This is a genomic window from Pseudomonas sp. TE3644, from assembly GCF_056278815.1.
The window spans coordinates 7,070,001-7,124,668 of the sequence record NZ_JBWBQF010000001.1 but is presented as its reverse complement, the minus strand read 5'-3'; the positions used below and the strand labels follow the sequence as shown (position 1 = coordinate 7,124,668).

General features: G+C 58.3%; 62 protein-coding genes, 6 tRNA genes and 2 rRNA genes (1 of these 70 only partly in view). 11 read left to right on the top strand and 59 right to left on the bottom strand.

What is annotated here, in order from left to right; translation table 11 throughout:
- Window positions 1-322, bottom strand: the 5' portion of a protein-coding gene (nrdR, locus tag ACZ9GA_RS31920) for a transcriptional regulator NrdR (protein WP_166363187.1). It extends 143 nt beyond the left edge of the window; 322 of the gene's 465 nt are visible here — the first part of the coding sequence; its start codon is at window positions 320-322; its stop codon lies beyond the left edge, outside the window.
- 107 nt (window positions 323-429) lie between these two features.
- Between nrdR and ACZ9GA_RS31915 the strand changes: the two genes are divergently transcribed.
- The 3 genes from ACZ9GA_RS31915 (at window position 430) to trxA (ending at window position 2,464) form a co-directional block, all read left to right on the top strand.
- Entirely contained in the window at window positions 430-882 is a 453-nt protein-coding gene (locus ACZ9GA_RS31915; protein WP_457358112.1) for a YbaY family lipoprotein, read from the top strand.
- Window positions 879-1,526, top strand: coding sequence for a class I SAM-dependent methyltransferase (locus ACZ9GA_RS31910; protein ID WP_457358114.1), 648 nt, complete (start codon window positions 879-881; stop codon window positions 1,524-1,526). The genes ACZ9GA_RS31915 and ACZ9GA_RS31910 overlap by 4 nt, the downstream gene beginning before the upstream one ends.
- A 65-nt stretch (window positions 1,527-1,591) precedes the next feature.
- The gene (gene trxA / locus ACZ9GA_RS31905) at window positions 1,592-2,464 is read left to right on the top strand and encodes a thioredoxin (RefSeq protein WP_457358116.1); all 873 of its coding nucleotides are present in this window, start codon (window positions 1,592-1,594) and stop codon (window positions 2,462-2,464) included.
- Between the two features lies 1 nt (window position 2,465).
- On the opposite strand, the gene ACZ9GA_RS31900 is transcribed toward trxA, so the two are convergent.
- The gene (locus ACZ9GA_RS31900; RefSeq protein WP_457358118.1) at window positions 2,466-2,813 is read right to left on the bottom strand and encodes a hypothetical protein; all 348 of its coding nucleotides are present in this window, start codon (window positions 2,811-2,813) and stop codon (window positions 2,466-2,468) included.
- A 255-nt stretch (window positions 2,814-3,068) separates the two neighbouring features.
- Here ACZ9GA_RS31900 and ACZ9GA_RS31895 point away from each other — a divergent pair, with 255 nt between their 5' ends.
- The 5 genes from ACZ9GA_RS31895 to ACZ9GA_RS31875 all read left to right on the top strand — a co-directional run bounded on the left by ACZ9GA_RS31895 (window position 3,069) and on the right by ACZ9GA_RS31875 (window position 6,971).
- Entirely contained in the window at window positions 3,069-3,656 is a 588-nt protein-coding gene (locus ACZ9GA_RS31895) for a DUF2796 domain-containing protein (RefSeq protein WP_457358120.1), read from the top strand.
- Window positions 3,656-4,378: an ABC transporter ATP-binding protein gene (locus tag ACZ9GA_RS31890; RefSeq protein WP_457358122.1), complete on the top strand. Its 723-nt coding sequence runs from the start codon at window positions 3,656-3,658 to the stop codon at window positions 4,376-4,378. The genes ACZ9GA_RS31895 and ACZ9GA_RS31890 overlap by 1 nt, the downstream gene beginning before the upstream one ends.
- Window positions 4,378-5,643: an ABC transporter permease gene (locus ACZ9GA_RS31885; RefSeq protein WP_457358124.1), complete on the top strand. Its 1,266-nt coding sequence runs from the start codon at window positions 4,378-4,380 to the stop codon at window positions 5,641-5,643. The genes ACZ9GA_RS31890 and ACZ9GA_RS31885 overlap by 1 nt, the downstream gene beginning before the upstream one ends.
- An 11-nt stretch (window positions 5,644-5,654) precedes the next feature.
- On the top strand, window positions 5,655-6,167 hold the full coding sequence (locus tag ACZ9GA_RS31880; protein WP_457358126.1) for a DUF3299 domain-containing protein: 513 nt from the start codon (window positions 5,655-5,657) through the stop codon (window positions 6,165-6,167).
- 105 nt (window positions 6,168-6,272) lie between these two features.
- A complete protein-coding gene (locus ACZ9GA_RS31875) occupies window positions 6,273-6,971 on the top strand; it encodes an OmpW/AlkL family protein (protein ID WP_457358128.1) in 699 nt (232 codons plus the stop codon).
- 102 nt (window positions 6,972-7,073) lie between these two features.
- On the opposite strand, the gene ACZ9GA_RS31870 is transcribed toward ACZ9GA_RS31875, so the two are convergent.
- Both ACZ9GA_RS31870 and ACZ9GA_RS31865 read right to left on the bottom strand, forming a co-directional pair.
- Complete coding sequence (locus ACZ9GA_RS31870; protein ID WP_457358130.1) at window positions 7,074-8,003, bottom strand: NAD-dependent epimerase/dehydratase family protein; 930 nt, start codon at window positions 8,001-8,003, stop codon at window positions 7,074-7,076.
- Entirely contained in the window at window positions 7,996-8,880 is an 885-nt protein-coding gene (locus tag ACZ9GA_RS31865) for a sugar nucleotide-binding protein (protein ID WP_457358132.1), read from the bottom strand. The genes ACZ9GA_RS31870 and ACZ9GA_RS31865 overlap by 8 nt, the downstream gene beginning before the upstream one ends.
- Before the next feature lie 253 nt (window positions 8,881-9,133).
- Between ACZ9GA_RS31865 and ACZ9GA_RS31860 the strand changes: the two genes are divergently transcribed.
- Both ACZ9GA_RS31860 and ACZ9GA_RS31855 read left to right on the top strand, forming a co-directional pair.
- Complete coding sequence (locus ACZ9GA_RS31860; RefSeq protein WP_457358134.1) at window positions 9,134-9,688, top strand: YbhB/YbcL family Raf kinase inhibitor-like protein; 555 nt, start codon at window positions 9,134-9,136, stop codon at window positions 9,686-9,688.
- A 50-nt stretch (window positions 9,689-9,738) separates the two neighbouring features.
- Complete coding sequence (locus ACZ9GA_RS31855) at window positions 9,739-10,287, top strand: NADAR family protein (protein WP_457358136.1); 549 nt, start codon at window positions 9,739-9,741, stop codon at window positions 10,285-10,287.
- A 150-nt stretch (window positions 10,288-10,437) separates the two neighbouring features.
- Here ACZ9GA_RS31855 and ACZ9GA_RS31850 read toward each other — a convergent pair whose 3' ends face one another.
- Complete coding sequence (locus ACZ9GA_RS31850; protein ID WP_027982020.1) at window positions 10,438-10,953, bottom strand: single-stranded DNA-binding protein; 516 nt, start codon at window positions 10,951-10,953, stop codon at window positions 10,438-10,440.
- Window positions 10,954-10,962: 9 nt separating this feature from the next.
- A complete protein-coding gene (locus ACZ9GA_RS31845) occupies window positions 10,963-12,357 on the bottom strand; it encodes an MFS transporter (protein WP_457358138.1) in 1,395 nt (464 codons plus the stop codon).
- A gap of 178 nt (window positions 12,358-12,535) precedes the next feature.
- Here ACZ9GA_RS31845 and uvrA point away from each other — a divergent pair, with 178 nt between their 5' ends.
- On the top strand, window positions 12,536-15,370 hold the full coding sequence (uvrA, locus tag ACZ9GA_RS31840) for an excinuclease ABC subunit UvrA (protein ID WP_457358140.1): 2,835 nt from the start codon (window positions 12,536-12,538) through the stop codon (window positions 15,368-15,370).
- Between the two features lie 164 nt (window positions 15,371-15,534).
- Here uvrA and bfr read toward each other — a convergent pair whose 3' ends face one another.
- The 53 genes from bfr to ACZ9GA_RS31575 all read right to left on the bottom strand — a co-directional run bounded on the left by bfr (window position 15,535) and on the right by ACZ9GA_RS31575 (window position 54,644).
- Window positions 15,535-15,999, bottom strand: a complete 465-nt coding sequence (bfr, locus tag ACZ9GA_RS31835; protein WP_027982017.1) for a bacterioferritin — start codon at window positions 15,997-15,999, stop codon at window positions 15,535-15,537.
- Between the two features lie 156 nt (window positions 16,000-16,155).
- Complete coding sequence (locus tag ACZ9GA_RS31830; protein ID WP_457358142.1) at window positions 16,156-17,604, bottom strand: catalase; 1,449 nt, start codon at window positions 17,602-17,604, stop codon at window positions 16,156-16,158.
- A 211-nt stretch (window positions 17,605-17,815) separates the two neighbouring features.
- Window positions 17,816-18,202: a 50S ribosomal protein L17 gene (gene rplQ, locus ACZ9GA_RS31825; protein ID WP_027982015.1), complete on the bottom strand. Its 387-nt coding sequence runs from the start codon at window positions 18,200-18,202 to the stop codon at window positions 17,816-17,818.
- A gap of 41 nt (window positions 18,203-18,243) precedes the next feature.
- Window positions 18,244-19,245, bottom strand: a complete 1,002-nt coding sequence (locus tag ACZ9GA_RS31820; protein WP_027982014.1) for a DNA-directed RNA polymerase subunit alpha — start codon at window positions 19,243-19,245, stop codon at window positions 18,244-18,246.
- 22 nt (window positions 19,246-19,267) lie between these two features.
- Window positions 19,268-19,888 (bottom strand): 30S ribosomal protein S4, encoded by a 621-nt coding sequence (gene rpsD, locus ACZ9GA_RS31815; protein ID WP_008374133.1) that lies wholly within the window; start codon window positions 19,886-19,888, stop codon window positions 19,268-19,270.
- Between the two features lie 18 nt (window positions 19,889-19,906).
- On the bottom strand, window positions 19,907-20,296 hold the full coding sequence (rpsK, locus tag ACZ9GA_RS31810; RefSeq protein ID WP_002555466.1) for a 30S ribosomal protein S11: 390 nt from the start codon (window positions 20,294-20,296) through the stop codon (window positions 19,907-19,909).
- A 30-nt stretch (window positions 20,297-20,326) separates the two neighbouring features.
- The gene (gene rpsM / locus ACZ9GA_RS31805; protein ID WP_008374135.1) at window positions 20,327-20,683 is read right to left on the bottom strand and encodes a 30S ribosomal protein S13; all 357 of its coding nucleotides are present in this window, start codon (window positions 20,681-20,683) and stop codon (window positions 20,327-20,329) included.
- A gap of 131 nt (window positions 20,684-20,814) precedes the next feature.
- Window positions 20,815-20,931, bottom strand: a complete 117-nt coding sequence (rpmJ, locus tag ACZ9GA_RS31800; protein ID WP_002555468.1) for a 50S ribosomal protein L36 — start codon at window positions 20,929-20,931, stop codon at window positions 20,815-20,817.
- A gap of 26 nt (window positions 20,932-20,957) precedes the next feature.
- The gene (gene secY, locus ACZ9GA_RS31795; RefSeq protein ID WP_457358145.1) at window positions 20,958-22,289 is read right to left on the bottom strand and encodes a preprotein translocase subunit SecY; all 1,332 of its coding nucleotides are present in this window, start codon (window positions 22,287-22,289) and stop codon (window positions 20,958-20,960) included.
- A complete protein-coding gene (gene rplO / locus ACZ9GA_RS31790) occupies window positions 22,290-22,724 on the bottom strand; it encodes a 50S ribosomal protein L15 (RefSeq protein ID WP_010220318.1) in 435 nt (144 codons plus the stop codon).
- A 3-nt stretch (window positions 22,725-22,727) separates the two neighbouring features.
- The gene (rpmD, locus tag ACZ9GA_RS31785) at window positions 22,728-22,904 is read right to left on the bottom strand and encodes a 50S ribosomal protein L30 (RefSeq protein ID WP_003186033.1); all 177 of its coding nucleotides are present in this window, start codon (window positions 22,902-22,904) and stop codon (window positions 22,728-22,730) included.
- Between the two features lie 2 nt (window positions 22,905-22,906).
- Window positions 22,907-23,407 (bottom strand): 30S ribosomal protein S5, encoded by a 501-nt coding sequence (rpsE, locus tag ACZ9GA_RS31780; RefSeq protein ID WP_008374145.1) that lies wholly within the window; start codon window positions 23,405-23,407, stop codon window positions 22,907-22,909.
- Between the two features lie 3 nt (window positions 23,408-23,410).
- Window positions 23,411-23,761 (bottom strand): 50S ribosomal protein L18, encoded by a 351-nt coding sequence (gene rplR / locus ACZ9GA_RS31775; RefSeq protein ID WP_008374147.1) that lies wholly within the window; start codon window positions 23,759-23,761, stop codon window positions 23,411-23,413.
- Window positions 23,762-23,771: 10 nt separating this feature from the next.
- Entirely contained in the window at window positions 23,772-24,305 is a 534-nt protein-coding gene (gene rplF / locus ACZ9GA_RS31770; RefSeq protein ID WP_027982011.1) for a 50S ribosomal protein L6, read from the bottom strand.
- A gap of 12 nt (window positions 24,306-24,317) precedes the next feature.
- Window positions 24,318-24,710: a 30S ribosomal protein S8 gene (gene rpsH, locus ACZ9GA_RS31765; RefSeq protein ID WP_027982010.1), complete on the bottom strand. Its 393-nt coding sequence runs from the start codon at window positions 24,708-24,710 to the stop codon at window positions 24,318-24,320.
- 210 nt (window positions 24,711-24,920) lie between these two features.
- Window positions 24,921-25,226 carry a 30S ribosomal protein S14 gene (rpsN, locus tag ACZ9GA_RS31760; protein WP_457358148.1) on the bottom strand — a complete coding sequence of 102 codons (306 nt, stop codon included), beginning with the start codon at window positions 25,224-25,226 and terminating at the stop codon, window positions 24,921-24,923.
- A gap of 13 nt (window positions 25,227-25,239) precedes the next feature.
- A complete protein-coding gene (rplE, locus tag ACZ9GA_RS31755) occupies window positions 25,240-25,779 on the bottom strand; it encodes a 50S ribosomal protein L5 (protein WP_027982008.1) in 540 nt (179 codons plus the stop codon).
- Between the two features lie 20 nt (window positions 25,780-25,799).
- Window positions 25,800-26,114, bottom strand: coding sequence for a 50S ribosomal protein L24 (gene rplX / locus ACZ9GA_RS31750; RefSeq protein ID WP_008374158.1), 315 nt, complete (start codon window positions 26,112-26,114; stop codon window positions 25,800-25,802).
- Between the two features lie 11 nt (window positions 26,115-26,125).
- A complete protein-coding gene (gene rplN / locus ACZ9GA_RS31745; protein WP_002555479.1) occupies window positions 26,126-26,494 on the bottom strand; it encodes a 50S ribosomal protein L14 in 369 nt (122 codons plus the stop codon).
- A 23-nt stretch (window positions 26,495-26,517) separates the two neighbouring features.
- Window positions 26,518-26,784: a 30S ribosomal protein S17 gene (gene rpsQ, locus ACZ9GA_RS31740; protein ID WP_027982007.1), complete on the bottom strand. Its 267-nt coding sequence runs from the start codon at window positions 26,782-26,784 to the stop codon at window positions 26,518-26,520.
- A gap of 2 nt (window positions 26,785-26,786) precedes the next feature.
- The gene (rpmC, locus tag ACZ9GA_RS31735) at window positions 26,787-26,978 is read right to left on the bottom strand and encodes a 50S ribosomal protein L29 (protein WP_002555481.1); all 192 of its coding nucleotides are present in this window, start codon (window positions 26,976-26,978) and stop codon (window positions 26,787-26,789) included.
- Window positions 26,978-27,391 carry a 50S ribosomal protein L16 gene (rplP, locus tag ACZ9GA_RS31730; RefSeq protein ID WP_003255479.1) on the bottom strand — a complete coding sequence of 138 codons (414 nt, stop codon included), beginning with the start codon at window positions 27,389-27,391 and terminating at the stop codon, window positions 26,978-26,980. The genes rpmC and rplP overlap by 1 nt, the downstream gene beginning before the upstream one ends.
- Before the next feature lie 12 nt (window positions 27,392-27,403).
- Complete coding sequence (rpsC, locus tag ACZ9GA_RS31725) at window positions 27,404-28,090, bottom strand: 30S ribosomal protein S3 (RefSeq protein WP_027982006.1); 687 nt, start codon at window positions 28,088-28,090, stop codon at window positions 27,404-27,406.
- Window positions 28,091-28,103: 13 nt separating this feature from the next.
- Window positions 28,104-28,436, bottom strand: a complete 333-nt coding sequence (gene rplV / locus ACZ9GA_RS31720) for a 50S ribosomal protein L22 (protein WP_003210077.1) — start codon at window positions 28,434-28,436, stop codon at window positions 28,104-28,106.
- 11 nt (window positions 28,437-28,447) lie between these two features.
- Entirely contained in the window at window positions 28,448-28,723 is a 276-nt protein-coding gene (gene rpsS, locus ACZ9GA_RS31715; protein ID WP_002555486.1) for a 30S ribosomal protein S19, read from the bottom strand.
- A gap of 16 nt (window positions 28,724-28,739) precedes the next feature.
- On the bottom strand, window positions 28,740-29,564 hold the full coding sequence (rplB, locus tag ACZ9GA_RS31710) for a 50S ribosomal protein L2 (RefSeq protein ID WP_008374163.1): 825 nt from the start codon (window positions 29,562-29,564) through the stop codon (window positions 28,740-28,742).
- A 14-nt stretch (window positions 29,565-29,578) separates the two neighbouring features.
- Entirely contained in the window at window positions 29,579-29,878 is a 300-nt protein-coding gene (gene rplW / locus ACZ9GA_RS31705) for a 50S ribosomal protein L23 (RefSeq protein WP_002555488.1), read from the bottom strand.
- Window positions 29,875-30,477 carry a 50S ribosomal protein L4 gene (gene rplD, locus ACZ9GA_RS31700; protein WP_008374167.1) on the bottom strand — a complete coding sequence of 201 codons (603 nt, stop codon included), beginning with the start codon at window positions 30,475-30,477 and terminating at the stop codon, window positions 29,875-29,877. Before rplD ends, rplW begins: the two co-directional genes overlap by 4 nt.
- A 12-nt stretch (window positions 30,478-30,489) precedes the next feature.
- Window positions 30,490-31,125 carry a 50S ribosomal protein L3 gene (rplC, locus tag ACZ9GA_RS31695; protein ID WP_457358152.1) on the bottom strand — a complete coding sequence of 212 codons (636 nt, stop codon included), beginning with the start codon at window positions 31,123-31,125 and terminating at the stop codon, window positions 30,490-30,492.
- An 80-nt stretch (window positions 31,126-31,205) separates the two neighbouring features.
- Window positions 31,206-31,517 (bottom strand): 30S ribosomal protein S10, encoded by a 312-nt coding sequence (gene rpsJ / locus ACZ9GA_RS31690; RefSeq protein ID WP_003186070.1) that lies wholly within the window; start codon window positions 31,515-31,517, stop codon window positions 31,206-31,208.
- A gap of 144 nt (window positions 31,518-31,661) precedes the next feature.
- Window positions 31,662-32,855, bottom strand: coding sequence for an elongation factor Tu (gene tuf, locus ACZ9GA_RS31685; RefSeq protein ID WP_455924927.1), 1,194 nt, complete (start codon window positions 32,853-32,855; stop codon window positions 31,662-31,664).
- A 31-nt stretch (window positions 32,856-32,886) separates the two neighbouring features.
- Window positions 32,887-34,989 carry an elongation factor G gene (fusA, locus tag ACZ9GA_RS31680; protein WP_277963925.1) on the bottom strand — a complete coding sequence of 701 codons (2,103 nt, stop codon included), beginning with the start codon at window positions 34,987-34,989 and terminating at the stop codon, window positions 32,887-32,889.
- Window positions 34,990-35,019: 30 nt separating this feature from the next.
- A complete protein-coding gene (gene rpsG / locus ACZ9GA_RS31675) occupies window positions 35,020-35,490 on the bottom strand; it encodes a 30S ribosomal protein S7 (protein WP_010490886.1) in 471 nt (156 codons plus the stop codon).
- Between the two features lie 119 nt (window positions 35,491-35,609).
- On the bottom strand, window positions 35,610-35,981 hold the full coding sequence (gene rpsL / locus ACZ9GA_RS31670; protein ID WP_003186084.1) for a 30S ribosomal protein S12: 372 nt from the start codon (window positions 35,979-35,981) through the stop codon (window positions 35,610-35,612).
- 206 nt (window positions 35,982-36,187) lie between these two features.
- On the bottom strand, window positions 36,188-40,387 hold the full coding sequence (gene rpoC / locus ACZ9GA_RS31665; protein WP_027982003.1) for a DNA-directed RNA polymerase subunit beta': 4,200 nt from the start codon (window positions 40,385-40,387) through the stop codon (window positions 36,188-36,190).
- A gap of 64 nt (window positions 40,388-40,451) precedes the next feature.
- Entirely contained in the window at window positions 40,452-44,525 is a 4,074-nt protein-coding gene (gene rpoB / locus ACZ9GA_RS31660) for a DNA-directed RNA polymerase subunit beta (RefSeq protein WP_457358155.1), read from the bottom strand.
- A 220-nt stretch (window positions 44,526-44,745) separates the two neighbouring features.
- Window positions 44,746-45,111 carry a 50S ribosomal protein L7/L12 gene (gene rplL / locus ACZ9GA_RS31655; RefSeq protein ID WP_268147891.1) on the bottom strand — a complete coding sequence of 122 codons (366 nt, stop codon included), beginning with the start codon at window positions 45,109-45,111 and terminating at the stop codon, window positions 44,746-44,748.
- Between the two features lie 74 nt (window positions 45,112-45,185).
- On the bottom strand, window positions 45,186-45,686 hold the full coding sequence (gene rplJ / locus ACZ9GA_RS31650; protein WP_455924931.1) for a 50S ribosomal protein L10: 501 nt from the start codon (window positions 45,684-45,686) through the stop codon (window positions 45,186-45,188).
- A 204-nt stretch (window positions 45,687-45,890) separates the two neighbouring features.
- Window positions 45,891-46,586: a 50S ribosomal protein L1 gene (gene rplA / locus ACZ9GA_RS31645; RefSeq protein WP_027981999.1), complete on the bottom strand. Its 696-nt coding sequence runs from the start codon at window positions 46,584-46,586 to the stop codon at window positions 45,891-45,893.
- The gene (gene rplK, locus ACZ9GA_RS31640; RefSeq protein ID WP_008374187.1) at window positions 46,586-47,017 is read right to left on the bottom strand and encodes a 50S ribosomal protein L11; all 432 of its coding nucleotides are present in this window, start codon (window positions 47,015-47,017) and stop codon (window positions 46,586-46,588) included. The genes rplA and rplK overlap by 1 nt, the downstream gene beginning before the upstream one ends.
- A 117-nt stretch (window positions 47,018-47,134) precedes the next feature.
- The gene (nusG, locus tag ACZ9GA_RS31635; RefSeq protein ID WP_027981998.1) at window positions 47,135-47,668 is read right to left on the bottom strand and encodes a transcription termination/antitermination protein NusG; all 534 of its coding nucleotides are present in this window, start codon (window positions 47,666-47,668) and stop codon (window positions 47,135-47,137) included.
- Window positions 47,669-47,677: 9 nt separating this feature from the next.
- On the bottom strand, window positions 47,678-48,046 hold the full coding sequence (gene secE, locus ACZ9GA_RS31630; protein ID WP_027981997.1) for a preprotein translocase subunit SecE: 369 nt from the start codon (window positions 48,044-48,046) through the stop codon (window positions 47,678-47,680).
- Between the two features lie 46 nt (window positions 48,047-48,092).
- Window positions 48,093-48,168, bottom strand: a tRNA-Trp gene (locus ACZ9GA_RS31625).
- Between the two features lie 94 nt (window positions 48,169-48,262).
- A tRNA-Thr gene (locus ACZ9GA_RS31620) sits at window positions 48,263-48,338 on the bottom strand.
- A gap of 26 nt (window positions 48,339-48,364) precedes the next feature.
- Window positions 48,365-48,438 (bottom strand) — tRNA-Gly (locus ACZ9GA_RS31615).
- A gap of 23 nt (window positions 48,439-48,461) precedes the next feature.
- Window positions 48,462-48,546 (bottom strand) — tRNA-Tyr (locus ACZ9GA_RS31610).
- Between the two features lie 148 nt (window positions 48,547-48,694).
- Window positions 48,695-49,141, bottom strand: coding sequence for a hypothetical protein (locus ACZ9GA_RS31605; protein WP_457358158.1), 447 nt, complete (start codon window positions 49,139-49,141; stop codon window positions 48,695-48,697).
- A gap of 7 nt (window positions 49,142-49,148) precedes the next feature.
- Window positions 49,149-49,898, bottom strand: a complete 750-nt coding sequence (locus tag ACZ9GA_RS31600) for a pantothenate kinase (protein WP_457358160.1) — start codon at window positions 49,896-49,898, stop codon at window positions 49,149-49,151.
- The gene (gene birA / locus ACZ9GA_RS31595; protein ID WP_457358162.1) at window positions 49,888-50,847 is read right to left on the bottom strand and encodes a bifunctional biotin--[acetyl-CoA-carboxylase] ligase/biotin operon repressor BirA; all 960 of its coding nucleotides are present in this window, start codon (window positions 50,845-50,847) and stop codon (window positions 49,888-49,890) included. The genes ACZ9GA_RS31600 and birA overlap by 11 nt, the downstream gene beginning before the upstream one ends.
- Before the next feature lie 261 nt (window positions 50,848-51,108).
- Window positions 51,109-51,224: ribosomal RNA gene (gene rrf / locus ACZ9GA_RS31590) — 5S ribosomal RNA — on the bottom strand.
- 140 nt (window positions 51,225-51,364) lie between these two features.
- Window positions 51,365-54,257, bottom strand: a 23S ribosomal RNA gene (locus tag ACZ9GA_RS31585).
- 224 nt (window positions 54,258-54,481) lie between these two features.
- Window positions 54,482-54,557: transfer RNA gene (locus ACZ9GA_RS31580), tRNA-Ala, on the bottom strand.
- A gap of 10 nt (window positions 54,558-54,567) precedes the next feature.
- Window positions 54,568-54,644: transfer RNA gene (locus ACZ9GA_RS31575), tRNA-Ile, on the bottom strand.
- Between the last annotated feature and the right edge of the window lie 24 nt (window positions 54,645-54,668).

Below are 54,668 nucleotides of genomic sequence, written 5' to 3'. Positions count from 1 at the left end.
CAACCAGCGACTTGACCTCGCGCTCACCGGTGGCGCGCAGCTTGTGCTTGATGTGGGCCAGGGCCGCTTCCAGGCGCTCGACGCTGACCGGGCGTTTTTCCAGCGCCCGCTGCATGCCGGCGCGCAGTTTTTCTTCGTCGAAGGGCTGGCGACTGCCGTCCTGTTTGATCAGGCGCGGCAAAACCAGTTCGGCGGTTTCGAAGGTGGTGAAACGCTCACCGCAGGCCAGGCATTCGCGACGGCGGCGCACTTGCTCGCCCTCGGCGACCAGTCGCGAGTCGATGACCTTGGTGTCGTTGGCACCGCAGAAGGGACAGTGCATGGTGGCAGGCAACAAAAAATGGGAGGGCCATGGTAGCGCATCCCACTGGCAAGACAAGCCAAAGCCTTTGCGGTATACAGTGGATAATTATTGCGATGGATCTGCCAATGCCCCTACGCCCCCTGATTTTGCTGAGCCTGGTCGCCCTGCTGGCGGCTTGCAGCAGCGACAAGCCCAAGCCTGTGGCGCCCGTGGCGCCAGCCCCCAAACCCGCCGCCATCGGTGCAGAACCGCTGGGCCCGCTGCCTGCGTTCCAACGTGAGCTGACCGGCACCGTGCTGGGCGCACCCGCCAATGCCGAGGTTGAACTGGCGTTGCTGGCGGTGGATGAGCGCAGCCGTCCGCAAAAATTGCTGGCCAGCACCAAGCTGATCGGTACCGGCAAAGCCCTGCCGTTCCAATTGCGCTTCAACCCCGAGGCCTTCCCACAGGGCCTGCGCGTTGAACTGCGTGGCCGCGCCAGCCAGTCCGGGCAGCTGATCCTGCATTTGCCGGCCGTACCGGTCAGCCAGCCCACTACCCAGGCGCTTGGCCAATTGCAGCTGCTGCAGGCGCCATGAAGGCCCTGCAACAAGCCCTGGGCGAACTGCTGGGTGACGCACAGTTGGTGCCCACGACGTTGCCGGGCACCGACCTGCGCCTGTGGCTGATCGACGGCGACAACATGGACCGCGCCTTCAGCCCCGAGGAAACCCGGCGCATCCTGCACGAGCCGCCCTACTGGAGTTTCTGCTGGGCCAGTGGCCTGGCCATGGCCCGCTACCTGGCCGAACAGCCGCAGTGGGTGGAAGGCAAGCGCGTGCTGGACTTTGGCGCCGGCTCCGGCGTTGCGGCCATTGCCGCTGCCAAAGCGGGTGCCGCCGAGGTCGTGGCCTGCGACCTGGACCCGCTGGCGCTGGATGCCTGCCGCGCCAACGCCGAGCTCAACGGCGTCAGCCTGAGTTATTCGGCCGACTTCTTCGCCGAGGACGATCGCTTCGACCTGATCCTGGTCGCCGACGTGCTGTATGACCGTGCCAACCTGCCATTGCTGGACCAGTTTCTCAGCCGCGGCCGCGAGGCACTGGTCGCCGATTCCCGGGTCCGCGACTTCAGCCACCCGGTGTATCGCCAGCTGGCACGCTTGCAGGCCTGCACCTTGCCCGACCTGGCCGAGCCCCACGAATTCCGCAACGTCAGCCTCTACCACGCCCAGCGCGGCTGAGGCGCTTTCGGCCAGCGGCGCCAGCCTTTATAGTGCAACCATTACCGCTTTTTTCGAGATGCACGATGAGCCAGCCCACGCCGTATATTTTCGATGTCACCACTGCCAGCTTCCAGCAAGACGTAATCGACAAGTCCTTCGACCAGCCCGTACTGGTGGACTTCTGGGCCGACTGGTGCGCGCCCTGCAAGGTGCTGATGCCGCTGCTGGAAAAGATCGCCGAGAGCTACCAGGGCGAGCTGTTGCTGGCCAAGGTCAACTGCGATGTGGAACAGGACATCGTCGCCCACTTCGGCATTCGCAGCCTGCCGACCGTGGTGCTGTTCAAGGACGGCAAGCCGGTGGACGGTTTCGCTGAAGCGCGTCCGGAGTCCGAGATCCGCGCCATGCTGGAGCCGCACGTGCACATGCCCGAAGCGCCAGTTGCCGATCCGTTCGAAGCCGCCCAGGCGCTGTTCAACGAAGGCCAGTTCGCCAAGGCCGAGGAGATCCTGCGGGTGCTGCTGGGCGAGGACAACACCAACGCCCGTGCGCTGATTCTGTACGCGCGCTGCCTGGCCGAGCGCAACGAGCTGACCGAAGCCCAGGCCGTGCTGGAAGCGGTGAAGGGCGATGAGCACAAGGCTGCACTGGCCGGCGCCAAGGCCCAGCTGACCTTCCTGCGCCAGGCGGCTGACCTGCCGGATGCCGCCGACCTGAAATCGCGCATCGCGCAGAACCCCAACGACGACGAAGCCGTGTTCCAACTGGCCATCCAGCAGTTGTCGCGCCAGCAATACGAGGCGGCCCTGGATGCCCTGTTGAAGCTGTTCACCCGCAACCGCAGCTTCAACGAAGGCGTGGCGCACAAGACGCTGCTGCAGGTATTCGAGCTGCTGGGCAATGACCATCCGCTGGTCACCACCTACCGTCGCAAGTTGTTTGCCGCCCTCTACTGAGTCAATCGACCCAGCAATACAGCGGCGCGTCGGCGCCGCTTTCCACGCGCACTTCCTGGCAGTGGCGCAGGCGCACCAGCAGGCGCTTGCCCGCCGCCGTGCTGCCCGCCAGCCCTTCAAGCTGCCCCAGCAGTTCCGGGCCGCTGATCTGCCCCGCTTGTTGAACCAGCTGTAGCGTCGACTGCCACAGGGCGTCGTTCTGCGCGGCGGGTTTTGCCGTGGGCGCCGGTGTGGCCGGGGTTTCGGCCTGCACGTTCAATTGCGCGCCCAGGTGCTGCCAGTCGGCGGCGTCCATCTCGATGGTCAAGTCCACCGGCCAGGCGCCGATGGTTCCGCGAATTCGTAGCATGGTGAGTCCTCGTCTGCGAAGGGCCATGTTCCCACACCTCCCCGAACACTGAACACCGTAGCCGCTGCCGCAGGCTGCGCTGGCCGGCATGAACCTTAAAGATCTCCAGTGTGGTTCAGGGCCAGCGCAGCCTGGCGGCAGCGGCTACGGGTTTGCGTTCGAGTGGTGCGCAAAATTTCATCTGGGCCTTTATGGTGCTGGCACTTTAAAGTTGTTATAACGTTACAATTATTCATCTTTCATCAGGATTTTTTCATGCGCCGACTTCTGCTTGCCCTGCCCTTCGCGCTGCTGCCTCTGGCCGTTGCCCACGCCGACGACACCACGGTCAAACACGGCAGCCTGGACACGCATGAACACGGCACCGCCCGCGTCAACGCCGCGCTGGACGATCAGACCCTGGCGCTGGAACTGCAGACCCCGGCCATGAACATCGTCGGCTTCGAACACCTGGCCACCACCGACGCCGACAAGGCCGCCGTGGCCAAGGCGCGCGCCTTGCTGGAAAAGCCCCTGGCACTGTTCAACCTGCCGGCCGCCGCCGGTTGCAGCGTGGCCAGCCAGCACTTGCAGAGCCCCTTGTTCGGCGATGCGATGCCTGCCGACGATGACGACGATGATCACGACCACGACGAACACGCGGCCGGCGAAGAGCATCACCACAGCGAAATCCACGCTACCTACGAATTCACCTGCACCTCGCCGGACAAGCTCAAGGCCCTGGACCTGTCGCAGGTATTCAAGACCTTCCCGGCCACCCACAAGGTCGTGGTACAACTGATCGCGCCAGCCGGCCAGAAAGGCCTGGATGCTACCCCGGACAACAGCACGCTGAGCTTCTGATGACCAGCACCGCCCTTATCGAACTGCGCGACCTGCACTTTGCCTGGCCGCGCCAGCCCGCCCTGCTGGATATCCCGGCGTTCCGCCTGGAAGCCGGCGAAACCCTGTTCCTCAAGGGCCCCAGCGGCAGTGGCAAGACCACCCTGCTGGGCCTGCTGGGGGGCGTGCAGAAACCCGTCAGCGGCAGCGTCCAGGTATTGGGACATGAGCTTGGCCAGATGAGCCAGGGCCGCCGCGATCGTTTTCGCGTCGATCACACCGGCTATATCTTCCAGCAGTTCAACCTGCTGCCGTTCCTGTCGGTGCGCGAAAACGTCGAGCTGCCCTGCCACTTCTCGCGCCAGCGCGCCGAGCGGGCCAAACAGCGCCACGGCAGTGTCGACCAGGCCGCAGCCACCTTGCTGGCGCACCTGGGGCTGACCGATCCGGCCTTGTTGCAACGCCGTGCCGACACCCTGTCGATTGGCCAACAACAACGGGTGGCCGCTGCCCGCGCGCTGATCGGCCAGCCGGAACTGGTGATCGCCGACGAGCCCACCTCGGCCCTCGACTATGACGCCCGCGAAGCCTTCATTCGCCTGCTGTTCGCCGAATGCCGCGAGGCCGGCTCCAGCCTGCTGTTCGTCAGCCACGATCAAAGCCTGGCGCCGTTGTTCGACCGCAGCCTGTCACTGGCCGAACTCAACCGGGCCGCGCGCCCTGCCGTACCAGGGGAAGTCTGATGTACCTGTTCCGTCTAGCCGTGGCCAGCCTGGCCAACCGGCGCTTTACCGCCTTCCTCACCGCCTTCGCCATCGCCCTGTCGGTGTGCCTGCTGCTGGCCGTGGAGCGCGTGCGCACCGAGGCGCGCACCAGCTTCGCCAGCACCATCAGCGGCACCGACCTGATTGTCGGCGCCCGCTCCGGCTCGGTGAACCTGCTGCTGTACTCGGTGTTCCGCATCGGCAACGCCACCAACAACATCCGCTGGGACAGCTTCGAGCACTACGCCCACGACCCGCGGGTGAAGTGGGCCATCCCCATGTCGCTGGGTGATTCGCACCGCGGCTACCGGGTACTGGGCACCGACCAGTCCTACTTCGAGCATTACCAGTACGGCCATCACCAGCCGCTGGAAATGTCGGCCGGGCGCTTCTTCGCCACCGATCCGTTCGAAGTGGTACTGGGCGCCGAAGTGGCCGAGGCCCTGCATTACAAACTGGGTGACAGCCTGGTGCTGGCCCATGGCACCGCCGCCATCAGCCTGGTCAAGCACGACGACAAGCCGTTCACCGTGGTTGGCATCCTCAAGCGCACCGGTACGCCGGTGGACCGCACGCTGCACATCAGCCTGGGCGGCATGGAGGCCATTCACATTGACTGGCACAACGGCGTGCCCGCCCGTGGCGCCGGGCGCATCAGCGCTGACCAGGCACGTAACATGGACCTCACGCCCACGGCGATCACGGCCATGATGCTGGGGCTCAACAACAAGATCTCGACCTTTGCCCTGCAGCGTGAAATCAACGACTTCGTCGGCGAGCCGCTGCTGGCCATCCTGCCCGGCGTGGCCCTGCAGGAACTGTGGGGGCTGATGGGCACGGCCGAGAAAGCCTTGTTCGTGGTGTCGCTGTTCGTGGTGCTGACCGGCCTGATCGGCATGCTCACGGCTATCCTGACCAGCCTCAACGAGCGGCGCCGGGAGATGGCCATCCTGCGCTCGGTGGGCGCCCGGCCTTGGCATATCGCCAGCCTGCTGATCCTGGAGGCGTTCTCCCTGGCCCTGTGCGGCATCGTCGCTGGCGTGGCGCTGCTGTATGCCGGCATCGCCGCAGCGCAGGGCTATGTGCAGGCCAACTACGGCCTGTATTTGCCATTGTCGGCACCCACCGCCTATGAATGGTCGCTGCTGGGGATTATCCTCGCCGCAGCCCTGGTCATGGGCGCCGTACCGGCCTGGCGCGCGTATCGGCAGTCACTGGCCGATGGCTTGTCCATTCACCTGTGAGCCGTCCCGATATGAAAGCCGCCCTGTTGTTCCTGCTGATGATCGCCGCCCCCAGCCTATGGGCGGCGCAACCTCGCGAGCTGACCTGGGCGGAAATGATTCCGCCCGACGCGCCCAAGGTCGCCCCGCAGATGACACCGATGCACGACCTGTCGAAGATGGGCACCGACATGGAGTCGGCGCCAGCGGTGAAGCAGCAGCAACCCGACGCGCCGGTGGTCAAGGCGCTGGACGGCCAGAACGTGAAGATGCCCGGTTTCATTGTGCCGCTGGAAGTCAGCGACGATGGGCGCACCACCGACTTCCTGCTGGTGCCGTACTACGGCGCCTGCATCCACGTGCCGCCGCCACCGTCGAACCAGATCGTGCACGTGACCAGCCAGGTCGGGGTCAAGCTCGACGACCTGTACCAGGCGTTCTGGGTGGAAGGCACCATGCGGGTGAAAAGGTCTGACAGCGAGCTGGCTGATGCGGGCTATCAGATGGAAGCCGACAAGATCTACATCTACGAGCTGCCGGAGTGATCGGCAGCCGTTAAATGACAGTTTTATTGAGCTGAGTCAAAACACCTGCTCCAGAGCCTTCCTACCATGGGCCAAGCCTTTGTCCCCTTGCCCATGGAAGACCCGATGAACTCGAAACTCCTGGGAGCCTCGCTGCTCAGCCTGGCCCTCGTCACTCCCTTCGCCCACGCTCACCAAGCCGGTGATTTCATCGTCCGCGCGGGCGCCATCGAAACCGCGCCCAACGAAGACAGCGGCAACCTGAAGCTGGACGGCGCCAAGGTTTCCGGCACCAAGGCCACCCTGAGCAACGACACCCAGCTGGGCCTGACCTTCGCCTACATGCTGACTGACCATGTGGGCCTGGAACTGCTGGCGGCCACGCCGTTCCAGCACAAGGTGGGCGTCAAGGGCGTCAGCTCTGCCACCGGCGTGTCCGGCCTGGACGGCAAACTGGCTGATATCAAGCAACTGCCACCGACCCTGTCGCTGCAGTACTACCCCATGGAAGCCAGCTCCAAGTTCCAGCCCTATGCCGGCGTAGGCCTTAACTACACCTGGTTCTACGGTGAAGACCTGACCAGCGAGCGCAAGTCGGAAGGCTTCAGCAACCTGAACCTGAAAAACTCGTGGGGCTGGGCAGCGCAGATTGGCGCGGACTACATGCTGACGGACCACATCATGGTCAACGCCGCCGTGTGGTACGTGGACATCGACACCCAGGCCAGCGTCGACGGCCCGACCGCCCTGGGCGTGGGCCGCACCAAGGTCAATGTGGACGTTGATCCGTGGGTTTACATGGTGGGTGTGGGTTACAAGTTCTAAGCCTGTAGCCGCTGCCGCCAGGCTGCGCTGTCCCTCGTTCACACTGGGTATCTGCAGTGAACTCAGGGGCCAGCGCAGCCTGGCGGCAGCGGCTACGGTGTTTTACAGGCCCAGCAAGTTGCGCAGGCCGGTGGCCATGGGGGTGATTTCAGGCAGGGTAAAGCGCTGCAGCAGGCGTGCATTGTTGGCCCGCGAATGCTTGATGTCCCCCGGGCGCGCTTCGCCATAACTGACCTCGGGCAAGCTGCCCAACACCGACTTCAACTCGGCCAGCAACTGGTTGAGGCTCATGGCCTGGTTAAGGCCGACGTTCACCGCGCCCTCCTCCACGCCTGGCGCTTCCAGTGCCTGCATCAGCACCGCCACCAGATCACCTACATAGATGAAGTCGCGGGTCTGCTCGCCGTCGCCATACAGGCTGATCGGCAGACCGGCCTGGGCGCGCTCGCAGAAGATGCTGATCACACCCGAATACGGCGACGATGGATCCTGGCGTGGACCGAATACGTTGAAGAAGCGGAAGATCGCCGGCTCCAGGCCATGCTGACGGCGGTAGAAGTCCAGGTAGTACTCGCTGGCCAGCTTGTCCGACGCGTAAGGGGTCAGCGGTGCCTTGGGCGTGTCTTCGGCAATCGCTTCGCCTTCACCATTGTTGCCGTACACCGCAGCACTGGAGGCAAACACCACGCGCTTGATGCCGGCGATGCGCATGGCCTCGCAGACATTCAGGGTGCCTACGAAGTTGGCCTGGTGGGTCTTGACCGGGTCGTCCACTGACGCCTGCACCGAGGCCACGGCGGCCAAATGCACCACGGCCTTGCAGCCTTGGGCAGCGCGAGCCACCAAGGCAGCATCGGCGACGTCGCCCTCGATCAATTCAACCCGCGGATTGTCCAGCGGCAGGTTGGAACGCTTGCCCATGGAAAGGTCATCGAGGACCCGGACGGCATGGCCCTTTTCCAGCAGGGCATCCACCAGGTTGGAGCCGATGAAACCGGCGCCCCCGGTGATCAGTACAGGTGCATCAGCCATGTCGGTAATATCTGTCCAGTAGGCTTGGGAGCCCGGAGCGCCAGGCGCGGGGCTTGATCCCGAAGGTATGAAGGATTTTCTTGCAGGCCAGCACCGCGTGCTGCGGCTCGTCGGCGGCGTCGGGCCGCGCGGCGTGGGCCTGGGCGGTCGGTGCTTCGATGGCCAGCTTGTGCAGCGTGGCCGCCTCGCTGATGATCGCCTGGCCCAGCGCCAGCGGCGTAGTGGCCTCGTTGCCGGCGTAGTGGTAGGTGCCCCACAGGGGCGCCTCACAGTCCAGTTGCTTGAGCACCGAGATGATCACCCGGGCCGCATCGTCCACGGGCGTGGGATTGCCGCGACGGTCATCGGCCAGCAGGATTTCCTGCGGCTGCTCGGCCCGCGTGAGGAAACGCCCCAGCACGCCGTCGGCGCTGTCATCCAGCAACCAGCCGAAACGCAGCAGCACATGCTGCGGGCAGGTGGCGCGCACGCTCTGCTCGATGCGCCACAGCGCCTGGCCACGCAGGCCCAGGGGCACGGGTTCGTCTTTCTCGCTGTAGGCAGTGGCACGCGAGCCATCGAACACCCGATAGCTGGACGGCTGCACCAGCACAATCTGATGGTGCTGGCACAGTTCGGCCAGGCGTTCCACGGAGCGCTCCTGCTGGGCCAGCCGGGTCTCACTGACGCTTTCGGCCTGGAACCAGTCGAAATAGTAGGCAAGGTTGATCAGTGCATCGGGGCGGGTGTCATCGAGCAACTGGGTGAGGCTCGCCGCATCCCAACCGCTTTCCGGCGGGCGGGGAGCGAGGAAGCCGATGTCTTCCTCCGCCCCGAGACGAATCAGCGCTTGCCCAAGGGCATTACCGCCGCCCAACAGCATAAGGCGCATTCGCATAGAGTCAGCAGGTCCGGTCCGGTTAAGTCTGTGAGCCAGGGATCGACCGCGGCCAGGGCCACGTGGCGATCGGTCAAGAGGCTTATGTTATTGCATTTTGCGGGTTTGTGCTGCGGGGATCAATCGGCAGCGTCCATGGGGCATTGGACATTAGCCTTAGTTTCATCATGGGATCCAGACCTGCCTTTATGATGGTCGGCTGCGGCCGCTCGCCTGTCTGAAGCATGCCCGCTGCGAATGAATGGATTTGCTCATGAAACTGCGTCACCTGCTCACCACCTGCACCACCACCCTGCTGCTGGCCGCCACCCAAATGGCCAGCGCCACCACAATGAAAGTCAGCACCGACGCCTTCGCCGAAGGCGGCAAGGTCAACGTCAGCGCCGCAGACACCCCGGCCGAATGCGGGACGGGCAAGCGTCATAACCCACAGGTGTCGTGGAGCGACCTGCCGGCCGGAACGCAGTCGATGGCGGTGTTGATTCTGGATGTGGACGGCCATAACGGCCTGGGCGTCAGTCACTGGGTGACCTACAACATCCCGGCGCAGCGTGGTGGCATCAAGGAAGGTGAAGCGCTGGTCAGCGTGCCGGGCATCACCGTGGGCAAGAACATCGCCGGCACTGCGGACTTCCGCGGTTTTTGCCCGGCGCCGGGTGATCAGCCGCATCACTATGTGCTGACCGTGATTGCTACGGATCTCAAGCCCGGGTCGTTGCCCGAGGGGCTGACGCGCGAGGAGCTGATGGCACGCCTGAGTGGCCATGCACTGGCCGGCCGCAATGTGGTGGGCCTGTACGGCCACTAAGGTATTGCGCAAGGCATAATGGTCGTTTACGGACAGCCAAGGAGCCCGCCATGCATGGCGTTACCGATATCCAATCGCTGCAGGCCCTGATCGATACGGGCGTGACTGTGCAATACCTGATGTTCTGGGGCCACACGCCGCGCCTTGCCGATGAGGTCGACCGCAGTTGCTTCAGCCAGTGGTACCCCTCACCGTTCGAAGTGGGTGGCGAGCGTTACGCCACGGCCGAGCATTACATGATGGTGGCCAAGGCCAGGCTGTTTGGTGACCTGGCCATTGTGCCGCGCATTCTCGCAGCCGCCACGCCCGCCGTGGCCAAACAGCTAGGGCGCGAGGTGCAGGGTTATGACGAGGCTGTGTGGCTTGCGCAGCGGTTCGATATCGTGGTGCGGGGTAACCTGGCCAAATTCCAGCAGAACCCTGAGTGCGGGGAGTTCCTTGCCGGCACCCTCGATCAGGTGCTGGTGGAAGCCAGCCCTGTGGACCGGATCTGGGGGATCGGCCTGGCGGCGGATGACCCTGCGGCGCGGGTGCCCGCGCAATGGCAGGGCCTGAACCTGCTGGGCTTCGCCCTGATGCAGGTGCGCGAACACGTGTAGCCGCTGCCGCCAGGCTGCGCTGGCCGGTGCGCCCCCTGGAGATCTTCAGCGAGGCAGAGGGCGAGCGCAGCCTTCGGCAGCGGCTACGTCGCGGAAATAAAAAGCCCCCGCATGGCGGGGGCTTTTGGCTGAAGCGCGATCAGGCTGCGATCAGAACGGGATATCGTCATCGAAGCTGTCGAAATCCGGAGCCGGTTGCGGCGCGGCCTGTTGTGGGGCCGGACGCGACTGCTGGGGTGCGGACTGCTGAGGACGTGGAGCCTGCTGACGCGGTGCCGACTGCTGGTAGCCGCCGTTGTCGCCCTGGTTCTGGTCGCCCTGTGGACGGCCGCCCAGCAGCTGCATGGTGCCCTGCATGTCGACGATGATTTCAGTGGTGTAACGCTTGATGCCGTCTTTTTCCCACTCGCGAGTCTGCAGCTTGCCTTCGATGTAGACCTGCGAGCCTTTACGCAGGTACTGACCGGCGATTTCGGCAACCTTGCCGAACATCGAGACGCGGTGCCATTCGGTGCGCTCGACCCGCTGATTGGTTTGCTTGTCGGTCCACTGCTCGCTGGTCGCCAGGCTCAGGTTGGTGACTGCGTTGCCGTTTGGCAGGTAGCGGACTTCAGGATCCTGACCGCAAGTACCGACCAAAATGACTTTGTTAACCCCACGGGCCATAACGTTCTCCTAGGCTTGGCACGTCTCTGGGGCCGGGTTTACCAGGCGCTCCAGGGATGCACGATCCAAAATTTCTGTGTCCAATTTGATATAGATGGCGGCTTCGTCGGCCACCACCACTGCATCTGTTACACCCGGCACGGCCTTGAGGCGCTCGACCAGACCGGCTTCGCGTATCGCCTCGGGCGACAATGGCAAGCGCAGGCTGGTCACATACGGTGGTTCGCGCATAGTAACAGCTATGGCCAACCAAATCGCCAACAGCCCGGCGCAGCCGATGAATACCACATTCAATCCGCCATGCTGGAACAACCAGCCGCCGAGGATACCGCCCAGCGCCGCCCCCAGGAACTGGCTGGTGGAGTACACGCCCATGGCCGTGCCCTTCCCGCCTGCCGGCGACACCTTGCTGATCAGCGACGGCAAGGACGCTTCCAGCAGGTTGAACGCGGTGAAGAACACCACGATGCCGACCACCAGCTCCGTCAGGGTGTTACCCGATACCCAGAAGTACAGCTCGGTGAGCATCAGGGTGGCAACCGCCCCTATGAGGACGCGTTTCATCTTGCGCTTTTTTTCACCATAAATGATGAACGGAATCATCCCGAAAAAAGATACCAGCAAGGCGGTCAGGTACACCCACCAGTGCTGCTCTTTCGGCAGGCCGGCACGCTCCACCAGCGCCAGGGGCAACGCCACGAAGCTGGCCATCAGGATCGCGTGCAGCACGAAGATGCCCACGTCCAGGCGCAGCAGGTCGGGATGCTTGAGCGTCGGCACCAGTGCCTGGCGCGCCACGCCCGATTCGCGGTGGGTGAAGTGGCTCGACGCCTTGGGCACCACGAAGGCCACCAGGGCAATGCCCACCAACGCCATCACCGCAGTGACGATGAACAGCCCGGACAGGCCGAACACGCGCGTCACCAGTGGGCCCACCACCATGGCCACGGCGAATGAAACGCCGATGCTCATGCCGATGGTAGCCATCGCCTTGGTGCGATGCTGCTCGCGCGTAAGGTCCGACAGCAATGCCATCACCGCTGCGGAAATCGCCCCCGCGCCCTGCAGGACACGTCCGGCAATCACGCCCCAGATCGAGTCGGCATGGGCCGCCAGCAGGCTGCCGAGGGCAAAGATCACCAGGCCCACATAAATCACCGGGCGGCGGCCAATGCGGTCGGAAATGATGCCGAACGGAATTTGCAGGAAAGCCTGGGTCAGGCCATAGGCGCCAATGGCCAGGCCGATCAGGGCCGGGCTGGCACCGGCCAGGTCCATGCCATAGGTGGCCAGTACCGGCAACACCATGAACATGCCCAGCATACGGAACGCGAACACCAGGGCCAGACCGCCAGCCGCGCGGGTCTCGCTGCCACTCATGCGTTCGCTGTGGAGATCGTGCATGGAAAAACCTCGTGTGAACCGGCGGCGATTCTACCAGTCCCACGGATAGAGGGGGTATATGGCGACGCTTTGCCGCGCAGTTGTCATGTATGACGTCAGGGATGTCATCCGATAGTGTGCATCCATCCAGTATTTAGCCTTATACTCCTGTGTTTACGCCCGCCGTGCGAGGCCACTCTTGGACAAGATCCTGATTCGTGGGGCTCGAACCCACAACCTGAAGAACATCGACCTGACCCTGCCACGGGACAAGCTGATCGTGATCACCGGGCTGTCCGGCTCGGGCAAGTCATCCCTGGCGTTCGACACCCTGTACGCCGAAGGTCAACGCCGCTATGTGGAGTCGCTGTCGGCCTACGCCCGGCAGTTTCTGTCGATGATGGAAAAGCCCGACGTCGACACCATCGAAGGCCTGTCGCCGGCCATTTCCATCGAGCAGAAATCGACCTCCCACAACCCGCGCTCCACCGTCGGTACCATCACCGAGATCTACGACTACCTGCGCCTGCTGTATGCCCGCGTGGGTACGCCGCGGTGCCCGGACCACGACATCCCGCTGGAAGCCCAGACCGTCAGCCAGATGGTCGACCTGGTACTGGCCCAGCCCGAAGGCAGTAAATTAATGCTGCTGGCGCCGGTGATCCGCGAGCGCAAGGGCGAACACCTGGCGATCTTCGAAGAGCTGCGCGCCCAGGGTTTCGTGCGGGCACGCATCAACGGTCGCCTGCACGAGCTGGACGAACTGCCCAAGCTGGACAAGCAGAAGAAGCACACCATCGAAGTGGTGGTGGACCGCTTCAAGGTCCGCGAAGACCTGCAGCAACGCCTGGCCGAATCGTTCGAGACCGCGCTGAAGCTGGCCGACGGTATTGCCCTGGTCGCCTCCATGGACGACGAACCGTTCGAGGAGATGATCTTCTCCGCGCGCTTCGCCTGCCCGATCTGCGGCCACGCCATCAGCGAGCTGGAACCCAAGCTGTTCTCCTTCAACAACCCCGCCGGCGCCTGCCCGACCTGCGACGGCCTGGGCGTGAAGCAGTTCTTCGACGCCAAGCGCCTGGTCAACGGCGAGCTGACCTTGGCCGAGGGCGCGATACGTGGTTGGGACCGGCGCAACGTCTACTACTTCCAGATGCTGGGGTCGCTGGCCTCGCACTACAAGTTCAGCCTGGAAAAACCGTTCAACCAGTTGCCGGCCGACAAGCAGAAGATCCTGCTGCACGGCAGTGGCACCCAGGACGTCGATTTCAAGTACCTCAACGACCGTGGCGACATCGTCAAGCGCTCGCACCCGTTCGAAGGCATTGTGCCGAACCTGGAGCGCCGCTACCGCGAGACCGAATCAGCTACCGTGCGCGAGGAGCTGGCCAAGTTCCTCAGCACCCAGCCGTGCCCTGACTGCCGTGGCACGCGCCTGCGCCGTGAAGCGCGGCATGTGTGGGTGGGCGAGAAGACGCTGCCGGCCGTTACCGGCCTGCCGATTGGCGATGCCACCGACTATTTCGATGGCCTGAAGCTGACTGGCCGCCGTGGCGAGATCGCCGACAAGATCCTCAAGGAAATCCGCGAGCGCCTGCAGTTCCTGGTCAACGTGGGCCTGGACTACCTGACCCTGGACCGCAGCGCCGACACCCTGTCGGGTGGCGAAGCGCAGCGTATCCGCCTGGCCAGCCAGATCGGTGCCGGCCTGGTGGGGGTGATGTACATCCTCGACGAGCCGTCCATTGGCCTGCACCAACGCGACAACGACCGCCTGCTGGGCACCCTCAAGCACCTGCGCGACATCGGCAACACGGTGATCGTGGTAGAGCACGACGAGGACGCTATTCGCCTGGCCGACTACGTGGTAGACATCGGCCCGGGCGCCGGCGTGCACGGTGGCAGCATCGTGGCTGAAGGTACCGCCCAGGAGGTCATGGACCACCCTGATTCGCTGACCGGCAAATACCTGTCGGGCCGGGTCAAGATCGTGGTGCCGGCCAAGCGCACGCCGCGCAACAAGAAGCTGCAGCTGACCCTCAAGGGCGCACGCGGCAACAACCTGCGCAACGTCGACCTGGAAATCCCGATCGGCCTGCTGACCTGCGTCACTGGCGTGTCCGGCTCGGGTAAATCGACGCTGATCAACAACACGCTGTTCCCGCTCAGCGCCACAGCCCTGAATGGTGCCACCACCCTGGAAGCCGCTGCGCACGATAGCTGTGACGGCTTGCAGCACCTGGACAAGGTGGTGGACATCGACCAGAGCCCTATCGGCCGTACGCCGCGCTCCAACCCGGCGACCTACACCGGGCTGTTCACACCGATCCGTGAGTTGTTTGCCGGCGTGCCGGAGTCCCGTTCGCGTGGCTATGGCCCGGGGCGCTTCTCGTTCAACGTCAAGGGTGGCCGCTGCGAGGCCTGCCAGGGCGACGGCCTGATCAAGGTGGAGATGCACTTCCTGCCGGACATCTATGTGCCGTGCGACGTGTGCAAGAGCAAGCGCTACAACCGTGAGACGCTGGAGATCAAGTACAAGGGCAAGAGCATCCACGAGGTGCTGGAGATGACCATCGAGGAAGCTCGCGAGTTCTTCGATGCCGTGCCGGCCCTGGCGCGCAAGCTGCAGACGCTGATGGACGTGGGGCTTTCCTACATCAAGCTGGGTCAGTCGGCGACAACGTTGTCGGGCGGTGAAGCACAACGGGTCAAGCTGTCCCGGGAGCTGTCCAAGCGCGATACCGGCAAAACCTTGTACATTCTCGACGAGCCGACCACGGGCCTGCACTTTGCCGACATCCAGCAACTGCTGGACGTGCTGCACCGCCTGCGTGACCACGGCAACACCGTGGTGGTGATCGAGCACAACCTGGACGTGATCAAGACGGCTGACTGGATCGTCGACCTGGGGCCGGAGGGTGGCTCCAAGGGCGGCATGATCATCGGCTGCGGTACGCCGGAAGAAGTGGCGGAAATGGAACAGTCCTACACGGGCCACTACCTCAAGCCGTTGCTTACGCGCGATCGCGCCTGACGGTGTAGCCGCTGCCGCCAGGCTGCGCTGGCCCTCTGCCTCGCTGGAGATCTTCGGTGAGGCTGATGGCCATAGCCTGAAGGCAGCGGCTACGGTGATCGGTGTCCAGATAACAAAAAGCCCCGCCATCGTGAGATGGCGGGGCTTTTTGCATGCCGCGTTGCTTAGAACTGCGACTGCAGGTAGTTCTGCAAACCGATCGACTTGATCAGGCCCAACTGCTTCTCCAGCCAGTAGGTGTGATCTTCCTCGGTATCGGAGAGCTGAACGCGCAGGATATCGCGAGTGACGTAATCCTTGTGCTGTTCGCACAGGGCAATGCCCTTGCACAGCGCTGCGCGCACTTTGTATTCCAGGCGCAGGTCAGCTTCGAACATGCTGGGTACGTCAGTGCCGATGTCCAGGTCATCAGGGCGCATCCGTGGCGTGCCTTCGAGCATCAGAATACGGCGCATCAGCGCATCGGCATGACCTGCCTCTTCTTCCATCTCGTGGTTGATACGCTCGAACAGCTTGCTGAAGCCCCAGTCCTCGTACATCCGCGAATGGATGAAATACTGATCACGCGCGGCCAGCTCGCCGGTCAGCAGCGTGTTCAGATAATCGATTACGTCCGGGTGCCCTTGCATCGCCCTACATCTCCTTGCTTGAAAGTAGATAGTTTGAACCAAGGCAGGCTGAACGTCACGGCAAGAAAGGTAAAAAACCGCAAAAAAGCAGAGAAAAGTAGATGATTGGCAGCGAAAAACCGCCCAAATGAGGGCGGTTCTCCTTAGCATTTCGAGTTAGCCGCGTTTTGCCTCCAACGCGCGGGCAACACCTTCACCATAGGCTTGATCGGCCTGGTAGAAGTACGGCAACTGACGCTCGATCACGTCGCCGGAAACGCTACTCATTGCATTGGCAATGTTGTCGATGAGCAAGGCTTTCTGTGCTTCGTTCATCAGGCGGAACAAAGCGCCGGCCTGGCTGAAGTAGTCACCATCGGTACGGTGATCGTAGCGGTCTGCCGCGCCGCTCAAGGCCAGCGAAGGTTCCGCGTACTGTGGTGCCTGCTTGGGCGCGTCGCCGTAGCTGTTGGGCTCGTAGTTGGGCGCTGCGCCGCCGTTGCTGCCAAACGCCATGGAGCCGTCACGCTGATACGAATGGACTGGGCTGCGCGGAGCATTGACGGGCAACTGCTGGTGGTTGGTGCCCACGCGGTAGCGGTGCGCATCCGCGTAAGCGAACACACGGCCTTGCAGCATGCGGTCTGGCGACAGGCCGACACCTGGCACCATGTTGCTCGGGCCGAACGCCGCTTGCTCAACTTCAGCGAAGTAGTTCTGCGGGTTGCGGTTGAGCTCCAGCAGGCCCACCTCGATCAGCGGGAATTCCTTCTGCGACCAGGTCTTGGTCACGTCGAACGGGTTCTCGCGGTGAGCGTTGGCCTGGGCCTCAGTCATCACCTGGATGCAGACACGCCATTGCGGGTAGTCACCACGCTCGATGGCCTCGAACAGGTCACGCTGGGCGTAATCCGGGTCGGTGCCGGCAATGCGTGCTGCGTCTGCCGGGGCGAGGTTCTTGATGCCCTGGACGCTCTTGTAGTGCCATTTGACCCAGTGACGCTCACCCTTGGCATTGATCAGGCTGTAGGTGTGGCTGCCGAAACCGTGCATGAAGCGGTAGCCGTCCGGGATGCCGCGGTCGGAGAACAGGATAGTGACCTGGTGCAGCGCTTCTGGCGAGTGCGACCAGAAATCCCACATGGCCTGGGCACTTTTCAGGTTGCTCTGGGGCAGACGCTTTTGGGTGTGGATAAAGTCGGGGAACTTAAGCGGGTCGCGAATGAAGAACACCGGGGTGTTGTTGCCGACGATGTCCCAGTTGCCTTCCTCGGTGTAGAACTTGAGGGCGAAACCACGTGGGTCGCGCTCGGTGTCAGCCGAACCACGCTCACCACCAACGGTGGAAAAACGCAGGAAGGTAGGCGTTTGCTTGCCGACTTCAGAGAACAGTTTGGCGTAGGTCAGATCGGTGATGTCTTTGGTGACCGTGAACGTGCCGTACGCACCCGAGCCCTTGGCGTGGACGCGGCGCTCAGGAATGTTCTCGCGGTTGAAGTGAGCGAGCTTTTCGATCAGGTGGAAGTCGTCCAGCAGCAAAGGCCCACGTGGCCCGGCGGAACGGGAATTCTGGTTGTCGGCAACGGGTGCGCCGCTGGCGGTGGTGAGGGTCTTGCTCTGGCTCATGGTATGTCTTCCTCTGTCAGACCTTATGGGACCGGGCTAATGGCTGGTGGTCAGTATCAGTAAAAGGCGGGAAGACATCTAATTTATAGATCTGTTGTGCTCGATAGATTTTTACAATGTAGTAGCCGCTGACGATAGGCTGCCGATGCAGATAATGCGGGCATAAAAAAACCGGGCACTAGGCCCGGTCTTTTCGTACAGCTTGTTCGTCTTACTCAGCAGCTTCTACAACGCCGCCAACAGGACGATCAACCAGCTCGACATACGCCATAGGAGCGTTGTCGCCAGCGCGGAAACCGCACTTCAGGATGCGCAGGTAACCGCCTTCACGGTTAGCGTAACGCTTGCCCAGAGTGTTGAACAGCTTACCAACCATTTCTTTCGAACGAGTACGGTCGAAAGCCAGACGGCGGTTTGCAACGCTGTCTACCTTGGCCAGGGTGATCAGCGGCTCGGCAACGCGGCGCAGTTCCTTGGCTTTCGGCAGGGTAGTTTTGATCAGCTCGTGCTCGAACAGCGACACCGCCATGTTCTGGAACATAGCCTTGCGGTGAGAGCTGGTACGGCTCAGGTGACGTCCACTTTTACGATGACGCATGGTTCATTCCTTACCAAACTTACGTTCGGTGATTACGACGATCAGGCAGTCGCCTTGTCGTCCTTCTTAAGACTTGCAGGCGGCCAGGTGTCGAGGCGCATGCCGAGAGACAAACCACGGGAGGCCAAAACGTCCTTGATTTCAGTCAAGGATTTCTTGCCCAGGTTCGGAGTCTTCAACAGTTCTACTTCGGTGCGCTGAATCAGGTCGCCGATGTAGTAAATGTTCTCCGCCTTAAGGCAGTTGGCCGAACGCACGGTCAGTTCCAGATCGTCAACCGGACGAAGCAGAATCGGATCAATCTCGTCTTCCGGCTCGACTTCAGGCAGCTCTGTTTCACCTTTGAGGTCGACGAACGCAGCCAGCTGCTGTTGCAGGATGGTTGCAGCACGACGGATAGCCTCTTCAGGGTCCAGAGTACCGTTGGTTTCCAGATCAATTACCAGCTTGTCCAGGTTGGTACGCTGTTCGACACGGGCGTTTTCCACCACGTATGCGATACGGCGAACCGGGCTGAACGAAGAGTCGAGCTGCAAGCGACCAATGCTGCGGCTTTCGTCTTCATCGCTCTGACGCGAATCGGCCGGTTCATAACCACGACCACGAGCTACTACGAGCTTCATGTTCAAGGCGCCGTTAGACGCCAGGTTGGCGATTACGTGATCGGGGTTAACGATCTCGACATCATGATCCAGCTGAATATCGGCAGCGGTAACCACCCCCGAACCCTTCTTCGACAAGGTCAGCGTAACTTCGTCACGACCGTGCAGCTTGATAGCCAGACCTTTCAGGTTCAACAGGATTTCGATTACGTCTTCCTGTACACCTTCGATGGCGCTGTACTCGTGGAGCACACCGTCAATCTCGGCCTCGACTACTGCACAGCCGGGCATTGAGGACAACAGGATGCGGCGCAGCGCGTTGCCCAGGGTATGGCCAAAACCACGCTCGAGAGGCTCGAGCGTAATTTTAGCGCGGGTTGGACTGACGACCTGCACATCAATGTGGCGGGGCGTCAGGAACTCATTTACCGAAATCTGCATGGATGCACCTATTTTCTAGCCCTTACTTGGAGTAGAGCTCGACAATCAGGCTTTCGTTGATGTCGGCGGACAGATCACTGCGAGCAGGAACGTTCTTGAAAACGCCCGATTTCTTCTCAGTGTCAACGTCTACCCACTCAACGCGGCCACGCTGGGCGCACAGCTCAAGGGCCTGAACGATGCGCAGTTGGTTCTTCGATTTCTCGCGAACAGCAACCACGTCACCCTGACGAACCTGGTAGGACGGTACGTTTACAGTCTTGCCATTAACGCTGATCGCTTTGTGCGAAACCAGCTGGCGGGACTCGGCACGGGTAGCACCGAAGCCCATACGGTAAACGACGTTGTCCAGACGGCATTCGAGCAGTTGCAGCAGGTTCTCACCAGTAGCGCCTTTCTTGCCGGCCGCTTCTTTGTAGTAACCGCTGAACTGACGCTCGAGAACGCCGTAGATACGACGGACCTTCTGCTTTTCACGCAGTTGGGTGCCGTAGTCGGATTGGCGACCGCGGCGCTGGCCGTGGATACCTGGGGCTGCTTCGATATTGCACTTCGATTCCAGAGCGCGAACGCCACTTTTCAGGAACAGGTCAGTGCCTTCACGACGAGCCAGTTTGCATTTTGGACCAATGTAACGAGCCATTATCTATCGTCTCCTGAATTACACGCGGCGCTTCTTCGGCGGACGGCACCCGTTATGCGGGATTGGCGTCACGTCGGTGATGCTGGCGATCTTGTAGCCGCAGCCGTTCAAAGCACGGACAGCGGATTCACGACCTGGACCTGGACCTTTGACGTTTACGTCGAGGTTTTTCAGGCCATATTCCAGCGCAGCTTGACCAGCACGTTCAGCAGCTACTTGAGCAGCGAACGGGGTGGACTTGCGAGAACCGCGGAAACCCGAACCGCCGGAGGTAGCCCAGGACAGGGCGTTACCTTGACGATCGGTAATGGTCACGATGGTGTTGTTGAAAGACGCGTGGATGTGGGCGATGCCATCAACCACTGTCTTTTTTACTTTTTTACGAGGACGAGCAGCAGGTTTTGCCATGACTAAATTCCTGTCGATTCGCTGGTGCGATTACTTGCGGATCGGCTTACGCGGACCTTTACGGGTACGCGCGTTGGTCTTGGTACGCTGACCGCGCACTGGAAGACCACGACGATGACGCAGGCCACGGTAGCAGCCCAGATCCATCAAGCGCTTGATTTTCATGTTGATTTCGCGACGCAGGTCACCTTCAGTGGTGAACTTCGCCACTTCGCCACGCAGCTGTTCAATCTGCTCGTCGCTCAGATCCTTGATCTTAGCGGCTGGGTTAACCCCAGTGTCTGCACAGATCTTCTGTGCAGTAGTGCGACCAACACCATAGATGTAGGTCAGCGAGATAACAGTGTGCTTGTTATCTGGAATGTTGACGCCTGCAATACGGGCCATTCAGTGGGACTCCAATTGACAGCTACCTACGCCCCGGAAGCCAAGAAATAGGGCGCGAGATAATATCGCTGTAATACAAAATAATCAACCCAGCAGCGCACTAGCTGCTGGGCTTGTAGCACAGATCACAATCAGCCTTGGCGCTGTTTATGACGTGGTTCCGCGCTGCAAATTACTCGAACGACACCTTCGCGGCGAATAATTTTGCAGTTACGGCACAGCTTTTTCACCGATGCACGAACTTTCATCACCAACTCCTCGAACCTTATGGGTCTCAGCGCAGCAAGCTGCTGCCGCCGTAGCCCTTCAGGTTGGCTTTCTTCATCAGGGATTCGTACTGGTGTGAAACGAGGTGCGATTGTACTTGGGACATGAAGTCCATCACAACCACTACCACGATCAGCAACGAGGTCCCGCCAAGGTAGAACGGTACGTTTGCCGCAACCACCAGGAACTGGGGAAGCAGACAGACGGCCGTCATGTAGAGAGCACCGAACATGGTCAAACGGGTCAGAACGCCATCAATGTAGCGCGCAGACTGCTCACCAGGACGGATGCCCGGAATAAAGGCACCGGACTTCTTCAGGTTTTCCGCTACGTCTTTCGGATTGAACATCAACGCCGTATAGAAGAAGCAGAAGAAAATAATCCCTGCACTAAACAGCAGAATATTCAACGGCTGACCAGGAGCGATCGACTGCGAGAGATCCTGCAGCCAGCCCATACCAGCAGACTGACCGAACCAGGCACCCAGCGAAGCCGGGAACAGCAAAATGCTGCTCGCGAAAATAGCAGGAATAACGCCTGCCATGTTCACTTTCAGCGGCAAGTGGCTCGTCTGAGCAGCAAAGACCTTGCGGCCCTGCTGACGCTTGGCGTAGTGAACAGCAATACGACGCTGACCACGCTCGATGAACACCACAAAACCGATAATCGCTACTGCCAGCAGACCGACAGCTACCAAGGCGAAAATGTTGATATCACCCTGACGCGCAGACTCGAAAGACTGCCCGACTGCTCTCGGAAGACCGGCGACGATACCCGAAAAAATCAACATCGAGATACCGTTGCCAACACCGCGCTCGGTAATCTGCTCGCCCAGCCACATCATGAACATCGCACCGGCCACGAAGGTGGCGACTGCGACGAAATGGAAGCTAATGCCAGCGGAGAACGAAACACCCTGGTTGGCCAAGCCAATGGACATGCCAGTTGCTTGAACCAAAGCCAGGATGACGGTGCCGTAGCGGGTGTACTGGCTGATCTTGCGACGGCCAGCTTCACCTTCCTTCTTCAACTGCTCCAGCTGCGGGCTGACGACGGTCATCAGTTGCATGATGATCGATGCCGAAATGTACGGCATGATCCCCAGTGCAAAGATGCTCATACGCTCCAGCGCGCCGCCGGAAAACATGTTGAACAAGCTAAGAATGGTCCCCTCATTCTGTCGAAACAGGTCCGCCAGGCGGTCCGGGTTGATACCTGGAACTGGGATGTGCGCGCCGATTCGGTAGACGATAATCGCCAGGAACAGGAAACGCAGACGAGCCCAGAGTTCGGACAACCCGCCTTTGCCTAGCGCTGAGAGAGCACCTTGCTTAGCCATTTATTCCTCGAACTTGCCGCCAGCTGCTTCGATAGCCGCACGCGCACCTTTGGTGGCTGCGATACCCTTGATGGTGACTGCGCGAGTAACTTCGCCCGACAGCATGATTTTCACACGCTGAACGTTCTGGTTAATCACGTTGGCATCCTTCAGGGACTGAACGGTTACCACGTCGCCTTCCACTTTGGCCAGCTCGGACAGACGCACTTCTGCGCGGTCCATGGCTTTCAGGGAAACGAAGCCGAATTTCGGCAGACGACGGTGCAGCGGCTGTTGACCGCCTTCAAAGCCTGGAGCAATGGTGCCACCGGAACGGGAGGTCTGACCTTTGTGGCCGCGGCCACCAGTCTTACCCAAACCGCTACCGATACCACGGCCCGGACGATGCTTTTCGCGACGGGAACCCGGCGCTGGACTCAGATCATTGAGTTTCATCGATTAGCCCTCTACACGCAGCATGTAGTAAGCCTTGTTGATCATCCCGCGATTCTCGGGAGTATCCAGGACTTCTACAGTGTGACCGATGCGACGCAGACCCAGACCCTTAACGCACAGTTTGTGGTTAGGGATGCGGCCGGTCATGCTTTTGATCAGCGTAACTTTAACGGTAGCCATGATCAGACGATCTCCTCAACGCTCTTGCCGCGCTTGGCAGCAATGGACGACGGGGATTGCATAGCTTTCAGACCCTTGAAGGTGGCGTGTACCACGTTCACTGGGTTAGTCGAGCCGTAGCACTTGGCCAGAACGTTCTGAACGCCAGCAACTTCGAGGACAGCACGCATAGCGCCGCCAGCGATGATACCGGTACCTTCAGAGGCAGGCTGCATGTAAACCTTCGAAGCGCCGTGGGCGGACTTCATGGCGTACTGCAGAGTGGTGCCGTTCAGGTCAACTTGAATCATGTTGCGACGAGCAGCTTCCATAGCCTTCTGGATCGCAGCAGGCACTTCACGCGACTTGCCACGGCCGAAGCCTACACGGCCCTTACCATCACCAACCACGGTCAACGCGGTGAAGGTGAAGATACGGCCGCCTTTAACGGTTTTGGCTACGCGGTTAACTTGAACCAGCTTCTCAATGTAGCCTTCGTCGCGCTTTTGGTCGTTATTTGACATAACTTAGAACTCCAGCCCAGCTTCACGAGCAGCATCAGCCAGCGCTTTCACGCGACCGTGGTACTTGAAGCCAGAGCGGTCGAAAGCCACCTGCGAGACGCCAGCGGCTTTCGCACGCGAAGCGACCAGCTGGCCAACCTTAGTGGCCGCGTCGATGTTGCCAGTGGCACCATCACGCAGTTCTTTGTCCAAAGTCGAGGCGCTTGCCAGGACTTTGCTGCCGTCGGCCGAGATGACCTGGGCATAGATGTGCTGCGAAGAGCGGAACACGCAGAGACGCACGACTTCGAGTTCGTGCATTTTCAGGCGTGCTTTGCGAGCGCGACGCAGTCGAGTAACTTTTTTGTCGGTCATTTGCTATGCCCTACTTCTTCTTGGCTTCTTTACGACGGACGACTTCGTCCGCGTAACGCACACCCTTACCTTTGTAAGGCTCTGGTGGACGGAAATCGCGGATTTCAGCGGCCACTTGACCCACCAGCTGCTTGTCGATGCCCTTGATCAGGATATCGGTCTGGCTAGGAGTCTCAGCGGTGATGCCTTCCGGCAGTTCGTAGTCCACTGGGTGCGAGAAGCCGAGAGCCAGGTTCAGCACGGTGCCTTTGGCTTGTGCCTTGTAACCAACACCGACCAGCTGGAGCTTGCGCTCGAAGCCTTGGCTTACGCCTTGGACCATGTTGTTAACCAGGGCACGAGTGGTACCGGCCATAGCGCGGGTCTGTTGATCGCCATTGCGAGCAGCGAAACGCAGCTCACCAGCTTCTTCAACGATTTCTACGGACGAGTGAACATTCAGTTCCAGAGTGCCCTTGGCACCCTTCACCGAAAGCTGTTGGCCGACGAATTTTACTTCGACACCAGCCGGCAGCTTTACGGGGTTCTTAGCGACGCGAGACATGCTTATCCCCCCTTAGAACACTGTGCAAAGAACTTCGCCGCCGACACCGGCAGCGCGCGCAGCACGATCCGTCATCACACCTTTGGAGGTGGAGACGATGGATACGCCGAGACCGCCACGAACTTTTGGCAGCTCATCGACGGACTTGTACTGACGCAGACCTGGACGGCTGACGCGTTTGACTTCTTCGATGACTGGACGGCCTTCGAAGTACTTCAGCTCGATGGAAAGCGACGGTTTTGCTTCGTTGCTTACCTGATAACCCGCGACATAACCTTCGTCCTTCAGAACTTTGGCTACAGCTACCTTCAGCGAGGAAGATGGCATGCTTACGACGGACTTTTCAGCCATCTGGGCATTACGGATTCGAGTTAGCATGTCCGCTAACGGGTCCTGCATACTCATGGGCTAGACGCTCCTGTTACAAAAATATTTAGCCTTTCGGCTACTACGTCGCCGAGCTGACTGCGGTCCGAAAACCCAGGCTCAGGCGAGCCGGTCATTCTAGACATACCCCAGAAATGAATCAAGCCCCGTGAGGGGCTTGATTCGTTCTCAAGGTCACCGGCGGTCGGCTGATTGCTCAACCCGCCGCCAGGACTTTGGGAGTACGGCTTACCAGGAGGCTTTAACCAGACCTGGTACGTCACCGCGCATTGCTGCTTCACGCAGCTTGTTACGGCCCAGGCCGAACTTGCGGTAAACGCCGTGCGGACGACCAGTGATGCGGCAGCGGTTACGCATGCGCGAGGCGCTTGCGTCACGTGGCTGCTTCTGCAGAGCTACTGCAGCATTCCAACGCTCTTCGTCACTTGCGTTCAGATTCACGATGATTGCTTTGAGCTCAGCACGCTTCTTGGCGTATTTAGCGACCGTCAGCTGACGCTTCAGCTCACGGTTTTTCATGCTCTTCTTGGCCATTTTCCTACTCCAATCAGTTGCGGAACGGGAATTTGAAAGCACGCAGCAAGGCGCGACCTTCATCATCCGAACGAGCAGTGGTGGTCAGGGTAATGTCCAGACCGCGCAGAGCATCGATCTTGTCGTAATCGATTTCCGGGAAAATGATCTGCTCTTTCACGCCCATGCTGTAGTTGCCACGACCGTCGAAGGACTTGGCATTCAGGCCGCGGAAGTCGCGTACCCGAGGCAGGGAGATCGCCAGCAGGCGGTCCAGGAATTCGTACATACGATCGCGGCGCAGGGTAACCTTGACGCCAATCGGCCAGCCCTCACGGACCTTGAAGCCTGCAATCGACTTACGAGCGTAAGTGACGACAGCCTTCTGGCCGGTGATTTTTTCCATGTCGGCAACAGCGTGCTCGATGACTTTTTTGTCGCCGATTGCTTCGCCCAGACCCATGTTCAGGGTGATCTTGGTAACGCGCGGAACTTCCATCACGTTCGCCAGCTTAAGTTCTTCCTTAAGCTTGGGAGCGATTTCCTTCCGATAAATCTCTTTCAGTCGTGCCATGGTCTTCTACCTAGCAGTGTTCAAGCATCAACCGCTTTTTGGGTCGACTTGAAGACACGAATTTTTTTGCCTTCTTCTACTTTGAAACCAACGCGGTCAGCCTTGTTGGTTTCGCCGTTGAAAATGGCGACGTTGGAAGCGTGCAGTGGCGCTTCTTTCTCGACGATACCGCCCTGTACGCCCGACATCGGGTTAGGCTTGGTATGGCGCTTCACCAGGTTGATCCCACCAACGACCAGACGGTCGTCAGCGAGAACCTTCAGCACCTTACCGCGCTTGCCTTTGTCTTTGCCGGCGATCACGATGATCTCGTCGTCACGACGAATCTTTTGCATGTCGGATCTCCTTACAGCACTTCTGGGGCGAGCGAGACGATCTTCATGAACTTCTCAGTACGAAGTTCACGGGTCACTGGCCCAAAGATACGGGTGCCGATCGGCTCTTGCTTGTTGTTCAGCAGAACAGCAGCGTTGCCATCAAAGCGGATAATGGAGCCGTCAGCGCGACGAACACCGTGGCGAGTGCGGACTACAACAGCAGTCATCACTTGGCCTTTCTTCACCTTACCGCGAGGAATTGCTTCCTTGACGGTAACTTTGATGATGTCACCGATGCCAGCGTAACGACGATGCGAGCCACCCAGCACCTTGATGCACATAACGCGACGAGCGCCGCTGTTATCGGCCACATCGAGCATGGATTGAGTCTGAATCATATAATTTCTCCGACCCCTAGCCCTTAGACTTCCACAGCGCGTTCGAGAACTTCAACCAGCGCCCAGGACTTAGTCTTGGCCATCGGACGAGTTTCACGAATCGAAACTTTGTCGCCGATGTGGCATTGATTGGTTTCGTCGTGCGCGTGCAGCTTAGTCGAACGCTTAACGTATTTACCGTAGATCGGGTGCTTTACGCGACGCTCGATCAATACGGTGATGGTCTTGTCCATCTTGTCGCTGACAACACGGCCAGTCAGCGTACGGACGGTTTTTTCGGCTTCAGCCATGATTACTTACCTGCCTGCTGGTTGAGCACAGTTTTCACGCGAGCGATGTCACGCTTAACTTGCGAGAGCAGGTGAGACTGCCCCAACTGGCCAGTTGCTTTCTGCATACGCAGATTGAACTGGTCGCGCAGCAAGCCGAGCAATTGCTCGTTCAGTTGCTGTGCTGATTTTTCACGAAGTTCATTCGCTTTCATCACATCACCGTCCGCTTAACAAAGGAGGTGGCGAGAGGCAGCTTTGCAGCTGCCAAGGCGAATGCCTCACGCGCCAGCTCTTCAGAAACACCCTCGATTTCATACAGGACTTTGCCTGGCTGAATCTGGGCAACCCAGTACTCGACGGAACCCTTACCTTTACCCATCCGCACTTCGAGAGGCTTCTTGGAGATCGGCTTGTCCGGGAATACACGGATCCAGATCTTGCCGCCACGTTTTACGTGACGGGTCAGGGCACGACGTGCCGACTCGATCTGACGGGCGGTGAGACGACCGCGGGCAACAGCTTTCAAGGCGAACTCGCCGAAGCTGACTTTGCTACCGCGCAGTGCCAGACCACGGTTGTGGCCAGTCATCTGCTTGCGGAACTTCGTACGCTTAGGTTGCAACATTTGGCGTACCCCTTACTTAGCAGCTTTTTTACGAGGCGCTGGTGCTTGTGGTTTCAGTTCTTCTTGGCGACCACCAATTACTTCGCCTTTGAAGATCCAAACCTTCACACCGATCACACCGTAAGTGGTGTGAGCTTCGTAGGTGGCATAGTCGATATCGGCACGCAGGGTGTGCAGTGGCACACGACCTTCGCGATACCATTCAGTACGTGCGATTTCAGCACCGCCGAGACGACCGCTCACTTGGATTTTGATGCCTTTGGCACCAATGCGCATGGCGTTCTGTACGGCGCGCTTCATAGCGCGACGGAACATTACGCGACGCTCCAGCTGCTGAGCTACGCTCTGGGCAACCAGCATACCGTCGAGTTCCGGCTTGCGGATTTCTTCGATATTGATGTGCACAGGCACACCCATCTGCTTGGTCAGGTCCTGACGCAGTTTCTCAACATCTTCACCTTTCTTCCCGATAACGATACCTGGACGAGCGGTGTGGATGGTGATGCGTGCAGTTTGAGCCGGACGATGGATATCGATACGGCTTACGGACGCGCTTTTTAGTTTGTCTTGGAGATACTCACGCACCTTCAGATCTGCGAACAAGTAGTCCGCATAAGTCCGACCGTCTGCGTACCAGACGGAGGTGTGCTCCTTGACGATTCCCAGGCGAATGCCAATGGGATGTACTTTCTGACCCATCTGATCGACTCCGTTACTTGTCAGCAACCTTGACAGTGATATGGCAAGACCGCTTGACGATGCGATCAGCGCGGCCTTTGGCACGCGGCATGATGCGCTTCAGCGAACGCCCTTCGTTAACGAAAACGGTGGAGACCTTCAGGTCATCAACGTCTGCGCCTTCGTTGTGCTCGGCGTTGGCTACGGCCGACTCCAGCACTTTCTTGATGATTTCCGCGGCTTTTTTACTGCTAAAAGCCAGCAGGTTGAGCGCTTCGCCCACCTTCTTCCCGCGGATCTGGTCGGCGACCAAGCGGGCTTTCTGGGCGGAGATTCGAGCGCCCGACAACTTAGCGGCTACTTCCATTTCCTTACCCCTTAACGCTTGGCTTTCTTGTCAGCCACGTGCCCACGATATGTGCGGGTACCGGCGAACTCGCCCAGTTTGTGGCCGACCATGTCTTCGTTAACGAGAACTGGGACGTGTTGACGACCGTTGTGTACTGCGATGGTCAGACCGACCATTTGTGGCAGGATCATCGAACGACGCGACCAGGTTTTCACCGGTTTGCGATCGTTCTTTTCCGCCGCCACTTCGATCTTCTTCAGTAGGTGAAGATCAATAAAAGGACCTTTTTTCAGAGAACGTGGCACTGTCGTATCCCTCTATTTACTTGCGACGACGGACGATCATTTTGTCGGTACGCTTATTACCACGAGTCTTCGCGCCCTTAGTCGGGAAGCCCCATGGCGATACCGGATGACGACCACCGGAGGTACGACCTTCACCACCACCATGTGGGTGGTCAACCGGGTTCATGGCAACACCACGAACGGTTGGGCGAACGCCACGCCAGCGTTTGGCACCAGCTTTACCCAGCGAACGCAGGCTGTGCTCGGAGTTCGAGACTTCGCCCAGGGTCGCACGGCATTCAGCCAGGACTTTACGCATTTCACCAGAGCGCAGACGCAGGGTCACATAGACACCTTCGCGAGCGATCAGCTGAGCCGAAGCACCAGCGGAACGAGCGATTTGAGCACCTTTGCCCGGCTTCAGTTCGATGCCGTGAATGGTGCTACCCACTGGGATGTTGCGCAGTTGCAGGGAGTTGCCTGGCTTGATTGGAGCCAGAGCGCCTGCGATCAGCTGGTCGCCAGCACTCACGCCTTTAGGGGCGATGATGTAGCGGCGCTCGCCGTCTGCGTACAGCAGCAGTGCGATGTGAGCAGTACGGTTTGGATCGTATTCGATACGCTCGACGGTGGCAGCGATGCCATCCTTGTCGTTGCGACGGAAGTCGACCAGACGGTAATGCTGCTTATGACCACCACCTACGTGACGAGTAGTGATGCGGCCATTGTTGTTACGACCACCAGACTTCGATTTTTTCTCGAGCAGCGGTGCGTGAGGAGCGCCTTTGTGCAGCTCCTGGTTGACCACCTTGACCACAAAACGGCGGCCAGGGGAAGTCGGTTTGCATTTAACGATTGCCATGATGCACCCCTTCCTTACTCAGCACTGCTGCTGAAATCGAGATCTTGGCCTGGCTGAAGGGAGATAACTGCCTTCTTCCAGTCATTACGCTTGCCCAGACCGCGAGCAGTGCGCTTGCTTTTACCCAGAACGTTCAGGGTAGTCACACGCTCTACTTTCACGCTGAACAGGCTTTCGACGGCCTTCTTGATTTCCAGCTTGGTTGCATCAGTAGCAACCTTGAAAACGAACTGACCTTTTTTGTCTGCCAGAACCGTAGCCTTCTCGGAAACGTGCGGGCCAAGCAGAACTTTAAATACGCGTTCCTGGTTCATCCCAGCAGCTCCTCGAATTTCTTCACGGCCGACACGGTGATCAACACCTTGTCGTATGCGATCAGACTAACTGGATCGGAACCTTGCACGTCACGTACATCGACGTGTGGCAGGTTGCGAGCAGCCAGGTACAGGTTCTGATCAACAGCGTCAGACACGATCAGGACGTCAGTCAGACCCATGCCATTCAGCTTGTTCAGCAGGTCTTTGGTTTTTGGAGCTTCAACAGCGAAGTCCTGAACCACGACCAGACGATCGGTACGTACCAGCTCAGCAAGGATGGAGCGCAGAGCAGCGCGATACATCTTCTTGTTCAGCTTTTGCGAGTGGTCCTGAGGACGCGCTGCAAAGGTGGTACCGCCGCCGCGCCAGATTGGGCTACGGATGGTACCGGCACGAGCACGGCCAGTACCTTTCTGACGCCATGGGCGCTTGCCGCCACCGGAAACGTCGGAACGGGTTTTTTGCTGCTTGCTACCTTGACGGCCGCCGGCCATGTAGGCCACGACTGCTTGGTGAACCAGCGTCTCGTTGAACTCGCCGCCGAAAGTCAGTTCGGAAACTTCGATCGCTTGAGCGTCATTTACATTTAATTGCATTTCAGCTTCCCCTTAACCGCGAGCCTTGGCTGCCGGACGCACAACCAGGTTGCCGCCAGTAGCGCCAGGAACAGCACCCTTGACGAGCAGCAGATTGCGTTCAGCGTCGACGCGCACAACTTCCAGGGACTGCACGGTCACGCGCTCAGCGCCCATATGACCGGACATTTTTTTGCCCTTGAATACACGACCAGGAGTCTGGCACTGGCCGATAGAGCCAGGGACGCGGTGGGAAACGGAGTTACCGTGGGTGTTATCTTGACCGCGGAAGTTCCAACGCTTGATGGTACCGGCAAAGCCTTTACCCTTGGACTGACCGGTAACGTCTACCAGTTGGCCTGCAGCGAAGATTTCAGCATTGATCAAGTCGCCAGCCTGGTACTCGCCGTCTTCAAGACGGAATTCCCAGACACCGCGACCAGCGGCAACGTTCGCTTTAGCGAAGTGACCTGCTTGAGCAGCAGTCACACGCGAAGCACGACGCTCACCTACAGTGACTTGCACTGCACGATAGCCATCGGTCTCTTCAGTTTTGAACTGGGTGACGCGATTCGGCTCGATCTCAATGACCGTGACCGGAATGGAGACACCTTCTTCGGTGAAAATACGGGTCATACCGGATTTTCGACCGACTACACCAATAGTCATGTTGTAAACCTCATGAGTGTACGGGGCTTTCACCCGCTATGGCCGCCCATTTCAGAGCGTTACACGACTAAGACCCTGTCTTAGCCGAGGCTGATCTGCACTTCCACACCTGCCGCAAGATCAAGCTTCATCAGCGCATCAACGGTTTTATCCGTTGGCTGGACGATGTCCAGAACGCGCTTATGAGTACGGATCTCGTACTGGTCACGCGCGTCTTTGTTGACGTGCGGGGAGACCAGAACGGTGAACCGCTCTTTGCGAGTAGGCAGTGGAATTGGACCACGCACTTGAGCACCAGTACGTTTCGCGGTTTCCACGATTTCCTGGGTGGATTGGTCGATCAGGCGATGGTCAAAAGCCTTCAACCTGATACGGATTTGCTGATTTTGCATTGGATTTCAGACTCCAGGCTGCTATTCCCACCGGGCGCACTACGCCCGTTAAAAGGAGGCGTGATTCTATAGACCGCCTGACTGGGTGTCAACCCAATAAAAAAGCCCCCGCAAAAGCGGGGGCCTTTCTCAAGCGATCATCGATTACTCGATGATTTTGGCTACTACGCCAGCGCCGACGGTACGACCGCCTTCACGGATTGCGAAACGCAGGCCGTCTTCCATTGCGATGGTTTTGATCAGGGTAACAGTCATCTGAATGTTATCACCTGGCATTACCATTTCAACGCCTTCTGGCAGTTCGCAGTTACCGGTCACGTCAGTGGTACGGAAGTAGAACTGAGGACGGTAGCCTTTGAAGAACGGAGTGTGACGGCCGCCTTCTTCTTTCGACAGAACGTAGACTTCTGCGGTGAACTTGGTGTGCGGCTTGACCGAACCTGGCTTGACCAGAACCTGGCCACGCTCAACGTCGTCACGCTTGGTACCACGCAGCAGAACGCCGCAGTTCTCGCCAGCACGACCTTCGTCCAGCAGCTTGCGGAACATCTCAACACCGGTGCAGGTGGTGGTGGTGGTGTCACGCAGACCAACGATTTCCAGGGAGTCCTGGACGCGGACGATACCACGCTCGATACGGCCGGTAACAACAGTACCGCGACCCGAGATCGAGAATACGTCTTCGATTGGCATCAGGAACGGCTTGTCGATAGCGCGCTCTGGCTCTGGGATGTAGGTGTCCAGAGTTTCGACCAGCTTACGAACGGCAGTGGTGCCCATTTCGTTGTCGTCTTTGCCTTCCAGCGCCATACGAGCCGAACCGATGATGATCGGAGTGTCGTCGCCTGGGAAGTCGTAGGTCGACAGCAGGTCACGAACTTCCATCTCAACCAGTTCCAGCAGCTCAGCGTCGTCTACCAGGTCAGCCTTGTTCAGGAAGACCACGATGTACGGAACGCCAACCTGACGGGACAGCAGGATGTGCTCACGGGTTTGTGGCATCGGACCATCGGCGGCCGAGCAAACCAGGATCGCGCCGTCCATCTGGGCAGCACCGGTGATCATGTTCTTCACGTAGTCAGCGTGACCTGGGCAGTCAACGTGAGCGTAGTGACGAATAGTCGAGTTGTACTCAACGTGAGCGGTGTTGATGGTGATACCGCGAGCTTTTTCTTCTGGGGCGCTGTCGATCTTGTCGAAGTCGACGATGGCCGAACCGAAAACTTCGGAGCAGACGCGAGTCAGAGCAGCGGTCAGAGTGGTTTTACCGTGGTCAACGTGGCCGATGGTGCCAACGTTTACGTGAGGTAGGGAACGATCAAATTTTTCTTTAGCCACGACAGTGAACTCCTAGCCTAAAGGGGCTGAATCAGCCTTGTTTTTTAACGATAGCTTCGACGATATTCGACGGAGCTTCGGAGTATTTGGAGAATTCCATAGAGTAGCTCGCGCGACCCTGAGACATGGAACGGACGTCGGTCGCATAACCGAACATCTCACCCAACGGAACTTCGGCGCGGATAACTTTGCCGGAAACCGTGTCTTCCATACCCTGGATCAGACCGCGACGACGGTTCAGGTCACCCATCACGTCGCCCATGTAGTCCTCAGGTGTTACAACTTCAACCTTCATGATCGGCTCAAGAACAACACCGCCACCTTTGGTAGCCAGTTGCTTGGTCGCCATGGAGGCTGCCACCTTGAACGCCATCTCGTTGGAGTCGACGTCGTGGTAAGAGCCATCGAACACAGTAGCCTTCAGGCCGATGAGCGGATAGCCGGCAACAACACCGTTCTTCATCTGCTCTTCAATGCCCTTCTGGATAGCAGGGATGTATTCCTTAGGAACCACACCACCAACTACTTCGTTCACGAATACCAGACCTTCCTGACCTTCGTCTGCCGGAGCAAAACGGATCCAGCAATGGCCGAACTGGCCACGGCCGCCGGACTGGCGAACGAACTTGCCTTCGATCTCACAGTTCTTCGTGATCTTCTCACGATAAGAAACCTGTGGTTTACCGATGTTGGCTTCAACGTTGAACTCACGGCGCATCCGGTCAACCAGGATGTCCAGGTGCAACTCGCCCATACCCGAGATGATCGTTTGACCAGTCTCTTCGTCGGTCTTGACGCGGAAAGAAGGGTCTTCCTGAGCAAGTTTGCCCAGAGCGATACCCATTTTTTCCTGGTCATCCTTGGTTTTTGGCTCAACGGCAACCGAAATAACCGGCTCCGGGAAGTCCATGCGAACCAGGATGATTGGCTTGTCAGCAGAGCACAGGGTGTCACCAGTGGTGACGTCCTTCATGCCGATCAGGGCCGCGATGTCACCAGCGCGTACTTCCTTGATCTCTTCACGGGTGTTTGCGTGCATTTGCACCATACGACCCACGCGCTCTTTCTTGCCCTTGACCGAGTTGATCACGCCGTCGCCGGAGCTCAACACGCCCGAGTAAACGCGAGCGAAGGTCAGGGTACCCACGAATGGGTCGGTAGCGATCTTGAACGCCAGAGCCGAGAACGGCTCGCTGTCGTCTGCATGACGCTCCATGGCAACAGTCTCGTCATCCGGGTCGGAACCCTTGATGGCAGGAATGTCGACTGGTGCTGGCAGGTAGTCGATAACGGCGTCCAGAACCAGGGGCACGCCCTTGTTCTTGAACGAGGAACCGCAAACGGCCAGAACGATTTCGCCGGCGATAGTACGCTGACGCAGAGCAGCCTTGATCTCTTCGATCGACAGCTCTTCGCCTTCCAGGTACTTGTTCATCAGCTCTTCGCTGGCTTCGGCGGCAGCCTCAACCATGTTGCTGCGCCACTCTTCAGCCAGTTCCTGCAGCTCGGCAGGGATAGCTTCGCGACGAGGGGCCATGCCCTTGTCAGCGTCATCCCAGTACACGGCTTCCATGGTCATCAGGTCGATTTGACCCTGGAACTCATCTTCCGCACCGATGGCCAGCTGGATCGGCACCGGGGTGTGACCCAGGCGCTGCTTGATCTGACCGACTACGCGCAGGAAGTTGGCACCTTGACGGTCCATCTTGTTGACGTAAACCAGACGTGGAACGCCGTATTTGTTGGCTTGACGCCATACGGTTTCCGACTGTGGCTCAACGCCCGAAGTACCGCAGAACACAACGACAGCACCGTCGAGTACGCGCAGCGAACGTTCTACTTCAATGGTGAAGTCAACGTGGCCGGGGGTATCGATGATGTTGAAGCGGTGCTTCTCGAACTGCTTGACGGAACCAGCCCAGAAGGCAGTAGTAGCAGCGGAAGTAATGGTAATACCCCGCTCCTGCTCTTGCACCATCCAGTCCATGGTCGCGGCGCCATCATGCACCTCGCCCATTTTGTGGTTCACGCCTGTGTAGAACAGGACGCGCTCAGTAGTCGTGGTTTTACCCGCGTCCACGTGAGCAACGATACCGATGTTACGGTAGCGTTTGATATCAGTTGTACGAGCCATAAAGCCCTCGCAAAATTATTGACGCTGGATTTAGAAGCGGTAGTGCGAGAACGCTTTGTTGGCTTCAGCCATACGGTGAACGTCTTCACGCTTCTTAACTGCAGCACCTTTGCCTTCAGCAGCGTCCAACAGTTCGCCGGCCAAACGCAGAGCCATCGACTTTTCACCGCGCTTGCGCGCGAAGTCTACCAGCCAGCGCATTGCCAGGGCGTTACGACGGGAAGGACGAACTTCGACCGGAACCTGGTAAGTAGCACCGCCTACACGGCGCGACTTTACTTCGACCAGCGGAGCGATGGCGTCGAGAGCTTTCTCGAAGATTTCCAGTGGGTCGCTGTTCTTGCGTTCTTTAACCTTGTCCAGCGCGCCATAAACGATACGCTCGGCAACGGCTTTCTTGCCGCTTTCCATCACGTGGTTCATGAACTTGGCCAGGATTTGGCTGCCGTATTTTGGATCGTCAAGCACTTCGCGCTTGGCTGCTACGCGTCTTCTTGGCATGGATAAGCCCTCAAACGGTCTTCAGGTTAGCTCGGGACATCCCACCCTGAGGTGCGGGACCCGACCTTACTCTTATCGACTCAGAAAAATAGATAATTGCAATGTGCTGCAAGCGGCCATTACTTCGGACGCTTGGTACCGTACTTCGAACGACCTTGGTTACGACCTTTAACGCCGGAGGTATCCAGGGAGCCGCGAACGGTGTGGTAACGAACACCTGGCAAGTCTTTTACACGACCGCCGCGGATCAGTACCACGCTGTGCTCTTGCAGGTTGTGGCCTTCACCGCCGATGTACGAGGAAACCTCGAAACCGTTGGTCAGGCGCACACGGCATACTTTACGCAGTGCCGAGTTAGGTTTTTTCGGCGTGGTGGTGTACACACGGGTGCACACGCCACGACGTTGCGGGCAGTTCTGCAGCGCAGGTACGTCGGATTTCTCGACGATACGCTTACGCGGCTGACGTACCAGCTGGTTGATAGTTGCCATCTACTAGCTCCACTGTTGTCTTGCGACGCTATTGTCTTGCAAGAAAAGCAAAATGGCAGGACATACGTCCCGCCAGATTTAGGGGTACAAGAGTCTAAAGAGGATCTTGTCCCCAGTCAAGGCAAGGCCCTGCCCTCCCCGACCAGCCGGATTCGGACATTGTGTGTCCGAATCCTTCGATCGCAGAGTCCAGGGCCCTACTTTGTTCAGTTACCGCTGGAGTTCAGCGCTTCAGTCAGTGCTGCTTCGACTTCGCTGGCGCTTACACGCAACGGCTTGTCAGCATCACGGCGACGCTTGCGCTCGCTGTGGTATGCCAGACCGGTACCCGCCGGGATCAGACGACCCACGACCACGTTTTCTTTCAGGCCGCGCAGGTAGTCGCGCTTGCCGGTTACCGCCGCTTCGGTCAGTACGCGAGTGGTTTCCTGGAAGGAAGCCGCCGAGATGAACGATTCGGTGGACAGCGAAGCCTTGGTGATCCCCAGCAGTACACGGGTGTACTTGGAGATGAACTTGTCTTCGCCAGCCAGACGCTCGTTCTCGCCCAGAACCTGGGTGAGTTCCATCTGGTCGCCCTTGATGAAGCTCGAATCGCCCGACTCGGAGATCTCGACCTTGCGCAGCATCTGACGCAGGATGGTCTCGATGTGCTTGTCGTTGATCTTCACGCCTTGCAGACGGTAAACGTCCTGGATCTCGTTGACGATGTACTTGGCGAGCGCGCTCACACCCAGCAGACGCAGGATGTCGTGCGGATCGCTAGGACCGTCGGAGATAACTTCGCCGCGGTTCACTTGCTCGCCTTCGAAGACGTTCAGGTGACGCCACTTCGGAATCAGCTCCTCGTACGGATCGCTGCCGTCGTTCGGGGTAATGACCAGACGGCGCTTGCCCTTGGTCTCTTTACCGAACGCGATGGTGCCGCTGACTTCAGCCAGAATCGAGGCTTCTTTCGGACGACGCGCTTCGAACAAGTCGGCAACGCGTGGCAGACCACCGGTGATGTCACGGGTCTTGGAGGTTTCTTGTGGAATACGGGCGATAACGTCACCCACACCCACTTGCACACCATCCGCAACACCGACGAGGGCGTTGGCCGGCAGGAAGTACTGAGCCGGTACGTCGGTACCTGGCAGCAGCAGATCCTTACCATCGACACCTACCATCTTGACCGCTGGTCGGATTTCTTTACCAGCTGCAGGACGGTCTTTGACGTCCAGTACTTCGATGTTGGTCAGACCGGTCAGTTCGTCGGTCTGGCGCTTGATCGTAATACCTTCTTCCATGCCCACGAAGGTCACGGTACCTTTCATTTCGGTAACGATCGGGTGGGTGTGCGGGTCCCACTTGGCCACGATGGCACCAGCGTCGACCTTGTCGCCTTCCTTCACCGAGATCACAGCACCGTATGGCAGCTTGTAACGCTCGCGCTCACGACCGAAGTCGTCGGCGATAGCCAGCTCACCGGAACGCGACACAGCAACCAGGTTGCCGTCGGCACGCTCAACGTGTTTCAGGTTGTGCAGACGAACCACACCACCGTTCTTCACCTGGACGCTGTCGGCAGCCGAGGTACGGCTTGCAGCACCACCGATGTGGAACGTACGCATGGTCAGCTGGGTACCCGGCTCACCGATGGACTGGGCAGCGATAACGCCGACCGCTTCACCGATGTTCACCTGGTGACCACGAGCCAGGTCACGACCGTAGCACTTGGCGCAGATGCCGTAGCGGGTTTCACAGCTGATCGGCGAGCGAACGATCACTTCGTCGATGCTGTTGAGTTCGATGAACTCTACCCACTTCTCGTCTACCAGGGTGCCGGCAGGGACGATGACTTCGTCGGTGCCTGGCTTGAACACGTCACGGGCGATAACACGGCCCAGTACACGCTCACCCAGCGGCTCTACAACGTCGCCGCCTTCAATGTGCGGGGTCATCAGCAGACCCTGCTCGGTGCCGCAGTCGATCTCGGTAACCACCAAGTCTTGCGCCACGTCTACCAGACGACGAGTCAGGTAACCGGAGTTAGCGGTTTTCAACGCGGTATCCGCCAGACCCTTACGAGCACCGTGAGTCGAGATGAAGTACTGGAGTACGCTCAGACCTTCACGGAAGTTCGCGGTAATTGGCGTCTCGATGATCGAGCCGTCCGGCTTGGCCATCAGACCACGCATACCGGCCAGCTGACGAATCTGAGCTGCCGAACCCCGGGCACCGGAGTCAGCCATCATGTACATCGAGTTGAAGGATTCCTGGTCAACTTCGTTGCCGTGGCGGTCGATGACCTTCTCTTTCGAGAGGTTGGACATCATCGCCTTGGAAACTTCGTCGTTGGCCTTGGACCAGAGGTCGATCACCTTGTTGTACTTCTCGCCCTGGGTTACCAGGCCGGAAGCGTATTGGCTTTCGATCTCTTTCACTTCGTCGGTCGCGGTACCGATGATGCGAGCTTTCTCATCCGGGATAACGAAGTCGTTAACACCGATGGAAACACCCGAAATCGTCGAGTAGGCGAAACCGGTGTACATCAACTGGTCAGCGAAGATAACGGTCTCTTTCAGACCAACCACGCGGTAGCACTGGTTGATCAGCTTGGAGATCGCCTTCTTCTTCATCGGCGTGTTGACGACGTCGAACGACAGGCCTGGTGGAACGACCTGGAACAGCAGCGCACGGCCGACGGTGGTGTCGACGATACGGGTGTTCTTGACGCTGCCGCCATCACGATCGTTTACAGTCTCGTTGATGCGCACTTTGATTTTTGCGTGCAGAGCTGCTTCGCCGGCGCGGAATACGCGGTCGACTTCCTGCAGGTCGGCAAACACGCGGCCTTCGCCCTTGGCGTTGATCGCTTCACGGGTCATGTAGTACAGACCCAGTACAACGTCCTGCGAAGGAACGATGATTGGCTCACCGTTGGCTGGCGACAGGATGTTGTTGGTCGACATCATCAGCGCACGGGCTTCGAGCTGGGCTTCCAGGGTCAGCGGTACGTGGACCGCCATCTGGTCGCCGTCGAAGTCGGCGTTGTACGCAGCACAGACCAGAGGGTGCAGCTGGATAGCCTTACCTTCGATCAGTACTGGTTCAAACGCCTGGATACCCAGACGGTGAAGGGTCGGTGCACGGTTGAGCAGTACCGGGTGTTCGCGAATCACTTCGGCGAGAACGTCCCATACCTCTGGCAGCTCGCGCTCGACCATCTTCTTGGCGGCCTTGATGGTGGTCGCCAGACCACGCATTTCCAGCTTGCCGAAGATGAACGGCTTGAACAGCTCCAGGGCCATCTTCTTCGGAAGACCGCACTGGTGCAGGCGCAGGGTCGGGCCTACGGTAATTACCGAACGACCGGAGTAGTCAACGCGCTTACCGAGCAAGTTCTGACGGAAACGACCTTGCTTACCCTTGATCATGTCAGCCAGGGATTTCAGAGGACGCTTGTTCGAACCGGTGATGGCGCGACCGCGACGACCGTTGTCCAGCAGGGCATCGACCGCTTCCTGCAGCATGCGCTTTTCGTTGCGCACGATGATGTCAGGGGCCGACAGGTCCAGCAGACGCTTCAGACGGTTGTTACGGTTGATCACTCGACGATACAGATCGTTGAGGTCGGAAGTCGCGAAGCGACCGCCATCCAGTGGGACCAGTGGACGCAGATCTGGCGGCAGAACCGGCAGAACGGTCAACACCATCCACTCAGGCAGGTTGCCGGAACCCTGGAAGGCTTCCATCAACTTCAGGCGCTTGGACAGCTTCTTGATCTTGGTTTCCGAGTTGGTCTGCGGAATCTCTTCGCGCAGGCGGCCGATCTCGTGTTCCAGGTCAATGGCGTGCAGCAGTTCGCGGACAGCCTCGGCACCCATGCGGGCGTCGAAGTCATCACCGAACTCTTCGAGGGCTTCGAAGTACTGCTCGTCGTTCAGCAGCTGACCCTTCTCCAGGGTAGTCATGCCCGGGTCGATAACGACATAGCTCTCGAAGTAGAGAACGCGTTCGATATCACGCAGGGTCATGTCCATCAGCAGGCCGATACGCGACGGCAGCGATTTCAGGAACCAGATGTGGGCGACAGGCGATGCCAGTTCGATGTGCGCCATGCGCTCACGACGAACCTTGGCCAGTGCAACTTCAACGCCGCACTTCTCGCAGATCACACCACGGTGTTTCAGGCGCTTGTACTTACCGCACAGGCACTCGTAGTCCTTGACTGGGCCAAAGATCTTGGCGCAGAACAGGCCGTCACGCTCAGGTTTGAACGTACGGTAGTTGATGGTTTCCGGCTTTTTAACTTCACCGAACGACCACGAACGGATCATCTCAGGCGACGCCAACCCGATACGGATTGCGTCAAACTCTTCGACTTGACCCTGGTTTTTCAGCAAATTCAGTAGGTCTTTCAAGGCCTTTCCTCCTGGCGGAGCAGGGAGCAGGCTTTAGGGGCCTGCTCCCGATTCGCGTCGCGTGTTATTCGGTTTCCAGATCGATATCGATACCGAGGGAACGAATCTCTTTGATCAACACGTTGAAGGACTCGGGCATGCCCGGCTCCATACGGTGATCGCCGTCCACGATGTTTTTGTACATCTTGGTACGACCGTTCACATCGTCCGACTTCACTGTGAGCATTTCTTGCAGGGTGTAGGCGGCGCCGTAAGCTTCCAGTGCCCAGACCTCCATCTCCCCGAAACGCTGACCACCGAACTGAGCCTTACCACCCAGCGGCTGCTGGGTAACCAGGCTGTAGGAACCAGTGGAACGCGCGTGCATCTTGTCGTCCACCAAGTGGTTCAGTTTCAGCATGTACATGTAGCCAACAGTTACGTGACGCTCGAACTTGTTGCCGGTACGACCGTCGAACAGCTGCATCTGGCCGCTTTCTGGCAGGTCTGCCAGTTTCAGCATGGCCTTGATCTCGCTTTCCTTGGCACCGTCGAATACCGGGGTAGCCATTGGAACGCCGGCACGCAGGTTCTTCGCCAGGTCCAGGATTTCCTGGTCGCTGAAGCTTTCCAGGTTCTCTTGGCGGCCACCGATCTCGTTGTAGATCTCGGTGAGGAACTTGCGCAGTTCGATGACTTTACGCTGCTCTTCGAGCATGCGGTTGATCTTTTCGCCCAGACCCTTGGCCGCGAGGCCCAGGTGGGTTTCCAGAATCTGACCGACGTTCATACGCGAAGGTACGCCGAGCGGGTTGAGGACCACGTCCACCGGGGTGCCATTGGCATCGTGCGGCATGTCTTCAACCGGCATGATCACGGAGACCACACCTTTGTTACCGTGACGACCGGCCATCTTGTCGCCCGGCTGGATGCGGCGACGGATTGCCAGGTAAACCTTGACGATTTTCAGCACGCCTGGAGCCAGGTCATCGCCCTGCTGCAGTTTGCGCTTCTTGTCTTCGAACTTGTCGTCCAGCAGACGGCGACGGTCAACGATGTACTGTTGGGCACGCTCCAGCTGTTCGTTGAGGGCGTCTTCGGCCATGCGCAGTTTGAACCACTGGCCATGCTCCAGACCGTCCAGAACTTCGTTGGTGATTTCCAGACCTTTCTTCAGGCCGGCACCACCGTCGACGATCTGACCAACCAGGGCCTGACGCAGACGTTCGAAGGTTGCGCCTTCGACGATACGGAACTCTTCGTTCAGATCCTTGCGGATCTCGTCCAGCTGGCTCTTCTCGATCGACAGTGCACGAGCGTCACGCTCTACGCCGTCACGGGTGAAGACCTGGACGTCGATGACAGTACCTTTGGTGCCGGTAGGCACGCGCAGGGAGGTGTCCTTAACGTCGCTGGCTTTCTCACCGAAGATGGCGCGCAGCAGTTTTTCTTCCGGAGTCAGTTGGGTCTCGCCTTTCGGAGTGACCTTGCCGACCAGGATGTCGCCGGCGCCAACTTCGGCACCCACGTAAACGATACCGGCTTCGTCCAGCTTGTTCAGCGCTGCTTCACCCACGTTCGGGATGTCAGCGGTGATTTCCTCTGGGCCAAGCTTGGTGTCACGGGCCACACAGGTCAGTTCCTGGATGTGGATCGTGGTGAAGCGGTCTTCCTGAACCACACGCTCCGACAGACAGATGGAGTCTTCGAAGTTGAAACCGTTCCAGGCCATGAACGCGATGCGCATGTTCTGACCCAGCGCCAGTTCACCCATGTCGGTGGACGGGCCGTCGGCCATGATGTCGCTACGCTGAACGCGGTCACCCTTGCTTACCAGCGGACGCTGGTTGATGCAGGTGTTCTGGTTCGAACGGGTGTATTTGGTCAGGTTGTAGATATCTACACCGGCTTCGCCTGGCTCGACTTCATCGTCCGCTACGCGAACAACGATACGGCTGGCATCGACCGAGTCGATCACGCCGCCACGACGGGCCACGACGCAAACGCCGGAGTCACGGGCAACGTTGCGCTCCATGCCGGTACCTACCAGCGGCTTGTCGGCGCGCAGGGTCGGTACAGCTTGACGCTGCATGTTGGAACCCATCAACGCACGGTTGGCGTCGTCGTGCTCCAGGAACGGAATCAGCGAGGCTGCAACCGAAACTACCTGTTTGGGCGAAACGTCCATCAGGGTAACTTCTTCGGGCGCCTTCACGGTGAATTCGTTCAGGTGACGTACGGCAACCAGCTCGTCGATCAGGACCTTGTTCTCGTTCATGGTCGCCGAAGCCTGCGCGATCACATGATCGGCTTCTTCAATGGCGGACAGGAACACGATCTCGTCGGTGACCACACCCTCTTTAACAACGCGGTACGGGCTTTCCAGGAAGCCGTACTGGTTGGTACGAGCGTACGCAGCCAGGGAGTTGATCAGACCAATGTTCGGACCTTCAGGGGTCTCGATCGGGCATACACGACCGTAGTGAGTCGGGTGTACGTCACGAACTTCGAAGCCTGCGCGCTCACGGGTCAGACCACCAGGGCCGAGTGCAGAGACACGACGCTTGTGGGTAATTTCCGACAGCGGGTTGTTCTGGTCCATGAACTGCGACAGCTGGCTGGAGCCGAAGAACTCTTTCACCGCGGCCGCTACCGGCTTGGCGTTGATCAGGTCCTGAGGCATCAGGCCTTCGCTTTCTGCCATCGACAGACGTTCCTTGACCGCACGCTCAACGCGCACCAGGCCAACACGGAACTGGTTCTCGGCCATTTCGCCTACGCAGCGAACACGACGGTTACCCAGGTGGTCGATGTCATCGACGATGCCTTTGCCGTTACGGATGTCGACCAGAGTCTTCAGTACGGCAACGATGTCGTCCTTGCTCAGCACGCCCGAACCTTCGATCTCGGTACGACCGATACGACGGTTGAACTTCATGCGACCTACAGCAGACAGGTCGTAGCGCTCAGGGCTGAAGAACAGGTTGTTGAACAGGGTCTCGGCAGCGTCCTTGGTTGGCGGCTCGCCAGGACGCATCATGCGGTAGATCTCGACCAGCGCTTCCAGTTGGTTGGCGGTGGAGTCGATCTTCAGCGTGTCGGAGATGAACGGACCGCAATCGATGTCGTTGGTGTACAACGTTTCGATGCGGACAACCTGGGCCTTGGCAATCTTGACCAGCAGGTCGGTGCTCAGCTCGGTGTTGCACTCGCACAGGATCTCGCCCGTTGCCGGGTGAACGATGGCCTTGGCAGTAGTGCGACCCAGCACGTAGTCCAGCGGAACTTCCAGCTCTTTGATGCCGGCCTTTTCCAACTGGTTGATGTGACGGGCAGTGATACGACGACCCTGCTCGACGATTACCTTGCCGGTATTGTCGAGGATATCCAGGGCTGCGATTTCACCGCGCAGGCGCTGAGGCACCAGTTCCAGGCTGAGCTTCTCGCCCTGCACGTGGAATACGTTGGTGGTGTAGAACGCATCGAGGACTTCCTCGGTGCCATAACCCAGGGCGCGCAGCAGTACCGATGCAGGCAGCTTGCGACGACGGTCGATACGGACGAATACACAGTCTTTCGGATCGAATTCGAAGTCCAGCCACGAGCCGCGGTAAGGAATGATGCGGGCCGAGTACAACAGTTTGCCGGAGCTGTGAGTCTTGCCACGGTCGTGGTCGAAGAACACACCTGGCGAACGGTGCAACTGGGAGACGATAACGCGCTCGGTACCGTTGATTACGAAGGTACCGTTCTCGGTCATCAGGGGGATTTCCCCCATGTAGACTTCCTGCTCCTTGATGTCCTTGATCGCTTTGTTCGACGATTCTTTGTCGAAAATGATCAGGCGTACTTTTACCCGCAAAGGTACGGCGTACGTTACGCCGCGCAATACGCATTCCTTGACATCAAAGGCCGGTTCGCCCAGGCGATAACCAACGTACTCCAGAGCAGCGTTGCCGGAGTAGCTGATGATCGGGAAAACGGATTTGAAGGCCGCATGCAGACCGACGTCACGGAACTGGTCCTTGGTCGCGCCCGCCTGCAAGAATTCGCGATACGAATCCAGCTGGATAGCCAAGAGGTACGGTACGTCCATGACGTCCGGCAACTTGCTAAAGTCCTTGCGGATACGTTTTTTCTCAGTGTATGAGTAAGCCATCAGCGTTCCCCAGCTTGGTCACCTGCTTGTTTGGCTCCTCCCGACGGGGAGCAGCCAGAAAATCGTGCAAACCCCTTGGTTTGCGCCACCATTATCGGTGGTTGAAGCACGTTACTGGCGCCGACCTGGTCGGCTGCCAATAACGGAAAAAGGCCGGTGGCAAGAGCCACCAGCCATCAGCCGTTCGCTTGACGCTCAGGCTGGAGACGCAAGGTCGAAATTACTTGATTTCGACTTTGGCGCCAGCTTCTTCCAGCTTCTTGGCAGCGTCAGCAGCAGCTTCTTTCGAAACGCCTTCAGCAACGACCTGAGGAGCGGTGTCAACTTTCTCTTTGGCTTCTTTCAGGCCCAGACCGGTCAGTTCACGAACGGCCTTGATCACGTTGACTTTCTTCTCGCCGGCTTCAACCAGAACAACGTTGAACTCGGTTTGCTCTTCAACAACGGCGGCAGCAGCAGCTGGACCAGCCGATGCAGCAGCAGCGGTAACACCGAATTTTTCTTCGAAAGCTTTGATCAGCTCAACAACTTCCATTACGGACATTGCGCCAACGGCTTCGAGGATTTGCTCTTGAGTAACGGACATGACTCTTTTCCTGAATTGGGGGACGGCCTACGCGACCATCGAAATAAACAAAAAACGCGAGAAGCGAAGCGGCCTTAGGCTGCTGCGGCTTCTTTCTGGTCGCGAACTGCCGCCAGGGTACGAGCCAATTTGCTGGTAGCGCCTTGAATCACGCTCATCAGCTGAGAAATTGCTTCGTCACGAGTCGGCAGTGTTGCCAGTACGTCGATCTGATTAGCTGCGAGGAACTTGCCCTCGAACGCAGCTGCCTTGATCTCGAACTTGTCCTGACCCTTGGCAAACTCTTTGAACAGACGGGCAGCAGCGCCCGGGTGTTGGGTAGAGAAAGCGATCAGGGTCGGGCCTTTGAACACGTCGTTGAGGATCGAGTAATCGGTGCCTTCAACAGCGCGCTTGAGCAGGGTGTTACGTACAACACGTACGTATACGCCAGCTTCGCGGGCCTCTTTACGGAGTCCGGTCATAGCGCCTACAGTCACACCACGGGCATCAGCCACGACAGCGGACAGGGCACCTTTGGCAGCCTCGTTGACTTCAGCGACGATGGCCTTCTTGTCTTCGAGTTTAATTGCCACGGGTTTAACTCCTGCTTGTTACCGTTTCATCTGGCCGAGGCCGGATGTCGTTTTGGTGTCTAGTTCCAGAAGGAACCGGGAGCACCATCTGCGTAGGCTTGTGGTTTAAGGCTTGCGCCGCCTACGGTCTTGGATAGCCCCCGCAAAGCAGGGACCCCAATTTTTTACGGTGGGCAGCGATGTTACTCGCTGCCCGCCTCAGTCTTACGCAGTCAGGGAACCCTGATCGATCACCAGACCTGGGCCCATAGTGGTGCTCAGGGTGACGCGCTTGACGTAGATACCTTTCGAGGAAGCTGGCTTGATACGCTTCAGATCAGCGATCAGGGCTTCAACGTTTTCCTTCAGCTTGACGGCTTCGAAGCCGACTTTGCCAACGGAAGTGTGGATGATGCCGTTTTTGTCGGTGCGGTAGCGAACCTGACCAGCCTTGGCGTTTTTAACCGCGTTGGCTACGTCTGGAGTCACGGTACCGACTTTCGGGTTAGGCATCAGGCCACGTGGACCCAGGATCTGACCCAGTTGACCTACAACGCGCATTGCATCCGGGGATGCGATAACTACGTCATAGTTCAGGTCGCCGCCTTTCATTTCGGCAGCCAGGTCGTCCATGCCAACGCGGTCTGCGCCTGCAGCCAGGGCAGCTTCAGCAGCTGGACCTTGGGTGAAGACAGCTACACGTACGGTCTTGCCAGTGCCGTGTGGCAGCACGGTAGCGCTACGTACGACCTGGTCGGATTTACGTGGGTCAACGCCCAGGTTCACGGCGATGTCGAACGACTCGCTGAACTTGACGGTCGACAGCTCGGCCAGCAGAGTGGCGGCTTCTTCGAAGTTGTAGACTTTGCCAGCTTCGATTTTGGAAGCAATAGCCTTTTGGCGCTTGGTCAGCTTAGCCATTACACACCCTCCACGTTGAGGCCCATGCTGCGAGCCGAGCCAGCGATGGTGCGCACGGCGGCGTCCATGTCAGCAGCGGTCAGGTCAGCATTTTTTGCCTTGGCGATATCTTCCAGCTGAGCGCGGGTCACGGTACCGACTTTAACGGTGTTCGGACGAGCGGAACCGCTGGTCAGGCCAGCAGCTTTCTTCAGCAGAACCGAAGCTGGGGTGCTTTTGGTTTCGAAGGTGAAGCTACGGTCACTGTAAACAGTGATGATAACTGGAGTCGGCAGGCCGGCTTCTTGACCCTGAGTACGGGCGTTGAAGGCCTTGCAGAATTCCATGATGTTCACACCATGTTGACCCAGAGCCGGGCCGACGGGCGGGCTAGGGTTGGCCTGGCCGGCCTTTACTTGCAGCTTGATGTAAGCCGTGATTTTCTTAGCCATGAGCTACTCCAATATCGGGTACAAGCGCCAATCAAGGCTCCCCGGTTGCTTGCGTTTTATCCCAGAGACGACAAAACCCCGCAGCTTACGCCTGCGGGGCATGGGATATGCCTTCAGTCAGACCTTTTCGACCTGGCTGAACTCGAGCTCTACCGGAGTAGAGCGTCCGAAAATAAGCACGGCCACTTGGATCCGACTCTTTTCGTAATTGACTTCTTCGACGGTACCGTTGAAATCCGCAAAAGGACCATCGGTAACGCGAACAACCTCACCCGGCTCGAACAGAGTCTTGGGCTTAGGCTTGTCGCTGCCATCAGCGACACGACGCAGGATAGCTTCAGCTTCCTTGTCGGTGATTGGTGCAGGCTTGTCGGCAGTACCGCCGATGAAACCCATCACGCGAGGAGTATCCTTGACCAAGTGCCAAGTGCTCTCACTCATTTCCATCTGGACAAGCACATAGCCTGGGAAGAACTTACGTTCGCTTTTGCGCTTCTGGCCATTGCGCATCTCTACCACTTCTTCAGTGGGGACCAGAATTTCGCCAAAACCGTCTTCCATGCCAGCTTGCTTTACACGCTCAACCAAAGAGCGCATAACATGCTTCTCGTAACCCGAGTAGGCATGCACAACGTACCAACGCTTAGCCACGGGACACCCTTAGCCGACGATCAAGGAAACAAGCCAGCCGAGCAGGGAATCAAGACCCCACAACAGCAACGCCATGACCAGAACGACCGCCACTACGATCAGGGTGGTCTGCGTGGTCTCTTGGCGAGTTGGCCATACGACTTTACGGATTTCGGTACGAGCTTCCTTTGCCAGGACGAAGAACGACTTGCCTTTGGCAGTCTGCAGCGCGGTGAACGCAGCTACACCAGCAATGACGAGCAGTGCAAGCACCCGGTACAGGATCGGAGACGCGTGGTAATACTGATTACCAACCACGCCAACCACCACCAAAGCGACAACAACCAGCCACTTGAGCAGATCAAAGCGAGAGTCTTGGGCTTCAGCCTTAGGGGTCATCTAGGAGGATCCTGTAAAAAGAAAGCCAGACATCACCGTGTGAATCTGGCAGGTCAGGAGGGAATCGAACCCCCAACCTACGGTTTTGGAGACCGTCGCTCTGCCAATTGAGCTACTGACCTAAAACATAATCAGGCCGACCATTATGCAGGCCTGAACAAGTGATTTCAACCACTTATAAAACAAAGGCAGATATTTTCATATCTGCCTGAGTAATGGAGCTCTTGAGCGGATTTGAACCGCTGACCTCACCCTTACCAAGGGTGTGCTCTACCAACTGAGCTACAAGAGCGAAACACTTTGCACAACCAGCAAACTTGGAGCGGGTAGCGGGAATCGAACCCGCATCATCAGCTTGGAAGGCTGAGGTTCTACCACTAAACTATACCCGCGGAGCTTGCTGCTCACGCTAAATTGGTGGAGGGGGAAGGATTCGAACCTTCGAAGTCTGAGACGTCAGATTTACAGTCTGATCCCTTTGGCCGCTCGGGAACCCCTCCTGAACGTGGGCGGCATTATCAACCTTTGCCGTCCTGCTGTCAAGCGTTTTTTTCAATTAAATCTGAAAGTTAGCTTCGTTTGACAGTCGCTTCACACCTTGAGCGTTTCCGCTTATCGCTGTGGAGCGGGCGCCATTCTATGCAGGATTCAAGGAGCTTGCAACCCCCCACACAACATTATTTTCTGTTTTAAGTCTTTGAAATCATTGGAAAGTCTCTGGAGCAGGGTTTCGTCCAGCAAACGCCGGCTTTCGGGCGAAATCCGCAGCCAGTGAGAAAGCCCCTCAGGAGCGCTGATCGGCACCGCACGAGAGGAAATATCCAGGCTGGTGAGGCGCTGTTCGATCGGGGCAAGCTGTTCAGCCTTGGAAAAACCACCCAGGTAGAGACAGTTTTCATCACGACTTTCCGATTTGGCTGCCGCCGCTGCCCGCGCACGCGCATCATCGGACTCGCTCAACAGGCGGATATCCTGCTGCGCGCCCTTATAGAGGGAAAGCGAAGCAATTTCCTTGGGCCGCAGCGGCGCTTCCTGTTGATGCCACACATAGTAGAAAACGTTGAGAATCAAAAGCAGCAGAAATAGCCAGCGCATAGGCACCTCAGGCAATCGGACAAGCGATGGCTAGGCCAACGAATACCAGGTCAGGCACAACCTTCGCCTGGGGCACTACATCTTTCACCAGTTCGGCGTCCCCACCTGTCAGGTAGAGCTGGAAACCATCGCCCCACAGCTGCGTGGCGTGCTCCAGCTGCGTCTGCACAAAACCGCGCATCATCAGCGCGCAGCCGCGCTCTACCGCTTCCACCGTGTTGCGCCCCGGCTCAAGGCTGCCGTGGGCGCGCTCGGCGGATTGGTCGTCGTAGCGGATCTTCCTGGTGTGCGTACGCAGCAGGCTGCGCATCAGGGGCATACCTGGGCAGATGAAGCCACCCACGTGCTCGCCTGCAGCATCGACAAAGTCCGAGGTGATCGCCGTACCCAGGTCGATGACTACGCAGGCGCCGCCTGCCAGGCGATAACCCGCCACCAACGCAACCCAGCGGTCCAGCCCCAAGCGCTCGAACTCCTGGTAGCCATTGCGTACGCCGGCTAGGATTTGCGCAGGCCGTACGCACGCCGACTGCACGCCGAAGGCTTGAGCCAGTGTGCCGGTCAATTGAGTGGTTTCATCCTCATTACGGACGCTTACCAAGCGGCAATGGCGCAAGTGCAGGCCATCGATGGCTGTCAGCGCATCGACCAGTGCCTGATCGCTGTCTACCACCCCACCCATCACCCGCGGGCCACCTTCGACCGCAATCAATCGCCATTTGATAAAACTGTTACCGCAGTCCAGCTCAAGAATCATTGCGCAACCTCAGGCTGAGCTCACCGCCACTAAAGCTTTTTTCCACGCCATCGACCTGCAGGCGCAGGGCGCCCTGATGATCGATGCCAAGTACTACACCATCCACCTGGTTGACGCCCGCAATCAACGACACCGCGCGCCCTTGCCATGCATGATTGGCCTCCCACAGCGGTTGAATGGCCGCAAAGCCCTTCTCCCGGTGCAATGCCAGGTATTCCTGCAGGCGCTGGTTGAGCAGTGCTACCAATTGATTGCGGTCAACTGCCCTGCCCGCCTGCAATTGCATGGAGGTCCACTGCTGATCGACAGCATCGGTAGACTGCATGTTCACGTTGATGCCGATACCCAGCACCACATGGCATACGTCCGCAGGGTCGCCTACCAGCTCCAGGAGAATGCCGGCGATCTTGCGCTGATCCACCAGCACATCATTCGGCCACTTAAGGCCTGCCTTGCTGATACCCAACTCACGCAGGGACTGCATGACCGCCAGGCCGACCACCAGGCTCAAGCCCTCGAGCTGGCGCATTCCGCCTTCTATGCGCAACACCAGGCTGTAATACAGGTTTTCGGCGAAGGGGCTTACCCAGGTGCGGCCGCGACGCCCCCGGCCTGCCGACTGACGCTCGGCCAGGACCAGGAACGGCGCCGTTTCACCACGATCAACCGCACGCAACGCTTCGGCATTGGTGGAGTCGATAGAGTCGAATACAAAGGTGGGCCAGGCTTTGGCACCGGCGTAGGTGTCGATAGCCTCGGCATCGAGCAGCGCAAGAGGTGCAGCCAGCTGATAACCGCGGCCACGCACCTTGTGGATAGGCAGATTGAGTTCCGCTTCAAGGTGCTGCAGCTGCTTCCATACCGCGCTGCGGCTGATACCCAGCGCGGCCCCCAATGCTTGCCCGGAATGGAAGCGACCATCCTTCAAAAGCTTCAACAACGTCAACATGCAGAATTCGCCTCACAATGAGGCAGGCATGATAGCCATGCTGGTGGCTGTTGCATAGAAAGGTGTAGGTAGGCGCCTGTAGCCGCTGCCGTAGGCTGCGCTGGCCCTGGTGTGCGCTGGAGATTTTCGGTGGGGCTTGGGGCCAGCGCAGCCTGGCGGCAGCGGCTACGATGCGATGAGGCCAGGACTGCTGTCCGTGAATTCAAGGCCATAAAGACAAAACCCCCACCTGCTTTCGCAGATGGGGGTTTCGGAATTTAATCTTGACGATGACCTACTCTCACATGGGGAAACCCCACACTACCATCGGCGATGCATCGTTTCACTGCTGAGTTCGGGATGGGATCAGGTGGTTCCAATGCTCTATGGTCGTCAAGAAATTCTGTAGCCAGGATGCCCTTTGGGAGGCACACCAGCGAATCGGGTATGTGATGGTATTTGTGAATCGCAAACTTTCGGTTCGTATCATCTTCACAACACCGCAATCTGGCTTCCGCTCAAATTGCTTGGGTGTTATATGGTCAAGCCTCACGGGCAATTAGTATTGGTTAGCTCAACGCCTCACAGCGCTTACACACCCAACCTATCAACGTCGTAGTCTTCGACGGCCCTTCAGGGAACTCAAGGTTCCAGTGAGATCTCATCTTGAGGCAAGTTTCCCGCTTAGATGCTTTCAGCGGTTATCTTTTCCGAACATAGCTACCCGGCAATGCCACTGGCGTGACAACCGGAACACCAGAGGTTCGTCCACTCCGGTCCTCTCGTACTAGGAGCAGCCCCTCTCAAATCTCAAACGTCCACGGCAGATAGGGACCGAACTGTCTCACGACGTTCTAAACCCAGCTCGCGTACCACTTTAAATGGCGAACAGCCATACCCTTGGGACCGGCTTCAGCCCCAGGATGTGATGAGCCGACATCGAGGTGCCAAACACCGCCGTCGATATGAACTCTTGGGCGGTATCAGCCTGTTATCCCCGGAGTACCTTTTATCCGTTGAGCGATGGCCCTTCCATACAGAACCACCGGATCACTAAGACCTACTTTCGTACCTGCTCGACGTGTCTGTCTCGCAGTCAAGCGCGCTTTTGCCTTTATACTCTACGACCGATTTCCGACCGGTCTGAGCGCACCTTCGTACTCCTCCGTTACTCTTTAGGAGGAGACCGCCCCAGTCAAACTACCCACCATACACTGTCCTCGATCCGGATAACGGACCTGAGTTAGAACCTCAAAGTTGCCAGGGTGGTATTTCAAGGATGGCTCCACGCGAACTGGCGTCCACGCTTCAAAGCCTCCCACCTATCCTACACAAGCAAATTCAAAGTCCAGTGCAAAGCTATAGTAAAGGTTCACGGGGTCTTTCCGTCTAGCCGCGGATACACTGCATCTTCACAGCGATTTCAATTTCACTGAGTCTCGGGTGGAGACAGCGCCGCCATCGTTACGCCATTCGTGCAGGTCGGAACTTACCCGACAAGGAATTTCGCTACCTTAGGACCGTTATAGTTACGGCCGCCGTTTACCGGGGCTTCGATCAAGAGCTTCGCGTTAGCTAACCCCATCAATTAACCTTCCGGCACCGGGCAGGCGTCACACCCTATACGTCCACTTTCGTGTTTGCAGAGTGCTGTGTTTTTAATAAACAGTCGCAGCGGCCTGGTATCTTCGACCGGCATGAGCTTACGGAGCAAGTCCTTCACCCTCACCGGCGCACCTTCTCCCGAAGTTACGGTGCCATTTTGCCTAGTTCCTTCACCCGAGTTCTCTCAAGCGCCTTGGTATTCTCTACCCAACCACCTGTGTCGGTTTGGGGTACGGTTCCTGGTTACCTGAAGCTTAGAAGCTTTTCTTGGAAGCATGGCATCAACCACTTCGTCGTCTAAAGACAACTCGTCATCAGCTCTCGGCCTTAAGATCCCGGATTTACCTAAGATCTCAGCCTACCACCTTAAACTTGGACAACCAACGCCAAGCTGGCCTAGCCTTCTCCGTCCCTCCATCGCAATAACCAGAAGTACAGGAATATTAACCTGTTTTCCATCGACTACGCTTTTCAGCCTCGCCTTAGGGACCGACTAACCCTGCGTCGATTAACGTTGCGCAGGAAACCTTGGTCTTTCGGCGTGGGTGTTTTTCACACCCATTGTCGTTACTCATGTCAGCATTCGCACTTCTGATACCTCCAGCAAGCTTCTCAACTCACCTTCACAGGCTTACAGAACGCTCCTCTACCGCATCATCATAAGATGATACCCGTAGCTTCGGTGCATGGTTTGAGCCCCGTTACATCTTCCGCGCAGGCCGACTCGACTAGTGAGCTATTACGCTTTCTTTAAAGGGTGGCTGCTTCTAAGCCAACCTCCTAGCTGTCTAAGCCTTCCCACATCGTTTCCCACTTAACCATGACTTTGGGACCTTAGCTGACGGTCTGGGTTGTTTCCCTTTTCACGACGGACGTTAGCACCCGCCGTGTGTCTCCCATGCTCGGCACTTGTAGGTATTCGGAGTTTGCATCGGTTTGGTAAGTCGGGATGACCCCCTAGCCGAAACAGTGCTCTACCCCCTACAGTGATACATGAGGCGCTACCTAAATAGCTTTCGAGGAGAACCAGCTATCTCCGAGCTTGATTAGCCTTTCACTCCGATCCACAGGTCATCCGCTAACTTTTCAACGGTAGTCGGTTCGGTCCTCCAGTTAGTGTTACCCAACCTTCAACCTGCCCATGGATAGATCGCCCGGTTTCGGGTCTATACCCAGCGACTAAACGCGCTATTAACACTCGCTTTCGCTACGCCTCCCCTATTCGGTTAAGCTCGCCACTGAATATAAGTCGCTGACCCATTATACAAAAGGTACGCAGTCACAGAACAAAGTCTGCTCCCACTGCTTGTACGCATACGGTTTCAGGATCTATTTCACTCCCCTCTCCGGGGTTCTTTTCGCCTTTCCCTCACGGTACTAGTTCACTATCGGTCAGTCAGTAGTATTTAGCCTTGGAGGATGGTCCCCCCATATTCAGACAAAGTTTCTCGTGCTCCGTCCTACTCGATTTCATGACCAAGAGATTTTCGCGTACAGGGCTATCACCCACTATGGCCGCACTTTCCAGAGCGTTCCGCTAATCTCAAAGCCACTTAAGGGCTGGTCCCCGTTCGCTCGCCACTACTAAGGGAATCTCGGTTGATTTCTTTTCCTCAGGGTACTTAGATGTTTCAGTTCCCCTGGTTCGCCTCTTGCACCTATGTATTCAGTACAAGATAACCATCTTATGATGGCTGGGTTCCCCCATTCAGACATCTCCGGATCACAGTCTGTTTGCCGACTCCCCGAAGCTTTTCGCAGGCTACCACGTCTTTCATCGCCTCTGACTGCCAAGGCATCCACCGTATGCGCTTCTTCACTTGACCATATAACCCCAAGCAATCTGGTTATACTATGAAGACGACATTCGCCGAAAATTTGCAATTTGAATCACAAATTTTACCTTAGCCTGATCCGTTACCAGTGAAAGTAACGTTCAGTCTATCTTTCTATCACATACCCAAATTTTTAAAGAACGATTCTGATAAAGTTCAGAAATCAATATTCGATGCGAATACTCATTTCTAAGCTTTGACAGGGTAACAAGGGGTGGTGGAGCCAAGCGGGATCGAACCGCTGACCTCCTGCGTGCAAGGCAGGCGCTCTCCCAGCTGAGCTATGGCCCCAACAAGAAACTGGTGGGTCTGGGCAGATTCGAACTGCCGACCTCACCCTTATCAGGGGTGCGCTCTAACCAACTGAGCTACAGACCCAGTTAAGAGCTGTTACCGATATCG

Excerpts from the sequence above, each read along its gene's own strand:
- birA (WP_457358162.1), bottom strand. The coding sequence starts at position 50,847 with ATGTTGACGTTGTTGAAGCTTTTGAAGGATGGTCGCTTCCATTCCGGG.
- rpsL (WP_003186084.1), bottom strand. The coding sequence starts at position 35,981 with ATGGCAACTATCAACCAGCTGGTACGTCAGCCGCGTAAGCGTATCGTC.
- rplV (WP_003210077.1), bottom strand. The coding sequence starts at position 28,436 with ATGGAAGTAGCCGCTAAGTTGTCGGGCGCTCGAATCTCCGCCCAGAAA.
- rpsG (WP_010490886.1), bottom strand. The coding sequence starts at position 35,490 with ATGCCAAGAAGACGCGTAGCAGCCAAGCGCGAAGTGCTTGACGATCCA.
- rpmJ (WP_002555468.1), bottom strand. The coding sequence starts at position 20,931 with ATGAAAGTTCGTGCATCGGTGAAAAAGCTGTGCCGTAACTGCAAAATT.
- ACZ9GA_RS31605 (WP_457358158.1), bottom strand. The coding sequence starts at position 49,141 with ATGCGCTGGCTATTTCTGCTGCTTTTGATTCTCAACGTTTTCTACTAT.
- ACZ9GA_RS31870 (WP_457358130.1), bottom strand. The coding sequence starts at position 8,003 with ATGGCTGATGCACCTGTACTGATCACCGGGGGCGCCGGTTTCATCGGC.
- ACZ9GA_RS31845 (WP_457358138.1), bottom strand. The coding sequence starts at position 12,357 with ATGCACGATCTCCACAGCGAACGCATGAGTGGCAGCGAGACCCGCGCG.
- ACZ9GA_RS31600 (WP_457358160.1), bottom strand. The coding sequence starts at position 49,898 with ATGATTCTTGAGCTGGACTGCGGTAACAGTTTTATCAAATGGCGATTG.
- secE (WP_027981997.1), bottom strand. The coding sequence starts at position 48,046 with ATGACCCCTAAGGCTGAAGCCCAAGACTCTCGCTTTGATCTGCTCAAG.
- rplN (WP_002555479.1), bottom strand. The coding sequence starts at position 26,494 with ATGATTCAGACTCAATCCATGCTCGATGTGGCCGATAACAGCGGCGCT.
- rpsE (WP_008374145.1), bottom strand. The coding sequence starts at position 23,407 with ATGTCAAATAACGACCAAAAGCGCGACGAAGGCTACATTGAGAAGCTG.
- rplX (WP_008374158.1), bottom strand. The coding sequence starts at position 26,114 with ATGCAAAAGATTCGTCGTGACGACGAGATCATCGTGATCGCCGGCAAA.
- rplP (WP_003255479.1), bottom strand. The coding sequence starts at position 27,391 with ATGTTGCAACCTAAGCGTACGAAGTTCCGCAAGCAGATGACTGGCCAC.
- ACZ9GA_RS31830 (WP_457358142.1), bottom strand. The coding sequence starts at position 17,604 with ATGAGCCAGAGCAAGACCCTCACCACCGCCAGCGGCGCACCCGTTGCC.
- bfr (WP_027982017.1), bottom strand. The coding sequence starts at position 15,999 with ATGCAAGGGCACCCGGACGTAATCGATTATCTGAACACGCTGCTGACC.
- rpsM (WP_008374135.1), bottom strand. The coding sequence starts at position 20,683 with ATGGCCCGTATTGCAGGCGTCAACATTCCAGATAACAAGCACACTGTT.
- rpsQ (WP_027982007.1), bottom strand. The coding sequence starts at position 26,784 with ATGGCTGAAGCCGAAAAAACCGTCCGTACGCTGACTGGCCGTGTTGTC.
- rpsN (WP_457358148.1), bottom strand. The coding sequence starts at position 25,226 with ATGGCCAAGAAGAGCATGAAAAACCGTGAGCTGAAGCGTCAGCTGACG.
- rpmC (WP_002555481.1), bottom strand. The coding sequence starts at position 26,978 with ATGAAAGCGAATGAACTTCGTGAAAAATCAGCACAGCAACTGAACGAG.
- ACZ9GA_RS31880 (WP_457358126.1), top strand. The coding sequence starts at position 5,655 with ATGAAAGCCGCCCTGTTGTTCCTGCTGATGATCGCCGCCCCCAGCCTA.
- ACZ9GA_RS31850 (WP_027982020.1), bottom strand. The coding sequence starts at position 10,953 with ATGGCCCGTGGGGTTAACAAAGTCATTTTGGTCGGTACTTGCGGTCAG.
- ACZ9GA_RS31820 (WP_027982014.1), bottom strand. The coding sequence starts at position 19,245 with ATGCAGATTTCGGTAAATGAGTTCCTGACGCCCCGCCACATTGATGTG.
- ACZ9GA_RS31890 (WP_457358122.1), top strand. The coding sequence starts at position 3,656 with ATGACCAGCACCGCCCTTATCGAACTGCGCGACCTGCACTTTGCCTGG.
- rplD (WP_008374167.1), bottom strand. The coding sequence starts at position 30,477 with ATGCAATTAAATGTAAATGACGCTCAAGCGATCGAAGTTTCCGAACTG.
- rpsH (WP_027982010.1), bottom strand. The coding sequence starts at position 24,710 with ATGAGTATGCAGGACCCGTTAGCGGACATGCTAACTCGAATCCGTAAT.
- rpmD (WP_003186033.1), bottom strand. The coding sequence starts at position 22,904 with ATGGCTACCGTTAAAGTTACGCTGATCAAAAGCATGACCGGCCGCATC.
- rplW (WP_002555488.1), bottom strand. The coding sequence starts at position 29,878 with ATGAACCAGGAACGCGTATTTAAAGTTCTGCTTGGCCCGCACGTTTCC.
- rplK (WP_008374187.1), bottom strand. The coding sequence starts at position 47,017 with ATGGCTAAGAAAATCACGGCTTACATCAAGCTGCAAGTAAAGGCCGGC.
- ACZ9GA_RS31895 (WP_457358120.1), top strand. The coding sequence starts at position 3,069 with ATGCGCCGACTTCTGCTTGCCCTGCCCTTCGCGCTGCTGCCTCTGGCC.
- ACZ9GA_RS31875 (WP_457358128.1), top strand. The coding sequence starts at position 6,273 with ATGAACTCGAAACTCCTGGGAGCCTCGCTGCTCAGCCTGGCCCTCGTC.
- rplL (WP_268147891.1), bottom strand. The coding sequence starts at position 45,111 with ATGTCCGTTACTCAAGAGCAAATCCTCGAAGCCGTTGGCGCAATGTCC.
- rplF (WP_027982011.1), bottom strand. The coding sequence starts at position 24,305 with ATGTCTCGCGTCGCTAAGAACCCCGTAAAGCTGCCGGCTGGTGTCGAA.
- rplO (WP_010220318.1), bottom strand. The coding sequence starts at position 22,724 with ATGAAACTCAATGATCTGAGTCCAGCGCCGGGTTCCCGTCGCGAAAAG.
- rpsD (WP_008374133.1), bottom strand. The coding sequence starts at position 19,888 with ATGGCTCGTTACATTGGTCCAAAATGCAAACTGGCTCGTCGTGAAGGC.
- rpsK (WP_002555466.1), bottom strand. The coding sequence starts at position 20,296 with ATGGCAAAACCTGCTGCTCGTCCTCGTAAAAAAGTAAAAAAGACAGTG.
- rpsC (WP_027982006.1), bottom strand. The coding sequence starts at position 28,090 with ATGGGTCAGAAAGTACATCCCATTGGCATTCGCCTGGGAATCGTCAAG.
- ACZ9GA_RS31910 (WP_457358114.1), top strand. The coding sequence starts at position 879 with ATGAAGGCCCTGCAACAAGCCCTGGGCGAACTGCTGGGTGACGCACAG.
- rpsJ (WP_003186070.1), bottom strand. The coding sequence starts at position 31,517 with ATGCAAAATCAGCAAATCCGTATCAGGTTGAAGGCTTTTGACCATCGC.
- rplC (WP_457358152.1), bottom strand. The coding sequence starts at position 31,125 with ATGACTATTGGTGTAGTCGGTCGAAAATCCGGTATGACCCGTATTTTC.
- rplB (WP_008374163.1), bottom strand. The coding sequence starts at position 29,564 with ATGGCAATCGTTAAATGCAAACCGACTTCCCCTGGCCGCCGTTTTGTG.
- ACZ9GA_RS31860 (WP_457358134.1), top strand. The coding sequence starts at position 9,134 with ATGAAACTGCGTCACCTGCTCACCACCTGCACCACCACCCTGCTGCTG.
- fusA (WP_277963925.1), bottom strand. The coding sequence starts at position 34,989 with ATGGCTCGTACAACTGATATCAAACGCTACCGTAACATCGGTATCGTT.
- ACZ9GA_RS31885 (WP_457358124.1), top strand. The coding sequence starts at position 4,378 with ATGTACCTGTTCCGTCTAGCCGTGGCCAGCCTGGCCAACCGGCGCTTT.
- ACZ9GA_RS31900 (WP_457358118.1), bottom strand. The coding sequence starts at position 2,813 with ATGCTACGAATTCGCGGAACCATCGGCGCCTGGCCGGTGGACTTGACC.
- trxA (WP_457358116.1), top strand. The coding sequence starts at position 1,592 with ATGAGCCAGCCCACGCCGTATATTTTCGATGTCACCACTGCCAGCTTC.
- ACZ9GA_RS31915 (WP_457358112.1), top strand. The coding sequence starts at position 430 with ATGCCCCTACGCCCCCTGATTTTGCTGAGCCTGGTCGCCCTGCTGGCG.
- rplA (WP_027981999.1), bottom strand. The coding sequence starts at position 46,586 with ATGGCTAAGCTGACCAAGCGCCAAAAGGCTATTGCTTCCAAAATCGAA.
- secY (WP_457358145.1), bottom strand. The coding sequence starts at position 22,289 with ATGGCTAAGCAAGGTGCTCTCTCAGCGCTAGGCAAAGGCGGGTTGTCC.
- rplE (WP_027982008.1), bottom strand. The coding sequence starts at position 25,779 with ATGGCACGACTGAAAGAGATTTATCGGAAGGAAATCGCTCCCAAGCTT.
- rplQ (WP_027982015.1), bottom strand. The coding sequence starts at position 18,202 with ATGCGTCATCGTAAAAGTGGACGTCACCTGAGCCGTACCAGCTCTCAC.
- rpoB (WP_457358155.1), bottom strand. The coding sequence starts at position 44,525 with ATGGCTTACTCATACACTGAGAAAAAACGTATCCGCAAGGACTTTAGC.
- ACZ9GA_RS31855 (WP_457358136.1), top strand. The coding sequence starts at position 9,739 with ATGCATGGCGTTACCGATATCCAATCGCTGCAGGCCCTGATCGATACG.
- ACZ9GA_RS31865 (WP_457358132.1), bottom strand. The coding sequence starts at position 8,880 with ATGCGAATGCGCCTTATGCTGTTGGGCGGCGGTAATGCCCTTGGGCAA.
- rplR (WP_008374147.1), bottom strand. The coding sequence starts at position 23,761 with ATGACCGACAAAAAAGTTACTCGACTGCGTCGCGCTCGCAAAGCACGC.